Source organism: Neorhizobium phenanthreniclasticum, assembly GCF_040066075.1.
Lineage (GTDB): Bacteria > Pseudomonadota > Alphaproteobacteria > Rhizobiales > Rhizobiaceae > Neorhizobium > Neorhizobium petrolearium.
Window position 1 is genome coordinate 1 of record NZ_JBEAAL010000024.1, and the last position, 57,671, is coordinate 57,671.

At 60.9% G+C, this 57,671-nt stretch carries 51 protein-coding genes (1 of these 51 running past the window's edge); 25 read left to right on the forward strand and 26 right to left on the reverse strand.

Translation table 11 applies throughout. From position 1 onward, the window contains the following. Positions 1 to 467: 467 nt before the first annotated feature. The 4 genes from lhpI to ABK249_RS24735 all read left to right on the forward strand — a co-directional run bounded on the left by lhpI (position 468) and on the right by ABK249_RS24735 (position 5,957). The gene (gene lhpI / locus ABK249_RS24720) at positions 468 to 1,421 is read left to right on the forward strand and encodes a bifunctional Delta(1)-pyrroline-2-carboxylate/Delta(1)-piperideine-2-carboxylate reductase (protein WP_348864309.1); all 954 of its coding nucleotides are present in this window, start codon (positions 468 to 470) and stop codon (positions 1,419 to 1,421) included. Next, positions 1,421 to 3,907, forward strand: coding sequence for an ATP-dependent helicase HrpB (gene hrpB, locus ABK249_RS24725; RefSeq protein WP_348864310.1), 2,487 nt, complete (start codon positions 1,421 to 1,423; stop codon positions 3,905 to 3,907). Before lhpI ends, hrpB begins: the two co-directional genes overlap by 1 nt. Positions 3,908 to 3,993: 86 nt before the next feature. After that, a complete protein-coding gene (locus ABK249_RS24730) occupies positions 3,994 to 5,307 on the forward strand; it encodes an ActS/PrrB/RegB family redox-sensitive histidine kinase (RefSeq protein ID WP_415926480.1) in 1,314 nt (437 codons plus the stop codon). 83 nt (positions 5,308 to 5,390) lie between these two features. After that, positions 5,391 to 5,957, forward strand: coding sequence for an ActR/PrrA/RegA family redox response regulator transcription factor (locus ABK249_RS24735; protein WP_052182979.1), 567 nt, complete (start codon positions 5,391 to 5,393; stop codon positions 5,955 to 5,957). On the opposite strand, the gene ABK249_RS24740 is transcribed toward ABK249_RS24735, so the two are convergent. Continuing rightward, positions 5,958 to 6,446, reverse strand: coding sequence for an MmcB family DNA repair protein (locus ABK249_RS24740; protein ID WP_037153898.1), 489 nt, complete (start codon positions 6,444 to 6,446; stop codon positions 5,958 to 5,960). It abuts the gene before it with no gap. 178 nt (positions 6,447 to 6,624) lie between these two features. On the opposite strand from ABK249_RS24740, the gene ABK249_RS24745 reads away from it, so the two are divergent. Then, positions 6,625 to 7,290, forward strand: a complete 666-nt coding sequence (locus tag ABK249_RS24745; protein ID WP_037154347.1) for a L,D-transpeptidase — start codon at positions 6,625 to 6,627, stop codon at positions 7,288 to 7,290. Between the two features lie 74 nt (positions 7,291 to 7,364). Here the strand turns inward: ABK249_RS24745 and ABK249_RS24750 are convergent, their stop codons facing one another. The 7 genes from ABK249_RS24750 to hslV form a co-directional block, all read right to left on the reverse strand. After that, on the reverse strand, positions 7,365 to 9,536 hold the full coding sequence (locus ABK249_RS24750; protein WP_348864313.1) for a malate synthase G: 2,172 nt from the start codon (positions 9,534 to 9,536) through the stop codon (positions 7,365 to 7,367). A gap of 112 nt (positions 9,537 to 9,648) precedes the next feature. Continuing rightward, entirely contained in the window at positions 9,649 to 10,581 is a 933-nt protein-coding gene (locus tag ABK249_RS24755; protein ID WP_348864358.1) for a LysR family transcriptional regulator, read from the reverse strand. 77 nt (positions 10,582 to 10,658) lie between these two features. Continuing rightward, positions 10,659 to 12,053, reverse strand: a complete 1,395-nt coding sequence (locus ABK249_RS24760; RefSeq protein ID WP_348864314.1) for a cytochrome P450 — start codon at positions 12,051 to 12,053, stop codon at positions 10,659 to 10,661. A gap of 75 nt (positions 12,054 to 12,128) precedes the next feature. After that, positions 12,129 to 13,064 (reverse strand): DUF1402 family protein, encoded by a 936-nt coding sequence (locus tag ABK249_RS24765; protein WP_348864315.1) that lies wholly within the window; start codon positions 13,062 to 13,064, stop codon positions 12,129 to 12,131. A gap of 211 nt (positions 13,065 to 13,275) precedes the next feature. Further along, entirely contained in the window at positions 13,276 to 14,583 is a 1,308-nt protein-coding gene (gene hslU / locus ABK249_RS24770) for an ATP-dependent protease ATPase subunit HslU (protein ID WP_037153907.1), read from the reverse strand. Further along, positions 14,580 to 15,098, reverse strand: a complete 519-nt coding sequence (locus tag ABK249_RS24775; RefSeq protein WP_227704656.1) for a GNAT family N-acetyltransferase — start codon at positions 15,096 to 15,098, stop codon at positions 14,580 to 14,582. The genes hslU and ABK249_RS24775 overlap by 4 nt, the downstream gene beginning before the upstream one ends. Further along, complete coding sequence (hslV, locus tag ABK249_RS24780) at positions 15,091 to 15,618, reverse strand: ATP-dependent protease subunit HslV (protein WP_037153910.1); 528 nt, start codon at positions 15,616 to 15,618, stop codon at positions 15,091 to 15,093. Before hslV ends, ABK249_RS24775 begins: the two co-directional genes overlap by 8 nt. Before the next feature lie 205 nt (positions 15,619 to 15,823). Here hslV and hisB point away from each other — a divergent pair, with 205 nt between their 5' ends. From hisB to hisA, 4 genes are read left to right on the forward strand one after another with little or no spacing between them, the layout of a single operon-like run. After that, positions 15,824 to 16,432: an imidazoleglycerol-phosphate dehydratase HisB gene (gene hisB, locus ABK249_RS24785; RefSeq protein WP_227704655.1), complete on the forward strand. Its 609-nt coding sequence runs from the start codon at positions 15,824 to 15,826 to the stop codon at positions 16,430 to 16,432. A gap of 20 nt (positions 16,433 to 16,452) precedes the next feature. Next, a complete protein-coding gene (locus tag ABK249_RS24790) occupies positions 16,453 to 16,935 on the forward strand; it encodes a DUF2628 domain-containing protein (RefSeq protein ID WP_348864316.1) in 483 nt (160 codons plus the stop codon). Next, positions 16,935 to 17,585, forward strand: coding sequence for an imidazole glycerol phosphate synthase subunit HisH (gene hisH, locus ABK249_RS24795; protein ID WP_348864317.1), 651 nt, complete (start codon positions 16,935 to 16,937; stop codon positions 17,583 to 17,585). Before ABK249_RS24790 ends, hisH begins: the two co-directional genes overlap by 1 nt. A 32-nt stretch (positions 17,586 to 17,617) precedes the next feature. Beyond that, entirely contained in the window at positions 17,618 to 18,352 is a 735-nt protein-coding gene (gene hisA, locus ABK249_RS24800; protein ID WP_348864318.1) for a 1-(5-phosphoribosyl)-5-[(5-phosphoribosylamino)methylideneamino]imidazole-4-carboxamide isomerase, read from the forward strand. A gap of 122 nt (positions 18,353 to 18,474) precedes the next feature. Here hisA and ABK249_RS24805 read toward each other — a convergent pair whose 3' ends face one another. After that, positions 18,475 to 19,236 (reverse strand): DUF3800 domain-containing protein, encoded by a 762-nt coding sequence (locus ABK249_RS24805; protein WP_348864319.1) that lies wholly within the window; start codon positions 19,234 to 19,236, stop codon positions 18,475 to 18,477. Between the two features lie 52 nt (positions 19,237 to 19,288). On the opposite strand from ABK249_RS24805, the gene hisF reads away from it, so the two are divergent. The 3 genes from hisF to coaA are packed head-to-tail and all read left to right on the forward strand — an operon-like array spanning position 19,289 to position 21,392. Then, positions 19,289 to 20,065: an imidazole glycerol phosphate synthase subunit HisF gene (gene hisF / locus ABK249_RS24810; protein ID WP_227704651.1), complete on the forward strand. Its 777-nt coding sequence runs from the start codon at positions 19,289 to 19,291 to the stop codon at positions 20,063 to 20,065. A gap of 14 nt (positions 20,066 to 20,079) precedes the next feature. After that, positions 20,080 to 20,403 carry a phosphoribosyl-ATP diphosphatase gene (locus tag ABK249_RS24815; RefSeq protein ID WP_348864320.1) on the forward strand — a complete coding sequence of 108 codons (324 nt, stop codon included), beginning with the start codon at positions 20,080 to 20,082 and terminating at the stop codon, positions 20,401 to 20,403. Continuing rightward, positions 20,400 to 21,392 (forward strand): type I pantothenate kinase, encoded by a 993-nt coding sequence (gene coaA, locus ABK249_RS24820; RefSeq protein WP_348864321.1) that lies wholly within the window; start codon positions 20,400 to 20,402, stop codon positions 21,390 to 21,392. Before ABK249_RS24815 ends, coaA begins: the two co-directional genes overlap by 4 nt. A gap of 32 nt (positions 21,393 to 21,424) precedes the next feature. Here coaA and ABK249_RS24825 read toward each other — a convergent pair whose 3' ends face one another. From ABK249_RS24825 to ABK249_RS24835, 3 genes are all read right to left on the reverse strand, one after another. Then, the gene (locus ABK249_RS24825) at positions 21,425 to 22,036 is read right to left on the reverse strand and encodes an alpha-ketoglutarate-dependent dioxygenase AlkB (RefSeq protein WP_037153925.1); all 612 of its coding nucleotides are present in this window, start codon (positions 22,034 to 22,036) and stop codon (positions 21,425 to 21,427) included. Position 22,037: 1 nt separating this feature from the next. After that, the gene (gene arfB, locus ABK249_RS24830) at positions 22,038 to 22,472 is read right to left on the reverse strand and encodes an alternative ribosome rescue aminoacyl-tRNA hydrolase ArfB (protein WP_037153927.1); all 435 of its coding nucleotides are present in this window, start codon (positions 22,470 to 22,472) and stop codon (positions 22,038 to 22,040) included. Positions 22,473 to 22,573: 101 nt separating this feature from the next. Further along, positions 22,574 to 24,184, reverse strand: a complete 1,611-nt coding sequence (locus tag ABK249_RS24835; protein WP_348864322.1) for a phosphoenolpyruvate carboxykinase — start codon at positions 24,182 to 24,184, stop codon at positions 22,574 to 22,576. Positions 24,185 to 24,512: 328 nt separating this feature from the next. Between ABK249_RS24835 and ABK249_RS24840 the strand changes: the two genes are divergently transcribed. The 12 genes from ABK249_RS24840 to trxA all read left to right on the forward strand — a co-directional run bounded on the left by ABK249_RS24840 (position 24,513) and on the right by trxA (position 42,167). Next, positions 24,513 to 25,235, forward strand: coding sequence for a response regulator transcription factor (locus ABK249_RS24840; RefSeq protein ID WP_152601181.1), 723 nt, complete (start codon positions 24,513 to 24,515; stop codon positions 25,233 to 25,235). Between the two features lie 95 nt (positions 25,236 to 25,330). After that, positions 25,331 to 27,094 (forward strand): sensor histidine kinase, encoded by a 1,764-nt coding sequence (locus ABK249_RS24845; protein WP_348864359.1) that lies wholly within the window; start codon positions 25,331 to 25,333, stop codon positions 27,092 to 27,094. After that, positions 27,091 to 27,555: an HPr kinase/phosphorylase gene (locus tag ABK249_RS24850; protein ID WP_348864323.1), complete on the forward strand. Its 465-nt coding sequence runs from the start codon at positions 27,091 to 27,093 to the stop codon at positions 27,553 to 27,555. The genes ABK249_RS24845 and ABK249_RS24850 overlap by 4 nt, the downstream gene beginning before the upstream one ends. Before the next feature lie 124 nt (positions 27,556 to 27,679). Continuing rightward, positions 27,680 to 28,081 carry a PTS sugar transporter subunit IIA gene (locus ABK249_RS24855; protein WP_037153937.1) on the forward strand — a complete coding sequence of 134 codons (402 nt, stop codon included), beginning with the start codon at positions 27,680 to 27,682 and terminating at the stop codon, positions 28,079 to 28,081. Between the two features lie 13 nt (positions 28,082 to 28,094). Then, entirely contained in the window at positions 28,095 to 28,373 is a 279-nt protein-coding gene (locus ABK249_RS24860; RefSeq protein WP_037153939.1) for an HPr family phosphocarrier protein, read from the forward strand. Between the two features lie 178 nt (positions 28,374 to 28,551). Next, on the forward strand, positions 28,552 to 29,952 hold the full coding sequence (gene ahcY, locus ABK249_RS24865; protein WP_348864324.1) for an adenosylhomocysteinase: 1,401 nt from the start codon (positions 28,552 to 28,554) through the stop codon (positions 29,950 to 29,952). A 228-nt stretch (positions 29,953 to 30,180) separates the two neighbouring features. Beyond that, a complete protein-coding gene (locus ABK249_RS24870) occupies positions 30,181 to 32,763 on the forward strand; it encodes a PAS domain-containing sensor histidine kinase (protein ID WP_052182981.1) in 2,583 nt (860 codons plus the stop codon). After that, positions 32,760 to 34,274, forward strand: coding sequence for a tRNA (adenosine(37)-N6)-threonylcarbamoyltransferase complex ATPase subunit type 1 TsaE (tsaE, locus tag ABK249_RS24875; protein WP_348864325.1), 1,515 nt, complete (start codon positions 32,760 to 32,762; stop codon positions 34,272 to 34,274). Before ABK249_RS24870 ends, tsaE begins: the two co-directional genes overlap by 4 nt. A 12-nt stretch (positions 34,275 to 34,286) precedes the next feature. Further along, a complete protein-coding gene (locus ABK249_RS24880; protein WP_037153947.1) occupies positions 34,287 to 35,033 on the forward strand; it encodes a nucleotidyltransferase family protein in 747 nt (248 codons plus the stop codon). 2 nt (positions 35,034 to 35,035) lie between these two features. Next, positions 35,036 to 38,239, forward strand: coding sequence for a double-strand break repair protein AddB (gene addB, locus ABK249_RS24885; RefSeq protein ID WP_037153950.1), 3,204 nt, complete (start codon positions 35,036 to 35,038; stop codon positions 38,237 to 38,239). Then, complete coding sequence (gene addA / locus ABK249_RS24890; protein WP_348864326.1) at positions 38,232 to 41,774, forward strand: double-strand break repair helicase AddA; 3,543 nt, start codon at positions 38,232 to 38,234, stop codon at positions 41,772 to 41,774. Before addB ends, addA begins: the two co-directional genes overlap by 8 nt. A gap of 72 nt (positions 41,775 to 41,846) precedes the next feature. After that, positions 41,847 to 42,167, forward strand: a complete 321-nt coding sequence (gene trxA / locus ABK249_RS24895; protein WP_037153955.1) for a thioredoxin — start codon at positions 41,847 to 41,849, stop codon at positions 42,165 to 42,167. 78 nt (positions 42,168 to 42,245) lie between these two features. Here trxA and ABK249_RS24900 read toward each other — a convergent pair whose 3' ends face one another. The 9 genes from ABK249_RS24900 to ABK249_RS24940 form a co-directional block, all read right to left on the reverse strand. Next, positions 42,246 to 43,598 (reverse strand): bifunctional folylpolyglutamate synthase/dihydrofolate synthase, encoded by a 1,353-nt coding sequence (locus ABK249_RS24900; RefSeq protein ID WP_037153957.1) that lies wholly within the window; start codon positions 43,596 to 43,598, stop codon positions 42,246 to 42,248. Positions 43,599 to 43,643: 45 nt separating this feature from the next. Then, positions 43,644 to 44,534 (reverse strand): acetyl-CoA carboxylase, carboxyltransferase subunit beta, encoded by an 891-nt coding sequence (accD, locus tag ABK249_RS24905; RefSeq protein WP_348864327.1) that lies wholly within the window; start codon positions 44,532 to 44,534, stop codon positions 43,644 to 43,646. Between the two features lie 42 nt (positions 44,535 to 44,576). Then, on the reverse strand, positions 44,577 to 45,416 hold the full coding sequence (trpA, locus tag ABK249_RS24910; protein ID WP_037153963.1) for a tryptophan synthase subunit alpha: 840 nt from the start codon (positions 45,414 to 45,416) through the stop codon (positions 44,577 to 44,579). A gap of 1 nt (position 45,417) precedes the next feature. Further along, positions 45,418 to 46,638, reverse strand: coding sequence for a tryptophan synthase subunit beta (gene trpB / locus ABK249_RS24915; protein ID WP_037153966.1), 1,221 nt, complete (start codon positions 46,636 to 46,638; stop codon positions 45,418 to 45,420). Between the two features lie 3 nt (positions 46,639 to 46,641). Next, on the reverse strand, positions 46,642 to 47,307 hold the full coding sequence (locus tag ABK249_RS24920) for a phosphoribosylanthranilate isomerase (RefSeq protein ID WP_037153969.1): 666 nt from the start codon (positions 47,305 to 47,307) through the stop codon (positions 46,642 to 46,644). A 724-nt stretch (positions 47,308 to 48,031) separates the two neighbouring features. Then, positions 48,032 to 48,793, reverse strand: coding sequence for a M48 family metallopeptidase (locus ABK249_RS24925; RefSeq protein ID WP_037153972.1), 762 nt, complete (start codon positions 48,791 to 48,793; stop codon positions 48,032 to 48,034). Between the two features lie 146 nt (positions 48,794 to 48,939). Continuing rightward, entirely contained in the window at positions 48,940 to 49,368 is a 429-nt protein-coding gene (locus tag ABK249_RS24930; protein ID WP_348864328.1) for a DUF2852 domain-containing protein, read from the reverse strand. Positions 49,369 to 49,514: 146 nt separating this feature from the next. After that, a complete protein-coding gene (locus ABK249_RS24935; RefSeq protein ID WP_348864329.1) occupies positions 49,515 to 50,798 on the reverse strand; it encodes a polyhydroxyalkanoate depolymerase in 1,284 nt (427 codons plus the stop codon). Positions 50,799 to 51,066: 268 nt separating this feature from the next. After that, the gene (locus tag ABK249_RS24940) at positions 51,067 to 51,909 is read right to left on the reverse strand and encodes a fumarylacetoacetate hydrolase family protein (RefSeq protein ID WP_348864330.1); all 843 of its coding nucleotides are present in this window, start codon (positions 51,907 to 51,909) and stop codon (positions 51,067 to 51,069) included. A 155-nt stretch (positions 51,910 to 52,064) separates the two neighbouring features. On the opposite strand from ABK249_RS24940, the gene ABK249_RS24945 reads away from it, so the two are divergent. Further along, positions 52,065 to 52,664, forward strand: a complete 600-nt coding sequence (locus tag ABK249_RS24945; RefSeq protein WP_037153986.1) for a nitroreductase family protein — start codon at positions 52,065 to 52,067, stop codon at positions 52,662 to 52,664. 152 nt (positions 52,665 to 52,816) lie between these two features. On the opposite strand, the gene gyrB is transcribed toward ABK249_RS24945, so the two are convergent. From gyrB to ABK249_RS24970, 5 genes are all read right to left on the reverse strand, one after another. Continuing rightward, positions 52,817 to 55,252, reverse strand: a complete 2,436-nt coding sequence (gene gyrB, locus ABK249_RS24950) for a DNA topoisomerase (ATP-hydrolyzing) subunit B (protein ID WP_348864331.1) — start codon at positions 55,250 to 55,252, stop codon at positions 52,817 to 52,819. Positions 55,253 to 55,380: 128 nt separating this feature from the next. After that, positions 55,381 to 55,746 (reverse strand): helix-turn-helix domain-containing protein, encoded by a 366-nt coding sequence (locus tag ABK249_RS24955; RefSeq protein WP_037153992.1) that lies wholly within the window; start codon positions 55,744 to 55,746, stop codon positions 55,381 to 55,383. Next, a complete protein-coding gene (locus ABK249_RS24960) occupies positions 55,743 to 56,318 on the reverse strand; it encodes a Smr/MutS family protein (protein ID WP_227704633.1) in 576 nt (191 codons plus the stop codon). Before ABK249_RS24960 ends, ABK249_RS24955 begins: the two co-directional genes overlap by 4 nt. Continuing rightward, complete coding sequence (gene mltA / locus ABK249_RS24965) at positions 56,315 to 57,433, reverse strand: murein transglycosylase A (RefSeq protein ID WP_227704632.1); 1,119 nt, start codon at positions 57,431 to 57,433, stop codon at positions 56,315 to 56,317. Before mltA ends, ABK249_RS24960 begins: the two co-directional genes overlap by 4 nt. Further along, a protein-coding gene (locus tag ABK249_RS24970) for a Tim44/TimA family putative adaptor protein (protein WP_037154000.1) crosses the window boundary here: on the reverse strand, positions 57,430 to 57,671 show its end. 457 nt of this gene lie beyond the right edge of the window; the window shows 242 of its 699 coding nt (coding positions 458-699); its start codon lies off the right edge, out of view; the stop codon is at positions 57,430 to 57,432. Before ABK249_RS24970 ends, mltA begins: the two co-directional genes overlap by 4 nt.

Consider the following 57,671-nt stretch of genomic DNA (forward strand, 5'->3'; position numbering starts at 1 on the left):
TATCAAAACGTGACCGTCACTTTGTCTTCATCTGGACAGACCCTTCGATCCATCCGCGAGACGCCGCCGACCACGTTTCTCTTTCTTCCATTCTTCAATTGTCAAATAACCGACGCAAAAGCCTCACATAAAAGGCCAAAACGTCAAATCCCCAAGAGCCAAACCGTAACCCGGCCCACAATCAGCAGTCGCCAATGCTTAAGGATTTCTCCAGAACAAAGGACTTCGTCGCCAGCAGCGCCGCCGCCCTCGTCAGTGACACGGCTTATAGAAGCTCACCCAAGATGAAGTCAACAGGCGTTTTTAAAAAAATGTCATTTTTCTCTCGCGTCCCCGAAATCGCCGTCAGAACAGCGCAGGAAATGGGCGGAGATTAATGAAAAGGCACGCTTCCCAGCGCAAAACCGCTTTTCCCGCCTCATTCCCGATTGCTAGAGTGGGGAGCATTTTGACTGCGGAGAAAGAGCATGCTGGTATTGAGCGAGGAAGAGACACGCAAGGCGTTGCCGTTTAAGGAACTGATCGACGCGATTGAAAGGATGTTCCGCAGCAATTGCGTAATGCCGGTCCGTCATCATCACGAGATGGAAGTGCCGGGCGAAGCAAGCGCCGTGATGCTGCTCATGCCGGCCTGGGTGCCGGGCGACCATATCGGCGTAAAGATTCTCAACCTCTTTCCCGATAATCATTTGCGCGCGCTCCCGACGATCATCGGCAGTTATCTTCTCTCCTCCGGCAAGACCGGCGAGATGCTGGCGATCGTCGAGGGTGGGGAGCTTACCGCGCGGCGCACAGCTGCAACGTCAGCCCTTGCCGCAAGGTATCTGGCACGGGAGGAATCCGAGACGATGCTGATGGTCGGAACGGGCCGCCTCTCGCTCAATCTGATACAGGCGCATGCGGTCACGCGGCCGCTGAAGCGGTTCCTTGTCTGGGGACGCGGCTACGAAAAAGCAGAAGAGACGGCCAAGGAAGCAAGGGGGCTTGGCTTCGACGCGGTTGCCGTCGACGATCTTGGTGCGGCAGCCCGCGAAGCGGATATCATTTCCTGCGCTACGCTATCGAGCCAACCGCTAATTCGCGGCGAGTGGCTTAAGCCCGGCACCCATCTCGATCTTGTCGGCGCCTTCAAGCCAAGCATGCGCGAAAGCGATGATGAAGCGGTGCGGCGCTCTTTCGTCTTCGTGGACACGCGTGCGGGCGCCACACAGGAAGGAGGCGATATCGTCCAGCCGCTCGCAAGCGGCATCCTGGCAATGGAAGATATTAAAGCCGAGCTTGCCGAATTGGCACGTGGCAAGCATCCTGGTCGAACCAGAGCCGACGAGATCACGCTTTTCAAATCGGTCGGCGCGGCGCTCGAGGATCTCGCCGGTGCTATTCTCGCCTATCAGCATGCCTCGGGACAGGTATCCGGCTGATGGCTGTTTCCTATAAGGCTGGACCGATCGCCGGAGACCTGCCGAAACTGCCGATCACCGACGTTCTCGGGGAAGTCACCGAGGCCCTGGCCCGTGGCACGCGGGCGGTGCTCTCCGCTCCGCCGGGCGCCGGCAAGACAACGCTGGTGCCGCTCGCGCTACTCGATCAGGACTGGTGTTCGGGCAAGATTATCCTGCTGGAGCCGCGGCGGCTGGCAGCACGAGCGGCCGCCTCGCGGATGGCTTCCCTCATCGGCGAGACCGTCGGCGAAAGGATCGGTTACCGGATGCGGCTCGACAACCGGATTTCAGCCAGAACCCGGATCGAAGTGGTGACCGAAGGGGTCTTTGCCAGGATGATCCTCGACGATCCGGAGCTCACCGGCATTTCCGCGGTGATCTTCGATGAATTTCACGAGCGGTCGCTCGATGCGGATTTCGGCCTGGCGCTCGCACTCGACGTGCAGTCCGCGTTGCGCGACGACCTGCGTGTTCTCGTTATGTCGGCGACGCTCGATGTCGATCGGGTCGCGGGCCTGCTGGACGATCCGCCAGTGATCAAGAGCGAAGGGCGGAGCTTTCCGGTCGATATCCGGCATCGAGACCGGGCACCGAACGAACGGATCGAGGACTCCGTGACGCGCGCCATCGTCGAAGCACATGCGAACGAAACCGGTTCCATCCTCGCCTTCCTGCCGGGACAGGCGGAGATCCTCAGGACGGCGGAACGGCTGGAGGGCAAGTTCGGACCTGAAACCGTGATCGTGCCGCTTTACGGCAATCTTTCCCAGAAGGAGCAGGATCTGGCAATCAGGCCGGCGCCGACCGGGCAGCGCAAGATTGTGCTTGCCACGTCGATCGCCGAGACCTCGATCACCATTGACGGCGTGCGGATCGTCGTCGACAGCGGCTTGCAACGCCTGCCGGTCTTCGAGCCGGCGACGGGGATCACGCGGCTGGAGACGGTGCGGGTCTCGCGCGCATCGGCCGACCAGCGGGCGGGCCGCGCCGGCCGTACCGAACCGGGCATCGCCGTCCGACTCTGGCATCCGGGGCAGACGGCGGCGCTTCAACCCTTCACCCCGCCGCAGATCCTCGCCAGCGATCTTTCCGGCCTGGCGCTCGACCTTGCCCATTGGGGCGTGCAGGATCCGAAGACGCTTGCCTTTCTGGATCCGCCGCCTGGACCGGCTTTCAGCGAAGCAAGGGGTCTGCTCACGCAGCTCGGCGCGCTCGATCCCCAGGGTAGCCTTACCGAACATGGCCGGCTTATGCGGGAGCTTGCGCTTCCGCCTCGCCTTTCGGCGATGGCGATCTTCGCAAATGAAGAGGGCTTTGGCCGGGAGGCCTGCCTGCTTGCCGTTCTTCTGACCGAACAGGGCCTCGGCGGCAGCGACATCGATCTCGATGAGCGGCTGCGCCGGTTTCGCAACGAACGCGGCGACCGTGCCGAATCGGCCCGCAGGCTTGCCGAGCGAATCGCCTCCAACCTGCCGAAGACGTCACAGTCCAGCGAGCCGGTGACCGCAGGCCGGCTCCTGGTGCATGCATATCCCGACCGGATCGCGCTACAGCGCGGCGGGCGGGGACGCTTCGTCATGGCAAACGGCCGCGGAGCTGAACTGCCGGAGACCGAGCGGCTTGCCGCATCACAAATGCTGGTCATAGCAGACCTTACGGGCCGGGCGGCACAGGCAAGAATTCTTGCTGCGGCGGAAATCAGCCGCGCAGACGTAGAGGCGGAACTTGCCGGGGCGATCCAGCAGAAGGATGAATGTTTCTTCGACCGGACAAGCCGCCAGGTCCGCGCCCGCAAGGTAAGGCGCCTCGGCGCCATCATTTTCGAAGAAAAGCCGCTGCCCCGGCCTGCCGGTGAACAGGCGGCAAAAGCCCTGGCGGAGGGCGTGCGTGAACTCGGGCTCCAGGCTCTGCCATTCTCCAAGGATGGAATGCAATTGCGAGAAAGGATCGGTTTCCTGCGCCGATCGCTCGGCGAGCCCTGGCCGGATGTCAGCGACGAAGCGCTGCTCACCAGGCTCGACGATTGGTTCGTGCCGTTCCAGGGAAATACTTCGGGTCTCGATTCCGTCGAGCCCGGCAGTCTTTCGGAAGGGCTGCGGTCGCTGATCCCCCCTGCGGTGGCGCCGGATCTCAACAGGCTGGCGCCGACGCATTTCGAAGCGCCTACCGGCCAGCGGCATCCGATCCGCTACGACGCCGAAGAACCGACGCTTTCCATTCGTGTGCAGGAATTGTTCGGATTGAAGAAACATCCATCGGTGGCGGGAGGCAAGCTGCCGCTGCTTCTCGAACTGACCTCGCCGGCGCACCGGCCGATCCAGACGACCCGCGACCTGCCGGGCTTCTGGACCGGCTCCTGGAAGGACGTGCGGGCCGAGATGCGCGGGCGTTATCCCAGGCATCCGTGGCCGGAGGATCCCGCCGAAGCGCTTCCGACGACGCGTGCCAAACCGCGCGGGACGTGACAGAATGCCGCCTGCGACCGGAAGTCCAACCGGTTTATGAAGCCGGCTCAATCATGAGTGGCCGCGGCAGCAAGAGACAAATTGTGATCGCTGACAATCCATCGCTGCGTTCTGCGCAATTCAGCCCTTCGAGCCGCCGCATCCGGCTTCAGACATTGGTGCGGCTGCGCTGGCTTGCCGTCGCGGGCCAGACGATCACCGTTCTTATTGTCGGGCTGCTGCTCAGGTTTCCGCTTCCGCTGCGGGAAGCCGCCGTCCTGGTCGGCGCGCTTGCCGCCGCCAATCTCATGCTTTCGGTCTGGTTTCCGACCACTTACCGGCTCGGGCCGAAATCGGCGCTCGCCCTGCTCAGTTTCGACCTGCTGCAGATGGCGGCACTGCTGTTCATCACCGGAGGGCTTGCCAATCCCTTTGCACCGCTGATCTGCGTTCCGGTCATCATCGCCTTTGCGTCCCAACCGCTACGCCATTCACTCGTACTGATCGTCTTCGCTCTCGTGTGCACAACTGTGCTTGCTTTCTCGCCCTATGCGGTTCCCTGGTATCCGGGAGAAGAATTGCGCATCCAGCCGATCATGCAGCTCGGCGTCTGGTGCGCGATCGCCTCGATGATGATGTTCGCGGCGTTCTACGCCTATCGCGTCAGCCACGAAGCGACCCTGCTTGCGGACGCGCTTGCGGCGACGGAACTGGTTCTGGAGCGGGAAAAGCATCTTTCGCAGCTCGACGGACTTGCCGCCGCGGCCGCCCACGAACTCGGCACGCCGCTCGCCACGATCAGCGTCGTCGCCAAGGAGATGGAGCGCGAGCTTTCCGACGACGACCGCTTCCGGGAAGACGTGCAGCTCTTGCGAAGCCAGAGCGAGCGCTGCCGCGATATCCTTCGGCGGCTCACCTCGCTCTCGGCCGAGAATGAAGAGCATATGCGCCGTCTGCCGCTCTCCTCGATGATCGAGGAAGTCGTGGCGCCGCACCGGCAGTTCGGCATAGCGATCGAACTCATCGAGAAGGGTGACCGAACGACGGAGCCGGTCGGCAACCGCAACGCCGGCATCATCTACGGCCTTGGCAACCTCATCGAAAACGCCGTCGACTACGCCAAGAGCAAGGTAACGGTGATGGTCGAGCACAATGCCGAATGGGTGGCGATCACCATCGAAGACGATGGCCAGGGTTATGCGCCAGATATTCTTTCGCGGATCGGCGAACCCTATATGACGAAGAGACCCAGGGAAGACGAACGGGCGGGTGGGCTCGGGCTCGGGCTCTTCATCGCCAAGACGCTGCTCGAACGGTCCGGCGCATCGATCCACTTCGGCAACCGCGATAACGGTGAAGCGGGTGCTCGCATCCATATCGAATGGCCGCGTTCGGTGATGGAAGCACGAGACTCGAAATGACTTTGCGATGGTGGTCCGACGGGACATAATGAAAAGGAAAGGCGGGCCTTCGCAAAAACCGAAAGCCGCGGAGAAACGAACACATGGATACGCATCTGGAAAAGACCACTGACCACGAGCTCGGCCCCGATCCTTCGCTGTTGATCGTCGATGACGACGGCCCGTTCCTGCGCCGGCTGGCGCGCGCCATGGAAAGCCGCGGCTTCGTGGTGGACACAGCAGAATCGGTGGCCGAGGGGATCGCCAAGTCGAAAGCCCGCCCGCCCAAATATGCGGTCGTCGACCTTCGTCTCGGCGATGGCAACGGGCTCGACGTGATCGAGGCGATCCGCCAGAACCGCGAGGATACCAAGGCGATCGTGCTGACCGGTTACGGCAACATCGCCACCGCCGTTACGGCCGTGAAGCTCGGCGCGGTCGATTACCTCTCCAAGCCGGCGGATGCGGACGATATCTTCAATGCGCTCACCCAGCGGCCGGGCGAAAAGGCGGACGTGCCGGAAAATCCCATGTCGGCCGATCGCGTGCGCTGGGAACATATCCAGCGTGTCTACGAGATGTGCGAACGCAATGTCTCCGAGACAGCCCGCCGGCTCAACATGCACCGCCGCACGCTGCAGCGCATTCTTGCGAAGCGCGCGCCGAAATAATCACAGCTCGTCAAAGCTCTTGCCGTTCGCCCATTCTGCCAGCATCAGGCGCTGGGCGGCGGTCCGGGAAAAGTTCAGCGTCATCGCCTTGCGGGTCGCAGGCGGCAGCTTGTGCTCCGGTGCGTCGCGCAACAGATGCCCGCCATAGCCGTCGGAAAGGAAAAGGCCGCAATCTTCCGGGAAGATCTCAAGCGGCACATCCTTATGGGTGGCAAAGAACAGCCGGTCGCAATAGGCGCGGTATTCGGGCCATTTGCGGTCGACGCGAAAATCCTCGACCGAAGTCTTGATCTCGATGATCCAGATCTCGCCCTTTTCGGAGATCGTGACGAGATCGGCGCGTCTTCCGCTTGTCAGCACGAGTTCCGGAATAAGTGCATGCCGCATGTCATGCAGCAGGATCTGCACGCCCTTGCGCACCATCATGGCGCGCGCGGACTGGCGCCCATCGATGAGCGGATTGTTGCTGACAACGTTGAGTATAGTCATGGTTTCCCGTGCCGCTGCCGGTAAATGTTGCAAAAACGCAATGGCATTTTTATTTGTGCGCCGGCTCTCTTCTGGTGCGCTGCAGCGGCTTGCCAAGTGCAATGTAATCGAAAATAACCCGTCATCAAAGGTGCTCGCACACCTGTCGCAATCGATTCGTTTCTTCCAAGAGATTTCCATGCGCTTTCGCAACAGCATGCTCGCATTCGGCCTGTTGGCAACTGCCGCCTTGGCCGGATGCTCCACGACGACTTCCGGCGGTACCGAGGTCGCAACCGTCACGACCTCGCAGATCTTCACCGATTCCTACGGTTCGATAAAAGACGCCGGTTATACCTTGCCGGCGATCCCGATCAGCCGTGTGGACAAGAAATTCCATCGGCAGATCGTCAGCTATTCCACCACCGAACGGCCGGGCACGATCATCGTCAACACGCGGGAGCGCTTTCTTTACTATATCCTGCCGAACGGCCGGGCGGTGCGTTACGGTATCGGCGTCGGCAAGCAGGGCTTTGCGTGGTCGGGCACAGCCTACGTTGCCTGGAAGCAGGAATGGCCGAACTGGCACCCGCCGAAAGAAATGGCCGCCCGCCGTCCGGACGTCGCCAAGTATGTCGAAGACGGCATGGGGCCGGGCCTCGGCAACCCGCTTGGTGCCCGCGCCATGTATCTCTTCAACGAAAAAGGCCAGGACACGCTCTTCCGCCTCCACGGCACGCCGGAGTGGGCCTCTATCGGCACCGCAGCCTCGTCCGGCTGCATCCGCCTGATGAACCAGGACATCATCGACCTCTACAGCCGCGTCCGCCCGGGCCGCAACACCAAGGTCGTCGTGATTCAGTAACCTGATATCGGCAAGAACAGAAAGGCCGCCGAGATTTCTCACGGCGGCCTTTGTTTTTGTGATCTGTCTACCGGTCACCCGGCGAGTTTGGCTTTCAGTTCCAGCCGGCGGCGGTGCAGGACCGGCTCCGTGTAACCGTTCGGCTGTTCGCGGCCTTTCAAGACCAGATCGAGCGCCGCCTGAAAGGCAACCGAGCCGTCGAAATCCCTGGCCATCGGCACGTAGAGCGGATCGTCGGCGTTCTGGCCATCGACGACGGCAGCCATGCGCTTCATGGTCTCGACGATCTGCTCCTTGCTCACCAGCTTGTGGTGGAGCCAGTTGGCCATGTGCTGGGACGAGATGCGCAGCGTCGCGCGATCTTCCATCAGCGCCACATTGTTGATGTCCGGCACCTTGGAGCAACCGACACCCTGGTCGATCCAGCGCACAACATAACCCAGAATACCCTGCGCATTGTTGTCGAGCTCGCGCTGGATTTCCTCCGGCGTCCAGTTCGGCCGCGACGCGACCGGAACGGACAGAATGTCGAAGAGTTTTGCGCGCGGCCGGCTTTTGAAGCCCGCCTGAACGGCGGCGACGTCGATCTTGTGATAATGCGTGGCGTGCAGCGTGGCGGCGGTCGGCGACGGCACCCAGGCAGTATTGGCGCCGGCCTTCGGATGGGCAATCTTCTGCTCCAGCATCGCCGCCATCATGTCCGGCATAGCCCACATGCCCTTGCCGATCTGCGCGTGGCCGGAAAGGCCGCATTCGAGCCCGATATCGACATTCCAGTTCTCGTAAGCGCCGATCCAGGCCGCCTGCTTCATATCGCCCTTGCGGATCATCGGACCGGCCTCCATCGAGGTATGGATCTCGTCACCGGTGCGGTCGAGGAAGCCGGTATTGATGAAGACGACGCGCTCGCGCGCCTGGCGGATGCATTCCTTAAGATTGACGGTCGTGCGGCGTTCCTCATCCATGATGCCCATCTTCATGGTGTTCGTCGGCAGGCCGAGCGCCTGTTCGACACGCGAGAAGATTTCGCAGGCGAAGGCAACTTCCTCCGGCCCGTGCATCTTCGGCTTCACCACATACATGGAGCCGGTCCGGGAGTTCTGCCGGCGACCATTCGGGCCGATGTCGTGAATGGCGATCAGCGCGGTTACCATGGCATCCATGATGCCTTCCGGCACCTCGTTGCCGTCGCTGTCCAGCACCGCCGGGTTGGTCATCAGGTGCCCGACGTTGCGGACAAGCATCAGCGATCGGCGCTTCAGGGCAAAATTCGAGCCATCCGGCGCCTTGTAGTCCGTATCCGGATTGAGGCGGCGGATGAATGTCTTGCCACCCTTGGCAACTTCCTCGGTGAGATCCCCCTTCATCAGGCCGAGCCAATTGCCATAGGCGACGACCTTGTCCTCGGCATCGACGGCGGCAACGGAATCCTCGCAGTCCATGATCGTGGTGATCGCCGATTCCAGCCACACATCGGAGATCTTCGCCGGATCGGCCTTGCCGATCGGGGTCGTCGCGTCGATCAGGATCTCGATATGCAGGCCGTTCTTCGTGAGCAGCAGGTGCGTGGGTGAAGCCGGTTCGCCAAGATAGCCGGCAAACTGCTTCAGGTCGGCAAGACTTACGGTCTTGCCGTCTTGGGCGGCAGCCGTCAGCTTACCGCCGGTGACAGTGAAGGAGGTCACCTCAGTCCAGCTTGCGCCGGTGAAGGGCGCCGATTGATCGAGAAAATCGCGGGCCCAGGCGATGACCTTGGCGCCGCGGACGGGATTGTAGCCCTTGCCCTTTTCCGCCCCATACATCTCAGGAATGGCATCCGTGCCGTAGAGTGCGTCGTAAAGCGAACCCCAGCGGGCATTGGCGGCGTTCAGGGCGTAACGGGCATTCATGACCGGCACGACGAGCTGCGGCCCGGCGATCTCGGCGATCTCCGGGTCGACATTCTCTGTGGAAATCCTGAAGTCCGGCCCTTCCGGCAGGAGATAACCGATCTCGCGCAGGAAAACCTCGTAGGCCGAAAGATCGGTCGGCGCGCCGTTCCGGCGGTACCAGTCATCGAGCTTTCCCTGAAAGGCATCGCGCTTGGCGAGCAGTTGGCGGTTCCTGGGCGCAAGATCATGAACGATCTTCGAAAATTCGGAAAAGAACCGGTCGGCACCCACGCCGGTGCCCGGTAGCGCTTCCTTCACCAGGAAATCATAAAGCTTCTCGTCGATTGCGAGACCATTTTTCTGAACGCGAGCCATCGGCTCCTCCGAACTCCACGATATGCGGATGAGTCTCATTTGCGCCGAAGGAAATTGCAATGGCATAAATTTCAAATGACTTGTGCAATATTGGAAACAATCCCAGCGCTGATCAATAATCTTGCCAAGCTTCGCTGGAGGTTTGGCCATGCCGCTCCCAATAAGGTACCGATCCATATAGTTCCGCGAGATATTCGATAAATACCCGGATCTTTGGGGGAAGATGTTGCCGACTCGGATAAACGGCCGAAACCGACACATTCCTTGACCCTTCATATTCCGGCATCACCCTCACCAGGCGCCCCTCCTTCAGTTCGTTGCCGATATCCCAGGTCGATCTCAACGCTATACCAAGACCTGCTATCACCGCTTCACGAACCACCTCGCTCGAATTGGTCTTCAGCCTTCCCGCGGGGCGATAGACAAAGGGGCCTCTGGGTCCTTCCAGCCTCCAGGGTTCGCCGTTATGCGGAGCCAGACAATGATGGTTCGCCAGGTCTTCTATCTTCTCCGGGATGCCGAAGCGGTCGATGTAGGACGGCGATGCACAGAGGATCCGTCGAACCTGAACCAATTTTCGTGCGACGAGGCTCGAATCCTTCAGCTCGGATATACGGATCGCCACGTCATAGCCTTCGGCAATAATGTCGGCGAAGTCGTCCGACAGCATCAGTTCGATCGAGAGAAGCGGATGCGCCCGCATGAATGTCGTAAGATGCGGCGCAATGTGCAATCGCCCGAAGGATGTCGGAGCGGAGATGCGCAGAGTTCCCACGATTTCAGTCGATTTTCCCGAGACGAACTGCTCCGCCTCCTCGATGCCGGTCAGGACATTCGCAACCCGGTCGTAAAATCCCCTGCCGGCGTCCGTCAAACCGATCTGGCGCGTCGTGCGCTGCAAGAGACGCGTTCCGAGCTGCTCTTCCAGCCGTTTGATGTGCTTGGAGACCACGGCCGGGGAAATACCCAGGCTTCTTGCGGCGGCCGACATATTTCCAGTGACTGCGACCTTGATGAAGATTTCCAAGTCGCCGAGATTGGTGATCACGGAGAATTTGTTCCTTACTGGAATAACTGCCTGGCTATTATAGCCAAATCGCAAATAAACTCCAGGCTCCCGCCTTAACGCAGACTGACCCGCATCGGTATGCCGTCGCGGGGCTGCGTCGTCAGCTTCTGCACCGGCCAGACTTTCGTTTCCGGCGTGACGTCGAATCGATAGCGATGCATCAGCACTGCAAGGGCGATCACCGCCTCCTGCATGGCAAAGGTCGCACCGATGCAAATGCGTGGGCCCGCGCCAAACGGCAGATACTGAAAGCGGCCGATCGCGCCGCGGTTTTCGGGCAGGAAACGTTCCGGAATGAAAGCCCGCGGCTTATCCCAGTAGAGTTCGTGGCGATGCAGCGTCCAGGGCATGACCAGCACGGTGACGCCGGCATCGATCCTGACCGTCTCGCCGCCTGGGCTGACCCACTGGTCATCGGCGATCGCAGCGCGATTGATCGACGGCGCGGGGGGATAAAGCCTGAGCGCCTCCTCGAAGGCCGCCCGTGTCCATGGCATCAGGTCGAGCCACTCCACCGGTTCGGCGCCGGTTGCCAGAACATAGTCAATCTCCTCCTCCATGTGCTCGCGCACATGCCGCGATTGCGCCACGCAATAAAGCGTCCAGGCGAGCGCCCGTGCGGTCGTCTCGTGGCCGGCGCCGATGAAGGTGAGGATATTGTCCTCTATCTCGTCCCTGGTCAGGCCATCGGGGCCTTCGAGCTGGAGAAGCAGCGTCAGGAAATCCTGCGGCGTATCATCTGGGTTCGCGGCCATCCGTTGCCGTCGCAAGGCCATCGTATCCGCGACGACCTTGCGGAACTTGTCAAGTACCCGGCTGCCGCCGATACGCGTCAACCGCGGCACCCAGGGCGGGGCACGCAGGAGATCCATGGGGTCCACACGGCCCATGCGATGCAGCAACCGGTCGACATCGTCGGAAAAACTCTCGCTCGCCGTGACAATCTCGCCGGAGAAAAGCGTTTCCGAGAGGATGGCGAAAGTCAACTCGGTCATGTCGACCGATATGTCGAAGATCTTGCCGTCCGGTCCCGCATCCGCATATCTGGCGGCATATTCCTCCGCCTTCGCCAGCATCTGCCCGGCAAAACCTCTCGCATGCTTCGGCGTGAAAACCGGTGCCATCGCCTTGCGGGACCGCTTCCATACCGGCCCTTCCGCCGTCAGCAGGCCATCGCGCAGGATCGGCCTGAGGATGAGCTGGCGAATCTCCGACATCTCGTAATTGGCCGCATTGTCCACCAGCACATGGCGGATCAGGCCCGGATCGTTGACGATCAGCGTCCGTTCCTTGAAGAATTTCGTTTCGATCCAGGGAAGCGTGAAGGAAGGCCGGCCCCACAGTTCAAGCGGGTTGTGCATGACTGTCCATATGATCTGAAGGCGTGTCGGCGGAACGGTCCTCGGCATCGGGGCCGGCGGGACGAAGGGTTCGGGGCGCATGTCCATCGACGGCCCTCCTCGGGGGTTCCTACATAGGGAATATCAGGCTTCGCAGGCAGGATTTCAACCGGAGCCGGGACCCTAAAGAAGGGATCTCAACTCCGAAAGCTTGTCGTTGACGAGCCAGCCGTAATAATTCTCCTCCGGCAGGCCGCCCCTCGCCTTGAGTGCTGCGGCGCGCCCGGCTGAACCGCCGGTATTATAGAGCGTTGCCGTAATGCCGGGATTGCGAGCGATGTCCACGCCCGCGATCGTTTTGTAATCGTCAATCGCCCGGCGGATATTGGCGGCCATATAGGCAAGCGACCTGTCGGGGTCCATGATCGCGTCATAGACATCCGCGGCCTTGTTCTCGTCGAGCTTGGGATAGCCCGAAATCCTTGCCACCGTGTCCGAGAACATCAGCGCCGTCAGCGGATTGATCTGGCCCAGGCCGAATGTCTGGCCGGCATAAAAGGGCTGGAAGAATACGGCGCTGAAGCGATTGTCCGGATAAGACTTGCCGCCCACCATCCGGTCCCTGAAATTCTTTTCCCAGACGTTCTCGCGGCAGGTCCAGAGCTTGTAGGAGTCGGAGTAACCGTTGCACTGGCCGAATTCCGGCCGGCCGAGAAAGTCCTCGATGGACTCGTCTCCGTAACCGAACCGGAAGTTGTTTCCGGCATAGGCGGCCGCCTTGACGTAATAGGTCTGCAACCGATCATAGGCATCGACATTGTAGGTATGCTCGCCGACGATCGCGCCGATCATATGGATCGGGTCGATACCATAGGCGGCGGCTGTCGCCTTGATCTTGGCGATCAGCTTCCGGTCGGTTGCAAGCAGATCGCGAATCTTCTCGTATTTTTCGTCGAATGTCGTTTTGCCGGCACGCGTGCGGCGCATCGAAGCGCCTGGAACCTTTGGCTGTTCCACATGACGGTTACCCTCCGGCACCACGACGAGTCCCCCCGCCAACGCGGAGGAAGCCGCGAATGTGGCCGTGACGAGGAGGAATGCCAGGAGTATGCGTTTCAAGATTTGCTTGTCCCAGGACTTTGTCTGCGCCGGTCTACGGCGCCGGATGCTGAAAGCTATTCCAGCCGACTCAACTCTCAAGAGGCGGCCACCATGAAAACGCGTGTCCCTTACGTGAAGCATAAGCAACCGTCAAGACGCGGATGTTCAAAATCCCGTCAGAAGCCGACATATGGCAGCCGGACGTTGCCCGGCTGCCACGTTGTCCTGCTTAGAGAATATAGCGCGACAGGTCCGTGTCGGCAGCCAGATCGCCCACGTGCCTGCGCACATATTCTGCATCGATCATGACGGACGAACCGCCACGATCCGGCGCATTGAACGAAATCTCGTCCAGCACCCTTTCCATCACGGTCTGCAGGCGGCGCGCGCCGATGTTCTCGACCGAAGAATTGAGGTGAACCGCAACATCCGCCAGCGCGTCGATCGCATCCTCGGTGAAATCGAGCGCCAGCTCCTCGGTACCCATCAGCGCCTTGTACTGGCGGATGAGGCTTGCTTCGGTTTCCGTCAGGATACGACGGAAGTCCTCTTTCGTCAGCGGTTTCAGCTCGACGCGGATCGGCAGGCGGCCCTGAAGCTCCGGCAGGAGATCCGAAGGCTTGGCGACGTGGAAGGCGCCGGAAGCGATGAAGAGGATGTGATCCGTCTTCACCGGTCCATACTTGGTCGAAACGGTCGTGCCTTCGACGAGCGGCAGCAGATCACGCTGTACCCCTTCACGCGAGACGCCGGCGCCGAGTCCGCCGTCACGGGCGGCGATCTTGTCGATCTCGTCCAGAAAGACGATGCCGTCATTCTCGACCGCCCGAACCGCCTCGCGCTGGATGACCTCGTTGTCGATCAGCTTGTCCGATTCGTCGCGGATAAGCTCGGAATAGGACTTCGAAACCGTGGTGCGGACCTTCTTGGTGCGGCCGCCGAGCGCCTTGCCGAACATTTCCGACAGGTTCAGCACGCCAATATTGGCGCCGGGCATGCCGGGAATCTCGAAGCCGGGCATGCCCGAACCGGTATCGGCGACTTCGATCTCGATCTCCTTGTCGTCCATCTCGCCGTTCCTGAGCTTCTTGCGGAAGCTTTCGCGGGTCGCCGGCGAGGCGGTCGAACCGACCAGCGCATCGAGCACGCGTTCTTCGGCGCTCATGTGCGCCTTGGCCTGCACCTCGGCGCGCTTCTTCTCACGCACGAGGCCGATGCCGACCTCGACGAGATCACGGACGATCTGCTCGACGTCGCGGCCGACATAGCCGACCTCGGTGAACTTGGTCGCCTCGACCTTGATGAAGGGCGCCCCGGCGAGCTTTGCCAGACGACGGGAAATTTCCGTCTTGCCGACGCCGGTCGGGCCGATCATCAGGATGTTCTTCGGCATCACTTCGTCGCGCAGGCTCTCGTCGAGTTGCTGGCGGCGCCAGCGGTTACGGAGCGCAATCGCCACGGCGCGTTTCGCCTCATGCTGGCCGATGATGTAGCGGTCGAGCTCCGAGACGATTTCCCTGGGTGAAAAAGTAGTCATTTCAAATCCGTTTCTTCTGGTGCGTCCAACGCCATGAAATGGGCCGGACCGTAGATGGAAGTCCTGGTGTCGATGTAGCGGAAACCGGCCTTCTCGTAAGCGCGGATCGCCGCGACGTTTTCCGGATCGGGATCGATGACGATCCTTATCGCGCCGCCGGCGAGGAGTTCGGCCGCAAACTGGCGGATGATGGCGCTGCCATGGCCTTTGCCGACGAGTTCCGGACTGCCGATCGAGATATCAATTCCAAGCGTTCCCTTCGGCTGGTCCTGATAGGGATGGCCCTCTTCAAGATGCGGATCATAGTATTGGAGATAAGCGATCGGCTTTCCTTCCCACTCCACGATCATCGGCCGGGTTTCGACGCTCGTCATCGACTCTTCGATGCTCGCCAGCTCCTCATCAACCTCGCCCCACCATTTCGCGATATGCGGCTCGGCGAGCCATTTTGCGAGCAAGGGAAAGTCCTCACAGGCAACATCGCGAAATTGGTAGCGAGGCGGGCCGTCAGCCATCGGCGTCCAACGTTTCGATGACGATGTTGTGGTTGGTATAAACGCAGATATCGGCTGCAATATCGAGAGCCTGCCTTGCAATTTCCTCGGCCGACTTGTCCGTGTCCATCATGGCGCGGGCTGCGGCATAGGCGAAATTGCCGCCGGAGCCGATTGCCGTCACGCCATGCTCGGGTTCCAGCACATCGCCGTTGCCGGTGACGGCCAATGTCGTCGACTTGTCAGCGACGAGCATCATGGCTTCGAGGTTGCGCAGATACTTGTCCGTGCGCCAGTCCTTGGCGAGCTCCACGGCCGCGCGCATGAGCTGGCCCGGATATTGTTCGAGTTTCTTTTCAAGCCGATCGAGCAGCGTGAAGGCATCGGCCGTCGCGCCGGCAAAACCGGCGATCACCTCGCCCTTGCCAATACGGCGCACCTTGCGCGCGTTGCCCTTCATCACGGTCTGGCCAAGGCTCACCTGGCCGTCGCCAGCCATGATGACCTTGCCGCCCTTCCGCACAGTAATAATCGTTGTCATTCAGCACCTGTCTGGCCCCACCGGGGCATTGTTGGAGGCTCGAACCCGCCTCGTTGAACCCTATGTAAGTGGGGCTTAGCCGAATGCAATCTCCAGACGGCCCGCTGGGCAAAATGTCCTGCTTTTGCTGGATATTTGCCGGGCAGCCTGATAAGGAGCCCTGATCAGGGGCCGGAACCTGGCCCCCAGCATGGAGCATACCCTTATGGGCGAAACAACCGTCGCGCGCTCGGGAAGCATTTCCCGCAAAACCAACGAAACTTCCGTTTCCGTTTCCGTCAATCTCGACGGTACCGGCGCCGCGAAGATTTCCACGGGCGTCGGCTTCTTCGACCATATGCTGGACCAGCTTTCGCGGCACTCGCTCATCGACATGAATATCGATGTGAAGGGCGATCTCCACATCGACGACCACCACACGGTGGAGGATACCGGCATTGCACTCGGCCAGGCAATTTCCAAGGCGCTCGGCGACCGTCGCGGCATCGCTCGTTACGCCTCGCTCGATCTTGCCATGGACGAAACCATGACCAAGGCGGCGATCGACGTCTCCGGCCGGCCTTTCCTCGTCTGGAACGTCTCCTTCAGCGCGCCGAAGATCGGCACGTTCGACACCGAACTGGTGCGTGAATTCTTCCAGGCCTTCGCCCAGAACGCCGGCATTACCCTGCATGTGCTCAACCATTACGGCGCCAACAACCATCATATCGCAGAGACCTGCTTCAAAGCCGTGGCGCGTACGCTTCGCGCGGCAACCGAAATCGATCCGCGGCAGGCCAATCGCGTTCCTTCGACCAAGGGCATGCTGGTCTAGTCGCTTCTGGGAGAACCTCCTTGAGAAGCTACCTCGTTCTGACACCTCCCGGCGGGCCTGACAGAGATCACCGTTCCACGCTCGTTGTGCAGGACGGGTTTTCCTGGATCGCGTTCTTCTTTCCGTGGCTCTGGCTGTTCTGGAACCGGCTCTGGATCACAGGCATTGCAGCCCTGCTGATGCAAATCGGTACCGGGCTCCTGATGGATATCCCGGGATTCGGCACGGCCGGTTTCCTCGCGGGTTTTGCCTTCAGCCTGCTGATCGCGCTCGAAGGTCGACATTATCGCTCCGAAGTCCTGATCCGCAGCGGATGGACGCTGGAAACGGTCATTGCCGCACCCGATATTCAGTCGGCTGAGGAAATCTATTTTTCCGGCCTGCCGCAACCCGAAGAGAAACAACTGCCGGCCTCGGCCGAGTGGGCGAAACAAGCGAAGCCGCCCGCCGCCGGCTGGCGAGGGCCAGATTTTGGCCTTTTCGACTATCAAGGAGGACGCTGATGCGCGTCGCAATCATCGACTACGGGTCCGGCAATCTCAGGTCCGCCACCAAGGCCTTCGAGCGGGCCGCCCGCGAATCCGGCATCGAAGCCTTCATCGACCTCACCGACAAGGCGGATGCCGTCGCCACCGCCGACCGGATCGTGTTGCCGGGTGTCGGCGCCTATGCCGATTGCCGCGCCGGCCTCGACGCCGTTCCAGGCATGCGGGAAGCAATCATCGAGGTCGTCGAGCATAAGGGCCGTCCCTTCCTCGGCATCTGTGTCGGCATGCAGCTGATGTCGTCGCGCGGGCTCGAAAAGACGATCACCGAAGGTTTCGGCTGGATCGAGGGCGATGTCGTGGAAATGACGCCGAGCGATCCGAACCTGAAAATCCCCCAGATCGGCTGGAACACGCTCGATCTCGTCCACCCCCACCCGCTCTTCGAGGGCATCTCGACGGGTCCCGATGGTCTGCATGCTTATTTCGTACATTCCTATCACCTGGCTGCAAAACACCGACACGACGTGATCGCCACCACCGACTACGGCGGGCCGGTGACCGCCTTTGTCGGGCGCGACAACATGGCGGGCTCCCAGTTCCACCCGGAAAAGAGCCAGACGCTGGGCCTGGCTCTGATCGCCAATTTCCTGCGCTGGAAGCCTTGAGCTCCCGCGGATCATCAAGGATTTGAAGTAAAGTGATCCTATTTCCCGCAATCGACCTCAAGGACGGCCAGTGCGTGCGCCTCAAGCTCGGCGACATGGCGCAGGCGACCGTCTACAATCCTGATCCCGCCTCGCAGGCAAAAGCCTTCGAGGACCAGGGCTTCGAATGGCTGCATGTGGTGGACCTCAACGGCGCCTTCGCCGGCGAGAGCGTCAATGGCGCGGCCGTCGACGCCATCCTGAAAGCCACGAAAAACCCCGTCCAGCTCGGCGGCGGCATCCGCACGCTCGACCATATCGAATCCTGGCTTTCGCGCGGGCTCGCCCGCGTCATCCTCGGCACCGTGGCTGTCCGCGATCCGGCCCTTGTCGTCGAAGCCTGTAAAAAATTCCCCGGCAGGGTCGCCGTCGGCATCGATGCCAAGGGCGGCAAGGTCGCGGTCGAGGGCTGGGCGGAAGCCTCCGAGCTTGGCGTCATCGAGCTTGCCAAGAAGTTCGAAGGAGCCGGCGTCTCGGCGATCATCTATACCGACATCGACCGCGACGGCATTCTGACCGGCATCAACTGGGCCTCGACGCTGGAGCTTGCGAATGCGGTCTCGATTCCGGTCATCGCGTCCGGCGGGCTCGCCTCGCTCGACGACATCCGCCGCATGCTGCAGCCGGATGCGGCACGGCTCGAAGGCGCAATCTCCGGCCGCGCGCTCTATGACGGCCGGATCGACCCGAAGGAAGCATTGGCGCTGATAAAAAAGCAAGTAGTTTGAATCAGTTAAGAGCAGGAAAACTAATTTATTGATTCATATGGATTATTCTTGAAAATTTCATACTTTGTCGCTATATTTAGCGTAAATGGATTGGGGGTTCCCGGTCGGCGCTTGGCTTCGGTTTAACCGGGGCCTTTCGCTTTTTTACGACCAGGTATATGGATGCCTCGCTGAGCGTTCACCGCTACCTTGATCTTGCAAAGTTTCGATTGGATCACCTCTGCCGCTCTGTTTGGTTGCTCTGGGCGCAGATAGGCAACACCCAACGGACGGGCTGTTAAATCAGCTAACTGCATTCCTGTGGAATTTGACTTTTTGTCCGCGAACCGGAGCTTGAAGCCATCGAATGGTACGCGCAGCGGGTTTTGGCCATCGACTATGCGTCGAAATTCAAGTTCGAGATCTCGATCTTCTTTTTCTCCCCGCTTTTCAAAAACAAAGTGATAACTGGGACCAAGCTTTCGGGCCTTCTGGAGGTATTTAAAGATCATCTGTAGACATATAGATAATGCTACCTGATAAGGATTGTCCGGAAAGAAATCTGACCGGAACACCCGTTTGTCGATAATGCATGAGAAAATATCAAATCTGGCTGCTCCGACTATCTCGGTAAGGTCCTTCTGAAATCTATCGCGTAAAACGATATCGGTCAGACAGGCAAATTCACCCGCTTGCTTCCGGATTTCATGCTCATGCAAGACAGTCATATCGTGCCCAAAGTAACGGAATTTGAACTTTTGAAAATTCGGGACAGTTCCTTGTGTGTACTCAGATATTCTGAAACCGCATATCGTCAGCACGAATAGCGGATAGGCAGCATCAACTGAAACCAGAGAATGGTCCCCGCTCTCATCAGCATAAAAAATATACTCGCCATTCTGCATGTTGATGACTAAGAAACGAAAACCAATATTCAGACAAGATCGATTGCAGAATATGACCCTCAAAGCCCGCGTTATCCCCTGCCTGGATGTCAAGGACGGTCGCGTCGTCAAGGGTGTCAACTTCGTTGACCTGATCGATGCCGGTGACCCCGTCGAAGCGGCAAAGGCCTATGACGCAGCCGGTGCCGACGAACTCTGCTTCCTCGACATCACCGCCTCATCCGACAATCGCGAAACGATCTTCGACGTCGTCGCCCGTACCGCCGAACACTGCTTCATGCCGCTCACCGTCGGCGGCGGCGTGCGAGGCATTGCCGATATCCGCAAGCTGCTGCTTGCCGGAGCCGACAAGGTTTCCATCAATACGGCCGCGGTGAAGAACCCGGAATTCGTCGCGGAAGCGGCCGACAAGTTCGGCAACCAGTGCATCGTCGTCGCCATCGACGCCAAGAAGGTTTCAGGCGAAGGCGAGATCGATCGCTGGGAAGTCTTTACCCATGGCGGTCGGCAGCCGACCGGTATCGACGTCGTGGAATTCGCGAGGAAAGTCGTCGATCTCGGTGCCGGCGAAATCCTGCTCACATCCATGGACCGCGACGGCACCAAGGCCGGATACGACGTGGCGTTGACCCGAGCCGTGGCGGACAGCATCCGCGCCCCGGTGATCGCATCGGGCGGTGTCGGCACGCTGGACGACATGGTCGCGGGTATCAGGGAGGGTCACGCAACGGCCGTTCTCGCCGCATCGATTTTCCACTTCGGCACCTATACGGTCGGCCAGGCGAAACACTATATGTCGGAACATGGCATCGCCATGCGGCTCGACTGACCGGGAGGAACAGTGTGAGTGAGTTTTTCCTGAGTGACCTGGAGCGGATCGTCGCTGCCAGAGCCAAGGCCTCGCCGGACGAGTCCTGGACGGCCAAGCTCGTCGCGGCCGGGCAGACGAAGGCGGCGAAGAAGCTCGGCGAAGAGGCGGTCGAGACGGTCATTGCCGCATTGGCGCAAGACCGAACGGATCTGGTGTCCGAAAGCGCCGATCTGCTCTATCATCTTATGGTCGTATTGAATATTGCCGGCATCCCGCTACAGGATGTCATGGATGAACTTCAGCGGAGGACCGGCCAATCCGGCCTTCAGGAAAAGGCGGGCCGGCAGACACCATGAATCTCGTACCACAACCTGCCGAACTGCCCGACGCCGGTTCGGCCTATGCGGAATATTATTCGCCCTACCACCACTTCACGGCAGAAGAATGGGCGAAGTTCCGTGCCGACACCCCCTTGACGCTCACCGCCGACGAAGTGACCCGGCTGCGGTCGCTCGACGATCCGATCGATCTCGACGAGGTGTGGCGGATCTATCTTTCGCTTTCGCGCCTGCTTTCCTCACATGTGGAGGCCTCCCAGCTCCTTTTCCAGCAGCGGAACCGGTTCCTGAGCCTTTCCGATGTCACCAAGACACCTTTCATTATCGGGATCGCCGGGTCGGTAGCCGTCGGCAAGTCGACGACCGCGCGTATTCTGAAGGAGTTGCTTGCCCGCTGGCCCTCGAGCCCGAAGGTCGATCTCATCACCACCGACGGCTTTCTCTATCCGAATGCCGTGCTCGAACGCGAGCACATGATGGACCGCAAGGGGTTTCCGGAAAGCTATGATGTCGGCGCCATCCTGCGCTTCCTATCGGCCATCAAGGCAGGCGAGCCGAACGTCAAGGCGCCCCGCTATTCGCATCTGACCTACGACGTGCTGCCAAACGAATACACACTGGTCGACCGGCCGGACATCCTGATCTTCGAAGGCATCAACGTCCTGCAATCCCGGGCCCTGCCGGCGGACGGCAAGATCGTGCCGATCGTGTCGGATTTCTTCGATTTCTCGATCTATATCGATGCCGACGAGGAGCAGATTCACAACTGGTACGTCCAGCGGTTCATGAAGCTGCGCCAGACCGCGTTCCGCGACCCAACCTCCTACTTCAAGAAATATGCGGCGATCGACGCGGATGCGGCACGCGCCGTGGCGGAAAGCCTGTGGGAGAACATCAACCTGAAGAACCTGCGGCAGAACATTGTCCCCACCAGGCCGCGCGCCGACCTCGTCCTGCGCAAGGGCCGCAATCATCTCGTGGAGACGGTTTCGCTCAGAAAATTATAGGCGGTCGATCGCCGGCTATCGGCATTCAAACCTCAACTGTTGACCCGGCGAAGCGTCAGGTTGATGCGGCCACCGTTATTCAGAAGCATCGATGTGCCCGGATAGATGCGATCGACGCCGTGAAAGGCAAGACGCCCTTCGCCACCCAATATGACGACGTCGCCGCTTGAAAGCCGGAAGGAGCCCGTCTTGTCCTTACGATTCAGGCCGCCGACGCGGAAAAGGCAGCTATTGCCGAGCGAGACGGAAAGAACGGGTGCTTCGAGATCGGTCTCGTCCCTGTCCTGATGCAGCCCCATTTTCGCATCGTCGGAGTAGAAGTTGATGAGGCAGGCCTCCGGCAGCTTCGGATAACCGGCAAGCTTCTCCCACAGGCCCAGCAATTCCTGTGGCATGGCGGGCCAGGGTTTGCCCGTCGCCGGATGAAAGGGCTGATAGCGATAGCCTCTTTCCCTATCCGTCACCCAACCGAGCGGGCCGCAATTGGTCATCCGCACCGACATCGGCTTGCCGGTGCCCGGCATTTCCGGCACATAGAGCGGGGCTTCCGCCACTACGCCGCGGATGAGCTCGACCAGGTGCTCCTGATCTGCACGGTCGAGATAGCCCGGCAGATGCCGGATGCCATTGAGCAGCGTCGACACGTCAATCTCCCGTCGGGCGGCCGCGCATCTTCTTCACCTCGGAGCGGCCGGATTTCTCCTTCAGCCTGCGCTCTATCGAACCCTTTGTCGGCTTTGTCGCCTTGCGCGGCGGCGGTGGCGGTTTCGCTGCTTCGAGGATCAGCTCCTTCAGCCTCTCGCGCGCCTCCTCGCGGTTGCGCTCCTGGCTGCGGAAGCGGTTCGCCTCTATCATCAGGACGCCCTCCTTCGACACCCGTTTTCCCGCGAGCCTGACGGCATTCGTCTTTACCCGCTCGGGCAGGGAGGGCGAATTGGCGATATCGAAGAAGAGCTGGACCGCGGTCGAGACCTTGTTGACGTTCTGGCCGCCCGGCCCGCCCGCCAGCACGAACTGCTCGGTCAGTTCCCATCCGGCGATGGTGATACGAGTGTTGATGACAAGGGGATTGCTGGCCATGGTCGTCCGTCTACCGTGTTGGCCGCATGTTTCCCATAAAGCCGGCAAAAAGAAAACCGCCGGCTTTCAGCCGGCGGTTCCACGTGAATCAATCCGCGAATTTATTCGGCTGCGGCAAGCATGCCCGGAGCGGCGTTGCGCACCTTGCTGTCGACATGATCCTCGAACTTCTCAAAGTTCGAGACGAACATTGAAACCAGCTTGCCTGCCTGCGCATCATAGGCGACGCCGTCGGCCCAGGTCGAGCGCGGGTCGAGGATCCCCTGCTCCACCCCTTCGACCGCGACCGGCACGGCGAAGCCGAAATTCGGGTCGATGCGGAACTCGGCATTCTTGAGGCTGCCGTTCAGCGCGGCCGTCAGCAGCGCGCGCGTCGCCTTGATCGGCATGCGCCGTCCGACGCCATAGGCGCCGCCGGTCCAGCCGGTATTGACCAGCCAGCAATCGACGCCGTGGCGATCGATGAGATCACGCAGCAGGTTGCCGTATTCGGCCGGATGACGCGGCATGAACGGAGCGCCGAAGCAGGTCGAGAAAGTGGCTTCCGGCTCGGTCACGCCCTTTTCCGTGCCGGCGACCTTGGCGGTGTAGCCGGAGAGGAAGTGGTACATGGCCTGTTCCGGCGTCAGCCTGGCGATCGGCGGCATGACGCCGAACGCATCGGCGGTCAACATGATGATCGTCTTCGGGTGCGGCGCGATACCGGTCGCCGACGCATTCGGAATGAAATGCAGCGGATAGGCGCTGCGCGTATTCTCCGTCAGAGAGGCATCGTCGAAATCCGGAATACGGTTTTCGTCAAGCACGACGTTTTCCAGAACGGTACCGAAACGACGGGTCGCGGCATAGATTTCCGGTTCTGCTTCGGCCGACAGCTTGATGGCCTTGGCGTAGCAGCCGCCTTCGAAATTGAAGATGCCGGTTTCGCCCCAGCCATGTTCGTCGTCGCCGATCAGGGTACGGCTCGGATCGGCCGAAAGGGTCGTCTTGCCGGTCCCCGAAAGCCCGAAGAAAACGGCGGAATCGCCTGCCGGACCGACATTTGCCGAGCAGTGCATCGGCATGACATGCTTGGCCGGCAGAAGGTAATTCAAGACCGTGAAGACGGACTTCTTGTTCTCGCCTGCATAGGACGTGCCGCCGATCAGGACGATGCCTTTCGTCAGATCGCAGGCGATGACGGTCTCCGTGCGACAACCGTGACGGGCCGGATCAGCCCTGAAGCTCGGCATGTTGATGATGGTCAGCTTTTGGGCGAAGGTCTCGAGAGACGCGCGGCTCGGGCGGATGAGAAGGTTGCGGATGAACAGGGCGTGCCAGGCCAGCTCGGTCACGACGCGGGTGGGAAGCGCGTTGTCCGGGTCGGCGCCGCCGATGAGATCCTGAACGAACAGGGACCTTCCCGCCGCATGGGCCAACATATCCCTGTAGAGGACTTCGAAGCGCTCGGGGGACATCGGCTTGTTGTTGTCCCACCAGATGACGTCCTCGGTATTGCCGTCGCGAACGATGAACTTGTCCTTGGGGGAACGGCCGGTGTGCTGGCCGGTGACCGCCCTCAAGGCCCCATCGGCAGTGAGATCGGCTTCTTCGCGGCGGATGGCTTCTTCGTAAAGCTCTGTCTCGGAGAAGTTGTAGTTGACGCGCGACACATCATGAAAACCAAGAGTCGCTATCCCATTGGCGGGATTATAGAGTCCGAACTCCTCCATACGCGCTTTCCTTCTGTTGCTGTTGAATGTGGCGCGAAATTAGGGAGGGATTTCCAAAAGGGCAAGAGGGATCTTTTAAATTGTTTAGCAATATCAATTAATTAATCGATTTAAAAAATTTTATTCCTCTTTAAATCGTTTTACGGCTCGTTTTAATTCTCGTTCTTCACGACTCCAAATGACGAGGCGAAATACCGCGACTGTAAGCCACCTCTTTTACTTTGCCACAATTTGTTCCACCTTTATACTCAAGAAGCGCGTCGGCGGATGCCGCCTGGGCTGGGCTGATTCCAGGAGATGCGCATAAATGGTCACGGAGACGGAGAGCATGCAAACAATCGCGCTCGTAGATGACGACCGCAATATCCTGACTTCGGTGTCGATCGCACTGGAAGCGGAAGGATATAAGGTCGAAACCTATACGGACGGCGCCTCCGCGCTTGACGGGCTGATCGCCCGTCCGCCGCAATTGGCAATTTTCGATATCAAGATGCCGCGTATGGACGGAATGGAGCTGTTGCGCCGGCTGCGGCAGAAGTCCGACGTGCCGGTGATCTTCCTCACCTCCAAGGATGAGGAGATCGATGAGCTGTTCGGACTCAAGATGGGCGCGGATGATTTCATCACCAAGCCTTTCTCGCAGCGGCTGCTTGTGGAGCGGGTGAAAGCCATTCTGCGCCGGGCGGGCAATCGGGACGTCCAGGCGGTCGGCGGCGTAAGAACCGCGTCAGACCAGCAGGCGGCACGTACACTGGAACGCGGTCAGCTTCTGATGGATCAGGAACGCCATACCTGCACCTGGAAGGGCGAACCGGTTACCCTGACAGTGACCGAATTCCTGATCCTGCACTCGCTGGCCCAGCGGCCGGGCGTGGTCAAAAGCCGCGACGCCCTGATGGATGCCGCCTATGACGAGCAGGTCTATGTGGACGACCGCACCATCGACAGTCACATCAAGCGGCTGCGCAAGAAGTTCAAGATGGTCGATACCGATTTCGACATGATCGAAACGCTCTACGGCGTTGGTTATCGCTTCCGCGAGGCGGCATAATGCTTGCTAAAGCTTAACTTGAGGCCACGGCCGGATCAGGGATAAACTGATCCGGTGGAAGGACTGCAGTGGCAGATCAGACATTCGACAGCGAGATGGCCGGAATAGAGAAGGTCGAGACACGTCGTGCGCCGCGGCGGTTCTGGTCGCGACCGTTCACGCTCATTCGCCGGGTCTTCGGTCACGCGGTCTTTTCGAGCCTCACGCGCCGCATCCTGTTCTTCAACATTGCGGCGACGGTGGTTCTCGTCGCCGGGATCCTTTACCTCAACCAGTTCCGCGAGGGATTGATCGACGCTCGCGTCGAAAGCCTTCTCACTCAGGGCGAGATCATCGCGGGCGCTATTTCCGCATCCGCCTCGGTCGACACCAATTCGATTACCATCGATCCGCAGAAGCTCCTGGAACTGCAGGCCGGGCAGAGCATCACGCCGGTGCCGAACGACGAGGACCTCGATTTCCCGATCGATCCAGAACGCGTGGCCCCGGTCCTGCGCCGTCTGATCTCGCCCACTCGAACCCGCGCCCGCATCTTCGATGCCGATGCCAATCTGCTTCTCGATTCCCGCCACCTTTATTCGCGCGGCCAGGTCCTGCGTTTCGACCTACCGCCGGTGGAGGATGAATCGCAAACCTGGAGCGACTGGTTCGCAGGGCTCTTCAATCGCCTTCTGCAGCCTGGTAATCTGCCGGTCTACAAGGAAGCGCCGGGTGGCGACGGGTCGATCTATCCGGAGGTCATGAACGCATTGACCGGGGTGCGCGGCGCCCTGGTGCGCGTTACCGAGCGCGGCGAGTTGATCGTTTCTGTCGCGGTGCCGATTCAGCGCTTCCGCGCCGTGCTCGGCGTGCTGCTCTTGTCGACCCAGGCCGGCGACATCGACAAGATCGTGCATGCGGAACGGCTGGCGATCATGCGTGTCTTCGGCGTGGCGACGCTGGTCAACATCCTGCTTTCGCTATTGCTTTCCTCAACGATCGCCAACCCGCTGCGCCGCCTTTCGGCGGCGGCAATCCGCGTGCGGCGCGGCGCCAAGCAGCGTGAGGAAATCCCCGACTTCGCCTACCGCCAGGACGAGATCGGCAATCTTTCCATTGCATTGCGCGACATGACCAACGCCCTCTACGACCGGATCGATGCGATCGAGAGTTTCGCGGCAGATGTCAGCCATGAACTCAAGAATCCGCTGACCTCGCTCAGGAGCGCCGTCGAAACCCTGCCGCTCGCCAAATCGGACGAATCAAAACAGCGGCTAACCGAGATCATCTTTCACGACGTGCGTCGCCTCGACCGACTGATCAGCGATATTTCCGATGCCTCCCGGCTCGATGCAGAGCTTGCCCGCTCCGTTTCCTCACCGGTTGATATGGAGATCCTGCTCGGCAATCTTGTCAATATCTCCCGCCAGATCCGCACCGGCCGCAAACCGGTGGAGATTGATCTCGCTGTCGACAACAGGGGAGGCAACAAGTCGGCCTTCGTCGTCAATGGCCATGACCTTCGCCTTGGCCAGATCATTACCAATCTCATCGAGAATGCCCGTTCCTTTGTTCCGGAGAAGAGCGGCCGCATTTCAATTCGCCTTTCGCGCGGCAGGGACCATGTGACGGTGACTGTGGAAGACAACGGCCCCGGCATCCAGGCGGAAGATATCGACCGCATCTTCGAGCGCTTCTATACCGACCGACCCGATGGTGAGAGTTTTGGCCAGAATTCCGGCCTCGGCCTGTCGATCAGCCGGCAGATCGCCGAGGCTCACGGCGGAACGCTGAAGGCGGAAAATCTGCAAAACCCCAAGACCGGCGCCCTGACGGGAGCCCGGTTCATCCTGTCGCTGCCGGCCGGCGAAACCCAATGAGGCCCCGGCCGGTCAACATACACGCCACTGCCATCGTCATCGGCACCAGGGGCATTCTGCTTACCGGAGCTTCCGGCAGCGGCAAATCCATGCTTGCCTTTGCCTGTATCGCTGCCGCCAAAAGACAGGGCGCTTTTGCGGCCCTGGTGGCCGACGATCAGGTGCTTGTGTCGCGCCATGGGGATTACCTTCTCGCCAGAAGGCCGGAGACGATCGCCGGTTTGATCGAGTTGCGCGGCAGCGGTATCGCTCGTGTCGAAAGCCTTCCAGCAGCAGCGCTGGATGTCGCCGTCAAGGTGGTCGCGCTATCGGAAAGCGACCGGCTTCCACCCGAAAACGAGCGTTTTGCCATCGCCGGCCTGGGCGAACTTCCGCTGGTGCGAATATGGCAGGGAGCGCCTGATCCTCTGGCGATTCTTGCAGCATTCTCGCCCGGACTTCACGGCGAAATGCCATTTTGATCATCCGGAAGCCTGTTTTTGACTTGAACTTCAATTCTACATGGAGAAGATGGCTTCCCACCGCTAGACGGCTTTGTTGCAATGCGATAATGGCCGCGAGTTTCGATAGCAGGGGGCAGTTTTCATGATCGGACTTGTGCTTGTCACCCATGGCAAGCTGGCTGAAGAGTTTCGTCATGCGGTCGAACACGTTGTTGGACCTCAGAAATTCATCGAAACCGTATCGATCGGCCCCGAAGACGACATGGATCAACGCCGGCAAGACATTGTCGATGCGGTTGCCCGAGCCGACGACGGGCACGGCGTCATCATTCTGACCGACATGTTCGGCGGTACACCCTCCAATCTCTCCATTTCGGTCATGGACAGCGGCAAGACCGAGGTCATCGCCGGCATGAACCTGCCAATGCTGATCAAGCTTGCCGGCGTGCGCAGCGACAACAATATGGACAAGGCGCTCGCGGAAGCCTCTGAAGCCGGGCGCAAATACATCAATGTCGCAAGCCGCGTCCTGAGCGGCAAATGAGAACCAACACCGGATGCCATCCACACTCTCCCGCGAATTCCTGATCGTCAACAAGCGCGGTCTTCACGCACGCGCATCGGCCAAATTCGTCCAGATGGTCGAGGGCTTCGACGCCATAATCACCGTCTCCAGGGACGGCACGACGGTCGGCGGCACTTCCATCATGGGTCTGATGATGCTCGCCGCCAGCCCGGGATGCACGATCGAGGTTTCCGCGAGCGGGAAACAGGCGGCGCAAGCGCTGGAGGCGCTGGAACAATTGATCGCCAATAAATTCGGCGAAGAAGCCTGAGCCGGCGATCCTTCGAGGTCGCCGAGACATAAACATATAAAGACTTCTTTATGTCCCCGTTGCCAGCTTGCAGGAAGCCTGCTAAACCGCTGGCCAGCTTCCGCTTGGCCACAGGCGGGTCCTGCCATGTCCGTCGGTCCGCCGCCGGCACAGGCGCTACCGAACACTGGAGAGCTTTATGAGCACTGAGAAGGATTACGTCGTCGCGGATATCAATCTTGCCGCCTACGGCCGCAAGGAACTCGACATTGCGGAAACCGAAATGCCAGGCCTGATGTCCTGCCGCGCCGAATTCGGCGAAACGAAGCCGCTGAAGGGCGCCCGCATCTCGGGTTCGCTCCACATGACCATCCAGACGGCCGTGCTGATCGAAACGCTGAAAGAACTTGGCGCCGAAGTCCGCTGGGCCTCCTGCAATATCTTCTCGACCCAGGATCACGCCGCTGCCGCGATCGCCGCTGCCGGCGTCCCGGTCTTTGCGGTCAAGGGCGAGTCGCTCACCGAATACTGGGAATACACCGACAAGATCTTCCAGTGGGCCGACGGTGGCCTTTCCAACATGATCCTCGATGACGGCGGCGACGCCACCATGTATATCCTGCTCGGCGCCCGTGCCGAAGCCGGCGAGAATGTGCTTTCCAATCCGGGTTCGGAGGAAGAGGAAATCCTCTTCGCGCAGATCAAGAAGCGTCTTCAGGCTTCGCCCGGCTGGTTCACCAAGCAGCGCGATGCCATCAAAGGCGTTACTGAGGAAACAACCACCGGCGTTCACCGTCTCTACGAGCTTTCCAAGAAGGGCCTCCTGCCTTTCCCCGCGATCAACGTCAACGATTCGGTCACCAAGTCGAAGTTCGACAACAAGTACGGCTGCAAGGAATCGCTGGTCGACGGCATCCGCCGCGGCACCGATGTGATGATGGCCGGCAAGGTCGCCGTCGTCTGCGGTTACGGCGATGTCGGCAAGGGTTCGGCCGCTTCGCTCGCCGGAGCCGGCGCCCGCGTCAAGATCACGGAAGTCGATCCGATCTGCGCGCTGCAGGCCGCCATGGATGGCTTTGAAGTCGTCGTGCTCGAAGACGTCATTTCGACCGCCGACATCTTCATCACCACCACCGGCAACAAGGACGTCATCCGCATCGAACACATGCGCGCGATGAAGGATATGGCGATCGTCGGCAATATCGGCCACTTCGACAACGAGATCCAGGTTGCGGCGCTCCGGAACCTGAAGTGGACCAATGTCAAGCCGCAGGTCGACATGGTCGAGTTCCCGAAGGGCAACCGCATCATCCTGCTCTCCGAAGGCCGCCTCCTCAACCTCGGCAACGCAACCGGCCACCCGTCCTTCGTCATGTCCGCTTCCTTCACCAACCAGACGCTGGCGCAGATCGAGCTCTTCACCAAGCAGGGTCAGTACAAGAACGAGGTCTATATCCTGCCGAAGCACCTCGATGAGAAGGTCGCCCGCCTGCATCTCGCCAAGCTCGGCGTGAAGCTGACGGAGCTTTCTGAAGAGCAGGCTGCCTATATCGGTGTCTCGCAGCAGGGTCCGTTCAAGGCAGAACACTACCGGTACTAATCACTAGCCGGTCAATCCACAAGATATAGTGGCCGCAGCCTTGACAAAGGCTGCGGTTTCTTTTTTGGGCGCATCCCTTCCCGCCGATTCCCTAAGCAAGTATTGTTTTAGGACTTGATTCGCGCAGGCCCAGGAGCTTGCCGAGACCTAAAATCGGTCCGGCTCCGGGCAAGGCACGAAGTGGTATGTCTTGTCGATGAGCGGCAATTGGACGGAGACAGACCGGGTATGTCGGTAAAAATAATGAGCCTGTTCAAGCAGGCCGATCCTTCTTGCGACGGAGTGGACGCTCCGGCTTCGCTATCCGCTTCCGGCTCCCGGGATGGCGGCGCGACGGCCGGTGGGCTTCGTCGTCTCGCCCGCTTCGGCAGCGCCTTCCTTTCGGGCACCGCCCTTTCCGGGCTTGCGACCGCGGCGCTTGCGCAGCAATCGGGCAATGAAGCCGTCCGGCTCTTTTCCTCCACCGAAGTCATCGTTTCCTCGGTGGTCGTGGGTGCGCTCGGCGCCGCCCTGCTCTCCGCCGTCTGGCTGGTGCGCCAGCGCGGCAACATGGAAGTAGAGACCCAGGAAATGCGCAGCGCTTTGTCCGATGCGCAGCAGCGCATTTCGAAATACGAAGCCCTCATTGCCGACAAAAATCGGCGCATCGTCATCTGGGAAGGCGGGGCGTCGCGACCGGAACTCCTGGGCCAGCTCCCGCCGGAGACCGGAGCTCCGCAGCAAGACGTTGATTTCCTGGCCTTCGGGCGGTGGCTGCGCGGCCTATCCGCCGGCGAACTGGAAAGATCGATCGAGCTCCTGCGCAACGAGGCCCGCTCCTTCGACATAGTGGTCGAGACGAACCGTGATGAAATCCTCGAAGTGCAGGGCCGCGTCTCGGGCGGCAAGGCCTTCGTCCGCTTCATCGCGCTCAACAATCTGAGGGCGGAACTAGCGGAACTGAAGATCGAGCGCGAGCGGCTGGCAAGTTCGATCGCCCTCTTCCATTCGCTGCTCGATGCAATCGAACAGCCGGTCTGGCACCGGGACGCGCAAGGCAGGCTCACGTGGGTGAACCAGGCCTATGGCGATGCGGTCGAAACGACGGCACCCGCCCAGGCCGTTGATGAAGGACGCGAATTCCTCGGCACGATCGCCCGCGAAAAGATCAGGGCCACGACAACCTCCGCCTCGCCGTTCCACGACCGGATTTCCACGGTCGTGCATGGCAATCGCACGATATTCGATGTCATTGATGTCGTGGCGCCCGGCGGCTCGGCCGGCATGGCGATCGACGTGTCCGAAGCAGAAGCGGTGCGCGAGGAGCTGAAGCGGACTTTGAAAAGCCATGCCGAGACCCTCGATCACCTGGCGACCCCCGTTGCCATCTTCGACGGCGAACGGCGGCTGCAATTCTACAATCAGGCCTTTGTGCAGCTGTGGGGGTTCTCCCTTCCCTTCCTGGATTCGCGGCCGGACAATAGCGAACTGCTCGACAGGCTGCGCAGCGAAGGCAAGCTGCCGGAACAGCTCAACTGGCGGAGCTGGAAAGAGACGGCGCTTTCCGTCTATCGCTCGCCCGATACCCAGACCGATCTCTGGCATTTGCCGAACGGCCAGACGCTCCGCGTTATCGCAACCGCGCATCCGCAAGGAGGCGCCACCTGGGTTTTCGAGAATCTCACTGAACAGGTAGCCCTCGAAACCCGCTACAACACGCTGGTGAAGGTGCAAGGCGAAACGATCGACCACCTTTCCGAGGGGGTCGCAGTCTTTGGACCGGACGGGCGTATGCGACTATCCAACCCGGCTTTCCGGGCGCTTTGGGGCATTACGGCAGACGAAGCAAAGCCCGGCACCCACATCAAGGCGATCGGGGCGGCCTGCGGACCATCCTACGACAAGCCGGATGGCTGGCGGCGCTTCGGCCAGATGCTCACCAATTTCGATGACGAACGGCCATCATTGCAGGGCACGTTCGAGCTTTATTCCGGTCTCATCCTCGATTATGCGGTGACCCCGCTGCCCAATGCGCAGACCATGTTCACCTTCGTCGACATGACGGCCAGCGCGAGGGCGGAACGGGCGCTCAAGGAGAAGAACGAGGCGCTGCAGAAGGCCGACGAGATCAAGAACGATTTCGTTCAACACGTTTCCTACGAGCTTCGCTCGCCGCTCACCAATATCATCGGCTTCACCGATCTTCTGAAAACGCCGGGTGTCGGCTCTCTCAACGAGCGGCAAGCCGAATATATCGACCATATTTCCACCTCCTCCTCCGTGCTCCTGACGATCGTCAACGACATCCTCGATCTTACAACCGTCGATGCCGGCATCATGCAGCTGCACTATTCGGAAATGGCAATCGACGACCTGCTCGATGACGTCGCCATGCAGATCGCCGACCGGCTGCATGAGAACGGCGTGACGCTCGCGATTACCGCACCGGCTGGATTGGGCACGATCATCGCCGACCAGCAGCGGCTGAAGCAGATCCTCATCAAGCTGCTCACCAACGCCACAAATTTCGCGCCGGAAGGGTCCACCATCAAGCTCAACTGCTGGCGGATGCAGAACGACATCTTCTTTTCGGTGACCGACCGGGGCCCGGGCATCCAGAAAGACATGCTGAAAAGCGTATTCGACCGCTTTTCCTCCAATTCCAAAGGCGGCAAGCGCAGCGGCGCGGGCCTCGGTCTCTCGATCGTCGAAAGCTTTGTCCAGCTGCATAACGGTGACGTGACGATCGACAGCAAGCCGGGCCAGGGCACAACTGTCACCTGCCGCATCCCAAGCGGTGCCTTGAAGACGCATTCCGTCGCTGCCGAATGAATGATGGTGCCACGCTCACTTTGACACTTGCAGACGAAGCCGAAACGATCCGTTTCGGCGAGGATCTGGCGCTTGCCTTGAAGAGGGGCGATTGCCTGGCCCTTTCCGGTGATCTCGGCGCTGGCAAATCGACGCTCGCCCGGGCCTTTCTACGGGCGCTCGCCGATGACGATACGCTCGAAGTGCCGAGCCCAACCTTCACGCTGGTGCAGAGTTACGAGCTTCGGATTCCGGTTTCGCATTTCGATCTCTATCGCCTCGGCGACGCCTCTGAACTCGATGAACTTGGTTTCGATGAAGCGCTCTCGGACGGCATCTGTCTGGTGGAATGGCCGGAAATGGCCGATGACCTGCTGCCGGAAACCCGCGTCATGCTGAGGCTGGAACATCAAGGCGACGGCCGGAGGGCGACGATCACCGGTCCGGAACCCCAGGTGAATCGCATCCGCCGGGTGCTGGCCATCCGGGAATTCCTCGATAAGCACGGTTATGCCCGCGCCCGCCGCCGATTCTTGACTGGCGACGCCTCGGTCATGCGCGCTTACGAGACAATCGGAACGGCAACTGGCGAAAAGCTTGTCCTGATGGACTGGCCGAAGCCGCCGGAAGGTCCGCCCGTGCTCGACGGCAAGCCCTATCCCAAGGTGGCCCACCTTGCCACCGACGTCTATCCCTTCGTGGCGATCGCCGGCTATCTTCGCAAGATCGGGCTCGCGGCACCGGAAGTGCTGTATGCGGATTGCGACCAGGGCATCCTGCTGCTTGAAAACCTCGGCGACGAAGGCGTTCTCGACGCCGAAGGCCGGCCGATACCCGAACGATACCGGGAAAGCGTTACCTGTCTCGCCTTCCTGCACGGCCACCGGATGCCGCAGGACCTGCGGATCGACAAGACCCACGTCCACCACATCCCGGATTTCGATCCGACCGCCATGAAGATGGAGGCGAGGCTCCTCCTCGACTGGCATCTCCCCTGGAAGCGCGGCACGCCGGCGACCGATACGGAACGCGAGGACTATCTCGCCATCTGGGACGAATTGATCCGTGAACTCGCCAGTGCGGAGAAGAACCTGCTGCTGCGCGATTTCCACTCGCCGAACATCATCTGGCGCCCCCAGGAATCCGGCGTGCGGCGGGTCGGCATCATCGACTTCCAGGATGCGATGATCGGCCCGACGGCCTACGACCTCGCCTCGATCGTGCAGGACGCGCGCTCGGACGTTCCAAAGCCGCTCGCCGACCGGTTGATGCTCGACTATATGACGCTGCGCCGGTCGCAGGGCTCGTTCGACGAGCCGACCTTCCTGAAAGCCTGGGCGATCATGGCGGCGCAACGCAACTGCAAACTCGCCGGCCTTTGGGTGCGGCTCTTGCAGCGGGATGGCAAGCCGGGCTATCTGAAGCATATGCCGCGGACGCTTCGTTATCTCTCGGCAGCGTTGCAGCATGAAGTGCTCGCTCCTTTGCGCGATTGGTGCCGGCGGGCTGGAATAGAGCTCATCGAATCATAAACACGGTTTGAGATGACCATCAGACAAGCCCCCATCAAGCAGGCGATGGTTCTGGCCGCAGGTCTCGGCACCCGCATGCGCCCGGTCACCGATACGATGCCGAAACCGCTGGTAAGGATCGACGGCAAGCCGATGATCGATTACGCGCTGGACGCCCTCAGAGACGCCGGCGTCGAACGCGCGGTCGTCAACGTTCATCATTTCGCCGACCAGATGGAAGACCATCTGAAATCCTATGACGGTCTCGAAATTCTCATCTCCGACGAGCGCGGCGGGCTCATGAACAATGGCGGAGGCATCGTCAAAGGTCTGAAGCTGCTTGATCGGGAACCCATCTTCGTCATGAATGCCGATCTCTTCTGGATCGGCGAGAAGCCGGGCATGCCGACCAATCTCGAACGCCTGGCCGGATTCTTCGATCCTGACCGTATGGATATGGCTATGCTCTGCGTCCGCATCGAGGACACGACCGGGCACAACGGCGTCAGGGATTTCAGCATGGCCCCTGACGGCAGGCTGACGCGCTATCGCGACGATCCTTCCAATCCGGTCGTCTATGCCGGTGCTTTCGCCATGAAGCCGTCCTTTCTTGACGATGCGCCCACCGAGGCGTTCAACATCAACATCTATTTCGACAAGGCGATCGCGCACGGCAGGCTCTACGGCATGATGCTCGAAGGTCATTGGCTGACGGTCGGGACGCCGGAGGCGATCGGCGAAGCGGAGGATACGATCCGGCGATTCCGGGCGTCGGTGTAACCATGACGGGGCGGCATCAGCCACGCATCTTCACGATCCCCCCCGCGGCGCCGTTTCTGAAGACCGTCGCCGCCTCGCTTTGCGACGGTCGGCTGACGGACGGCTTTCGATATAATCCCTCCGACCCGCTCTCACTCGCCGACGTGACGATCTTCGTGCCGACGCGCCGTTCGGCCCGCGTGCTACGCTCGGAATTCGTCGATCTGCTCGGTGGCCACTCGGCCATCCTGCCGGTCATCCGGCCACTCGGCGAAACGGATGACGACAGCGGCTATTTCGATCTCGTGGCTCCGGAAGAAATGGACCTTGCCCTACCGATCGGCGGCACCGCACGGCTCCTGGAACTCGGCCGGCTGATCCTTGCCTGGCGCAACCAGTTGCCGAAGATCGTTCTCGACGTGCATTCGCAATCGCCGCTCATCGCGCCTGCCAGCCCGGCGGATGCCATCTGGCTCGCCCGGGCGCTTGCCGAACTCATCGATTCCATCGAGACAGAGGAGCGCGACTGGGCCGATCTCAAGACGCTCGACACCGGCCAACATGCGCTCTGGTGGCAGCTCACCGCCGAGTTTCTTTCGATCGCGAGCGCCTTCTGGCCATCGCGGCTGGAAGAGCTCAAACGTTCCTCGCCGGCAAGACACCAGGCGGCAATCCTGCGCGGCGAGGCCCGCCGCATCCTGGAAAAGGACCACATGGGGCCGGTGATCGTTGCCGGCTCGACCGGTTCGGTACCGGCCGCGGCCGACCTGATCGCCGCCATTTCCCGCCTGCCGAACGGTACCGTCGTGCTGCCCGGGCTCGATCTTTCCATGCCGGCGAACCAATGGGCGATGATCGGCGAGGAAGCTCCTGATGGAAAGATTGAACCAGCAAGCCGAAGCCATCCACAGTTCGGCCTGTCACGGCTCCTGAAGAAGCTCGGCATGGTACGGGAGGACGTGGGCATCCTCGGCAACATTCCGGACGATCTCGATTTCCGGACCACGACCATTTCCCAGGCACTCGCGCCCGCCAAGGCCACCGATCACTGGAACATCTGGCGGGAATCCACCGACCAGATTCTCTTGCGGGAAGCCTTTGCGGACGTTTCGCTGATCGAGGCGGCCAACGAACGCGAGGAAGCGGTCGCGATCGCGATCGCTTTGCGCCTCGCGCTGGAACAGCCGGGCCGGGAGGGCGGTGAAAGCCAGGCAGCGTTGATCACGCCCGACCGGGCGCTGGCCCGCCGCGTCACCGCCGAGCTTTCCCGGTTCGGCATCATAGCCGATGATTCTGCGGGCTCTCCGCTTTCCGGCACACAGCAGGGCACATTAATCCAGCTTCTCCTCGAAGCGGCGCTGAGGCCGGGCGACCCAGTTGCGATCGTCGGGCTCATCAAGCATCCGCTCGTCCGGCTCGGCTTTCCGGCCGAGGAATTGCGCTCGGCGATCGAGGCCCTGGAAATGCTGGCGCTACGCGGCGGCACCGGCGACATGGATATCTCGGCACTGGAACCTCTCCTGGAAGAGCAGCTTGCGGAACAACGGAACGACAGGCACCCGCCGCATTGGCGGCTGTCGCTACCGGAAGGCGCGGCGGACAAGGCGCGCGATCTCGCCCGGCGGCTGGCAAAGGCCGTCGAACCGCTCGCCTCGGCCTTCGTGCGCCGCCCGCCCGATGGCCGCGGCCTAACCACCAAGCTTGCACTGGCCGAATGGGCAACGAGAACCGGCCGTGCGCTTGAGGCGATCGCAATCGACGAACGCGAAAATCTGGCCGGCCTCTGGTCCGGTGAAGCCGGCGAAAGACTGGCCGGGCTACTTTCGGAAGTCATCGAGACTGACGGGCAGATGGAGGCCGACGGTCCGCAGTGGATCGACATCGTCATGGCACTGACGACGGGCGAGGCGGTGAAACCCCGTTCTCTCAGTCATCCGCGCGTCTTCATCTTCGGCACGCTGGAAGCACGGCTGCAGAGCGTCGACACGATGATCCTCGGGGGACTGAACGAAGGCTCCTGGCCTGGCCAGACAGTCAACAATCCCTTCCTCTCGCGCACGATGAAAATCGACATCGGCCTCGAACCGCCCGAGCGGCGGATCGGCCAGCTCGCCCATGATTTCCAGATGGCCTGCGGAACCCGGAACCTCATCCTGTCGCGCTCATCGCGGCAGGGCGCGACACCGACCGTCGCCTCGCGCTGGCTGCAAAGGCTGCTGGCGCTCGGCGGCAAGCCGTTCGCCGACGAATTGAAGGCGCGCGGCGACGATTACCGCCACTGGGCCTCCGCGATCGACGCGGGCGAGAACCAGCCCGGCGCCAAGCGCCCCGCCCCGAGGCCGCCAGCCGAACTGCAGCCGAAACGCTACTCCTTCAGCGAAGTTGGGCGGTTGCGCCGCGATCCCTATTCCGTCTATGCCAGACGTATCCTGAAACTCGACCCGCTGGGCCCGTTCAACCGGGACCCCGGCGCTTCGGAACGTGGCACGCTCTATCACGCGATCATCGACCGCTACACGCGCGAAGGCCACAGGCCCGGTTCGCCGGCTGCAAGGGAGGCGATGCTGCGGATCGCCCACGAACTTTTCGATGCCGAACAGTTGCCGCCGCATATCGACCGCGTCTGGCGGCCGCGCTTCCTCGAAGTCTCGCGAGCCTTCCTCGATTGGGAAGCAGAACGCGCGCCGGATATCCGCAGGACGCTGACCGAGGCCGGCGCCGGCTGGGAGCTGGAGCCCGCCGGCATCCGCATCACCGGCATAGCCGACCGGATCGACATCAAGGGCTCGGGCCTCGCCGATCTCGTCGATTACAAGACCGGCCTCAGCCCCTCCGTCTCACAGGCCCGAGCGCTTCTCGATCCGCAACTTGCGCTGGAAGCGGCGGCCCTGAAGGCCGGTGCGTTCAAGGATGTCGGGCCGCTCACGCCCGACCGGCTGCTCTACGTCCGGCTTCGGCCCGGCGATCGGTTCCGCGAGGACAAGGTCAACAATGAGGACTCCTCCGCGAACGCCAGGCGCCAGCCAAAATCGGCGCTCGATCTTGCCCAGGAATCGCTCGAACAGCTCACCCGTTTCGTCATCACGCTGCGGAACGGCGAAGCCGGCTTCGCATCGCGCCTGATCCCCTTCATGCAGGGCGATTTCGGCGGGGAATATGATCATCTTGCGCGCGTGGCGGAATGGTCGACGGCGGACGATGACGGGGAGGCAGAAACGGATGAGTGACCTTCTCCCCGAAGACGACGATCCGATCAAATGGATCGACTGGACGACGGTGCAGCAATCGCTCGCATCCGATCCGGTGAGCTCCGCCTGGGTCTCCGCCAATGCCGGCTCCGGCAAGACGCATGTGCTGACCCAGCGTGTCATCCGGCTGCTGCTCTCCGGCTGCCGCCCTTCCTCAATCCTCTGCCTCACCTATACCAAGGCCGCGGCGTCAGAAATGTCGAACCGTGTCTTCCAGCGGCTTTCCGAATGGACGGTGCTCTCCGACGACGAGCTCGGAAAAAGGATCGCCGGTATTGAGGGCATTGAGCCGGATTCGCTCAAGCTTGCCGAGGCGCGACGGCTGTTCGCCAAGGCGCTGGAGACGCCGGGCGGCCTGAAGATTCAGACAATCCACGCCTTCTGCGAGGCGCTGCTGCATCAGTTTCCGCTGGAAGCCAATGTCGCCGGGCATTTTTCCGTTCTCGACGATCGTGCTGCCTCCGCCCTGCTCGCCGAAGCCCGGCGTTCGCTTCTGACCGCCACATCCGCGGAAGACGATCCGGAACTGGCGGAGGCCTTCGCCCATGTACTCGATCTCGGCGATGAGTTCGGCCTCGAAACCCTGCTGTCCGACATCATCGCCAACCGCACGGCGATCCGCCGCTTCATAGCGCAAGCCGAACGGCAGGGCGGCATCGGCCTCGAACTGAAGCGCGCCTTCGGGCTCGATCCGGCCGATACGGAGGAGAGCATCGCAGCCGGCTACTGGCCGCTGCCCGGCCTTTCCGGCCTGACACTCGACCTCTATCTGGCGCTCGCGGATCAGAAGGGCGGTCAGAAAGTGACCGAGGTCGCCTATGGCCTTCGGATGGCCACCAGGGAGCCGGACGTCTTCAAACGCGTCCAATATCTCGACCAGATCTTTCTGACGCGCGAGGGCAAGCCGAAAGCGGACAGTTCGCTTGTTGCAAAGGCGATGGTGACGACCGCGCCGGAACTTGCAAACGCGATCGACTGCGCCCGCACCCATGTCGTGGCCTGCCGCGACCGGCTGCGAATCGCGCGCATGCTTTCCGCCACCAAGGGGGCGCTGACGCTGGCCGAGCGGCTGAACGGCGATTACGAGGATCTGAAAAAGCAACGCAGCCTGCTCGACTTCGAGGACCTGATCGCTCGCACTGCCGACCTGCTCACCCGTGACGGCGTCGGCGCCTGGGTGCATTACAAGCTCGATCAGGGCATCGACCACATCCTCGTCGACGAGGCACAGGACACAAGTCCTATCCAGTGGACGGTGATCAAGTCGCTCGCGGAAGACTTCTATTCGGGCGCAAGCGCCCGGGAAACACGCCGCACCATTTTTGCCGTCGGCGACGAAAAACAGTCGATCTACTCGTTCCAGGGTGCGCGGCCGGAGCGATTTGCGGAAGAACGCGGCGAAACGGAAAAACGGGTGACGGCGAGCGGACAACCGTTCCATTCGGTTCGACTGCCGCTCTCCTTTCGCTCCACGGCCGATGTGCTTGCCGCCGTCGATCAGGTGTTCTCGCTGGAAGAAAACGCCAAGGGTCTCAGCGCGCTTGGCGAGCCAGTGCAGCACCGGTCCAATCGCATCGGCCATCCCGGCGCGGTGGATCTTTGGGACGTAGTGGTGCCGGAAGTTTCCGAACAGGAGGAAGACTGGACGGCTCCCTTTGATTCGACACCGGACAAGGCGCCATCCGCGATTCTCGCAAGCCGGATCGCCAATCGGATCGGTGAGATGATCGGCAGGGAGACGATCATCGAAAAGGGCGTCGAACGGCCGATCGAGCCCGGCGACATCCTCGTTCTGGTCCGCAAACGCGATGCTTTCGTCAATGCGCTGACCCGGGCGCTGAAGCGCCGTGACAACATTCCGGTCGCCGGTGCCGACCGGTTGCGGCTGACCAGCCATATCGCCGTGCAGGATCTTCTGGCGCTCGGACGCTTCCTGCTTCTGCCGCAGGACGACCTTTCGCTCGCGGCGCTCCTGAAAAGCCCGCTCTTCAATCTCTCGGAAGAAGACGTCTTTGAAGTCGCAGCGCTTCGGTCGGACGGGACTGGCGCGTGGGACCAGATCAACCGGCTCGCCGATGAACAACCGTTGCGTTTTCGCGAAGCGTCAGACGGGCTGCGTCATCTGCTTGCTCTTTCGCAGCAACTCAGCCCGCACGATCTCTTTGCCCGGATTCTCGGCCAATATGGCGGACGTCGGAAATTCCTTGGCCGGCTCGGCACCGAGGCTGGCGATATCCTCGACGAGTTCCTGACCTTCGCGCTTGACCACGAGACCAGTGGCCTGCCCGGCCTGCAAGCCTTCATCTCGACGCTGGAACTCGAATCTCCGGAGGTAAAACGCGAGCAGGACGGCGGCCGCAACGAAGTACGAATCATGACCGTGCATGCTTCCAAGGGGCTGGAAGCACCTGTCGTCTTCCTGGTGGACAGCGGCTCGAAAGCCTTTATCTCCTCGCACGTGCCGAAATTTCGCCTGCTACGGACCGGCAATGGGGAGGTGCCGGCCTGGGTGCCGGGGAAAACAATCAGCAACTCCCTTACGACAGCCGATGACGAGCGGATCAGGACAGCGACGGAGGAGGAATATCGCCGGCTGCTTTATGTGGGTATGACGCGGGCTGCCGACCGGCTGATCGTCTGCGGCTACAGGGGCAGCCGGGAAAATCCGGGCACCTGGCAGTCGATGATCTCCACGGCACTTTCGGCTGACGAGCAGCATTGCAGCCCCGCGCAATTTACCGGCCCGGATGGGGAATGGAGCGGCTTCAAGTGGCGGCTCCCCGCATCCTCCAGCCGCGTCGCCAAGGCGGAGGAAAAGGAAACCACTTCAGGCAAGAAGCAACCTTTGCCGCCAATCCTCTTCCGCCCCGTGCCGGCTCAAAAAATGCTGCCGAGGCCCTTGAGCCCGTCCGGGGCCGGTACAATGATCGATGACGAGGCGGACGACCTTATCGTCACGTCGCCGCTGTTCAGCGAGAGGGAAAAGGCCGGGCTTGCACTGCAGAAAGGAAAACTCGTCCATCGCATGCTGCAGATGCTGACGGATTTCCCTCGGCATGAGCGGGAGTCGGCCGCACGGCGCTATGCGGAGCGAGCCGCCCGCTTCTGGCCGGCGACGGAGCGGGAGAGTCTCGTCGCCTCCGTCATGCCCGTGCTTGCGCATGAAGAACTCGGACCGATCTTTTCCGAACGAAGTCAGTCGGAAGTCTCGATCATGGGAACGCTGACGCTCGAGGGGAAGGATTACGCGATTTCCGGCCGGATCGACCGGCTGGTGGTAACTGAAACCGAAGTCATCATCCTCGACTACAAGACCAACCGTGTGCCGCCGAAAGGGCTGGACGAGGTGCCGCTTGCGCACCGCGCCCAGCTTGCCATCTACCGCGAGATCCTGAAACCGCTTTATCCCGACAAGACCTTTGAATGCATGCTGGTCTATACCGAATCGGCTATGATGATCTCGCTGCCGCCGGACCTTCTGTCGCGCTCGCTTGCGGAACTCAAAACAAAGTGAGATGACGGCCATTGAAAATTTTGAGCGCGCGTCTCACATTTGGTTCAACAGAGAATCGTGAAGGAGAGCCCTATGGCTACCGTGAAAGTCGATAACAGCAATTTCCAGGCCGAAGTCCTTGACTCTGCCGAGCCGGTCATCGTGGATTTCTGGGCCGAATGGTGCGGTCCGTGCAAGATGATCGCCCCGAGCCTTGAGGAAATCGCCACCGAGCTTGCCGGCAAGGTCAAGGTTGCCAAGCTGAATATCGATGAAAATCCTGAGCTGGCTGCCCAGTTTGGCGTGCGGTCGATCCCGACGCTCGCCATGTTCAAGGGTGGCGAAGTCGCCGACATCAAGGTTGGCGCCGCTCCGAAAACCGCCCTTTCGGCCTGGATTTCCAGCGCCGCTTAAGCTGTAAAGTGCAGTGACCTCATGAAAAACCGGCTGTCTCCCTGCAGCCGGTTTTTTTTATTGCCTATCCCTGAGGGATCAGGTCGGCGGCGTGCCGTTATCAGCCAATGCATTGCCGGCGAAATAAAGCGAACCTCCGATCAGAATGCGCGGCGGCGGACTGCCCGGCACCTGGCGGCGGGTGATCTCCTGCAGCGCTTCCACGATCGAGCCGGCCGGCTCGGCGACCAGGCCCGCATCATAGGCCGAATGCGCCAGAACAACCGGATCCAAAGCCGCATCGCTGCCGCGAATCCGTGCCGTGAAGACATGTTCGGCGATGTCGGTAAAGGCGCGGAAGTAACCCACCGGGTCCTTGGTGTTGATCATGCCGGCGATGATATAGAGCGGCCGTGGCTGGCGCTCTTCGAAGGCCACCATGGCCTCGGCGATCACCTCGCCGCCAGAGGGATTGTGGCCGCCGTCGATCCAGATTTCCGATCCTTCAGGCGCATGCCGCAGCAGGTCGCCTTCGGTCAGCTTCTGCAGACGAGCCGGCCATTCGACGGTGGTCATGGCCTTTTCCATGATTGCATCGGTAACGGTGAAGCCCGCCGCCTTGACCGCACGGATCGCCGCCGCCGCATTGGCATATTGATGCCGGCCGGGCAGTTTCGGGAGAGGCAGGTCGGCAAGTCCGAACTCGTCCTGATAGACCAGCCGGCCGAACTCCTCGTGGGCGGTAAAATCCTGACCGTAGACGGAAGCCGGACAGCCGAGCCGTTCAGCGGTCGACACAAGAACGTCGCGCGCCGCCTCGAATTCCTGGTAGCCGACGACGACCGGCCGGCCACGCTTCATGATGCCGGCCTTTTCCGCCGCGATCAATTCAACTCTGTCCCCAAGATAAGCCTGGTGGTCGAGTGCAATCGGCATGATGACCGAGACGGCAGGGTTCGGGACGACATTGGTGGAGTCGAAACGCCCGCCCATGCCGACTTCGAGGATAACGGCATCAGCCGGCTTTTCGGAGAAGAGGAGAAAGCTCACCGCCGTCAGAATCTCGAAGACGGTGATCTGCTGGCCGGCATTCGCCTTTCCGACACGGCGCAGCGCATCGGCGAGATCAGCATCCGACACGAGCTGACCCCGGCCGCCCTTCACGCCGATCCGATAACGCTCGTGCCAGTTGACCAGATGCGGCGACGTATCGACGTGCACCGAATAGCCACCGGCTTCGAGCAGCGCCCGGCAGAAGGCCGTCGCGGACCCCTTGCCGTTCGTGCCGGCGATATGGATGACCGGCGGCAGCTTGAGATGCGGATTACCGAGAACCTCCAAGAGTCGGGTGATCCGGTCCAGCGACATGTCGAAACCCTTCGGATGAAGGGTCATCAAGTGCTCGATTTCCTTTTCGGCTTCGCTCACCGCGGCCTCGTTCATGATAGTCATACCGCCGCTCCGGCCCTTCGATAGTCCCGATCAATTCCCCGGCGATCAGGCGCTGACCGCAACGGGCACCGGAAGCGCATCCTGGACCGGCTGTTTTGTCAGCATCTTCAGAAGCTTGGCAAGCGTTGCCGGGATATCGTGGCGTTTCACCACCATATCGACCATGCCGTGTTCGAGCAGGTATTCCGACGTCTGGAAACCCTCGGGAAGCTTTTCACGAAGTGTCTGCTCGATGACGCGTTTTCCGGCAAAGCCGATCTCTGCGCCAGGTTCAGCGATATGGACATCGCCCAGCATGGCATAGGAGGCGGTGACACCCCCCGTGGTCGGGTTGGTCAGCACGACGATATAAGGCAGACCCGCTTCCTTCAGCATGTCGACGGCAACCGTGGTGCGAGGAAGCTGCATCAGCGACAGGATGCCTTCCTGCATGCGCGCGCCGCCCGAGGCAGGGAAGATGACCAGCGGGCACTTTTCCGCCAAAGCCCGCTCGCAGGCCTTGACGATCGCCTCGCCGGCCGCCATGCCCAGCGAGCCGCCGATGAAATTGAACTCGTGCACGACGGCAACCAGCTTCAGGCCCTGGACCTGGCCGATACCGGCAAGGATCGTGTCTTCCTGCTCGGTCTTCAGACGGCTGTCCTTCAGGCGATCGACATATTTCTTCGAATCGCGGAACTTCAGCGGATCCTGGGCAACCTTCGGCTGCGGCAGCGATTCATAGACGCCGCCGTCGAAAAGATCGGCGAGCCGCGCCTTGGCCGGCATCTTCATGTGGAAGCCGGAGGCTGGAATAACCCATTTGTTTTCTTCCAGGTCCTTGTGAAAGACCATCTCGCCGGTTTCCGGGCACTTGATCCAGAGATTTTCCGGAACCTCGCGACGGCCCAGCATGGAGTTTATGCGCGGCCGGACGTAATTGGTGAGCCAGTTCACTTGGGCGTACTCCTGTTGGAATTCGAACCTAATGTGGGCGGATTATTCGGCAGCAACAAGGCGTGCTGCACGTACGCCGGTCGCAAGACCCCGCACCAGCGTCGCGACGGAGGCGACGGTATCCGGGCCGGCCTTGCCGTCCTTGGTAAGGCTACCGGCGATCTGCGCCACGATCGCCGTACCCACGACAACGCCATCGGCTGCCGCACCGATCGCCTTGGCATGATCGGCCGTCTTGACGCCGAAGCCGACGCAGACCGGCAGATTCGTGTGAGCCTTAATGCGGTTCACGGCACCGGAGATCAGCGACGGATCCGGCAGGGACGAGCCCGTGATGCCGGTCATCGACACGTAATAGACGAAACCGGACGTGTTCTTCAGGACCGTCGGCAAACGCTTGTCGTCGGTGGTCGGCGTCGCAAGGCGGATGAAATTGACACCCTTTTTCAGCGCCGGGATGCAGAGTTCATCATCCATCTCCGGCGGCAGATCGACGACGATCAGGCCATCGATGCCGGCGGCGAGCGCGTCATCGAGGAACCGGTCAACGCCGTAGACGTAGATCGGGTTATAATAGCCCATCATGACGATCGGCGTTTCATTATCGGCCTCGCGAAACTTTCGCGCAAGATCGAGCGTCTTGGCAAGCGTCTGTCCGCCCTTCAGCGCGCGCTGACCGGCCATCTGGATCGCCGGACCATCGGCCATCGGGTCGGAAAAAGGCATGCCGAGCTCAATGATATCGGCGCCGGCGGCAGGCAGCGCCTTCATAATGGCGAGCGAGGTTTCGAAATCCGGGTCGCCGCCCATGAAATAGGTGATCAGGGCGGGGCGGCCTTCAGCCTTGAGGGCCGCGAAACGGTTGTCCATACGAGCGGTCATATCAAAGCTCCATGCCAAGGATCTTGCCGACGGTGAAGATGTCCTTGTCGCCGCGACCGGAGAGATTCATGACGATGATCTGGTCCTTGCGCATCTTCGGCGCACGCTTGATCACTTCGGCGATCGCATGGCTCGGTTCGAGTGCCGGGATGATGCCTTCGAGGCGAGTCAGCACCTGGAAGGCATCGAGCGCTTCCTGGTCCATGATCGGCACATATTCGACGCGGCCGATATCGTGCAACCAGCTATGCTCGGGACCGATGCCCGGATAGTCGAGCCCGGCCGAGATGGAATGACCCTCGAGAATCTGTCCGTCGCCATTCTGCAGGAGATAGGTCCGGTTGCCATGCAGAACGCCCGGGCTGCCGGCCGTGATGGAAGCGCAATGTTCGACGCCTTCAAGACCTCGGCCACCGGCTTCCACACCGACGATCTGGACACCTTCATCATCCAGGAACGGATGGAAGATGCCGATCGCATTCGAACCACCGCCAACGGCAGCGACAACAAGATCGGGCAGCCTGCCCTCGGCTTCGAGAATCTGCTCCCGGGCTTCCCTGCCGATGACCGCCTGAAAATCGCGAACCATTTCCGGATAGGGATGCGGGCCGGCTGCGGTACCGATCAGATAATAGGTGTCCTCCACATTGGTGACCCAGTCGCGCAGCGCCTCGTTCATGGCGTCCTTCAGCGTGCCGTGTCCGGCAGTCACCGGCTTCACCTCGGCGCCGAGAAGCTTCATGCGGAAGACGTTCGGCGCCTGGCGTTCGACGTCGGTGGCGCCCATATAGACGACGCAGGGAAAGCCGAAACGCGCACAGACCGTTGCAGAAGCCACGCCGTGCTGGCCGGCGCCAGTCTCAGCAATGATGCGCGTCTTGCCCATGCGCTTGGCAAGCAGGATCTGTCCGATGCAGTTGTTGATCTTGTGCGAACCGGTGTGGTTCAGCTCCTCGCGCTTGAAATAGATCTTCGCGCCGCCGAGATGCTCGGTCAGGCGCTCGGCGAAATAGAGCGGACTCGGACGGCCGATATAATGGGCGCCAAGTTCGGCCAGTTCCTGCTGGAAGGCCGGATCGTTCTTCGCCTTTTCCCATTCGCCCTGCAGGTCCAGGATCAGTGGCATCAGGGTTTCGGCAACGAATCGTCCGCCGAAAATGCCGAAACGGCCATCCTCATCGGGGCCGGATCGGAACGAATTGGGTAATGGCGTCTGGTTCACTTTCTACTCCCTGCGCGCCTTTTGAAGCCGGGCTTCCGCGACGGCGTCGAAAAACGCATCAATCATTCCAGGATCCTTGACGCCCGGTGCGCATTCCACCCCGGACGAAGCATCGATACCGCTTGCCCGCGTCGAGGCGAGCGCGAGAGCGACATTATCCTTGTTCAAACCTCCCGAAAGCATGTAATCCACGCTCTCGTCAAGGGAAGCCATCAGGCTCCAGTCGAAGGAGACGCCATTGCCGCCCGGCAGTTCGGAGCCCGCAGGCGCCTTGGCATCGAAAAGAAAACGGTCGGCAACGCCGATGAACGGTCCGACCCTGTCGAGATCGGCGGCTTCCCTCACCGAAAAGACCTTCATGACCGGCAGGCCGTAGAGGGCCTTCGCATGCAGGATACGTTCGGGGCTTTCATGGCCGTGGAACTGAAGGATATCAGGCCTCAGCAGCGAAACGATGTCGTCCAGTTCCTCGTCATCGGCATCGACCGTAACCGCGACGATCTTCACCCGGCCGCGGACACGGTCGGCTAGCTCACCGGCGATGTCCGGCTCGATATTGCGCGGGCTCTTGCGAAAGAAGATGAAGCCGATATGGGTCGCCCCCCGCGCCACGGCACGATCGACAGCCTCCGGGGTCTTCAGACCGCAAATCTTGATATCAGGTTTCATGATGCGCGGAGTGACACGAAATGCGTCAAGAGTCGAGCCAAATCGAGCGTTTCGGGTTCTCGAGTCTCTCATCGGGTCTAGCCCGGTACAAGAATGACAAGAGACGGATTCCCCCCTTGGCGATCTGGGAATTTCAAGTTCTGCCGGGACACGTCGGGTGCCTCGATTTAAGTTTTTATAGGTGACACGCGACGTGTCCCGTTCAGTGTTCTTGTGCTGCGCAACTCCGGTTCCTCTGCGGCGATATGGTCTTACGTCCTTGCAGATGCCATACTGGGTTGTGTGCGACACACGCACGCCCCGCCTTGAGGCGAGAGGGGAACCATTTTCTGCGCAGCCCCTGACAACCCGACTGCATCAACGGCAGGCCGAAAGGGCACCGGTCCCATCTCGCCGGCGATGCTTGAACCGGTGTAGCCGAAACGGAACGCGAAGATTGTAGGCACAAGGCGCGAGGGCGGGGATGAACGGGAGTGATTTTTCTTGTCGATTTTTGCCAAGGCTTTGATTTGCCTCGCCATACCCCCCTCTGCCCTGCCGGGCATCTCCCCCTCAAGGGGGGAGCGCACCGGCTTCCCCAAACAAGAAACCGTTCTACCCGGCAGGCGCTGGATGAGGCCGGAAGGCGAGGCAACCGCTTCGGCCCTTCGCTAAGGCTCAGTGCGTTCGGCGCTACAATCGATTCACCGGATCGATTGCTCGGGCTACGCCCGACCGCTTCTCACTACTCGAAATCGATTGCATGAAGCTGCGAGCCGTGCTGCTTCAGCCATTTGCGGGCCTCTTCCATGCGCGGGCAGAGCTCCTTGCACAGCGCCCAGAATTTCGGCCCGTGATTCATCTCCTTCAGATGCGCCACTTCATGGGCTGCTAGGTAATCGATGACCAGCGGCGGCGCCATGACGATGCGCCAGGAAAAGCTCAGGTTTCCATCCCAGGAGCAGGATCCCCAACGGCTGCGGGTATCCTTCATGCTGACCGATTTGACCGGTTTGCGGATCGCTGCCGCATGGCGGGCGACCAGAACTTCCATGTCCTTGCGCGCCTCCTTCTTGAAGAAAGCCGAAAGCCGCCGGCCCATGTGATCTTCCAGACCACTCACCTTCAGTATCGGCTCACCATCGACCGTCACGGCTTCAGTGAGGCCGCGCAAGGTTCCGGTATGCTCGATACGATGGGACACGCCACGGAAGGAAATACGGCCGCCATGGCGGACCGGGTTCTCGGTCGAAAATTTGGCGAGCCTAGTAAGCAGCCAGCCCTGATGCCGGTCGAGGAAATCGTCAATCTCGTGCTTGCGCAAACCGGCCGGCACGGTGAGATTGAGCGCCCTTCCACCGGGCTCGATCCTTAGCGTGATCCGGGTGGCGCGCCGGTTCTCCCGGATCGTCAGCGGCATCGCCCGGTCGCCGACATGCAGGGTGCGCTTCACCGTTTCGAGCGGTCTCGACTTCAAACGGACAGGTTTTTTCAGAAGCGCGAACATTCTTACGTTTTAGCCGATTCCCTTGCATAAAAAAGCCGGCGTGCGAGACGCCGGCTGTTCCTGGTTTCATCGCATGTCGTTGCCGCAAACCGCTACCCCCTTTTGGGTGGCAGCTTCGACTGTTTCACGTGAATCCAACCGCGCGATCAGAGGTCCACGACCGGATTCTGGCCGGGGCCGGAAGAATTGTTCCTGCGTTCGCGCATGAAGCGGTCGAATTCCTCCTGGTCCTTGGCGCGGCGAAGCTCGCGGACATAATTGTCGAATTCCTCGCGCATCTCGTCCAGCTTGCGGCGTTCTTCCTCGATCCGCTCAAGCTCGGCCTTGCGCCAGTCGTCGAACGCGACATTGCCGGTGGTAAAATGCGTATTGTAGCGACGGCCAGCCCGACGGCAGCCGGCGAACATGCGGTCAGCGCGGTCATTCGCATCGCGCTTGAAACCGCCCAGCCTTTCCCCGAAGAGGATGTAGGCAAGCATGGCCAGGCCCAGAGGCCAGAAGACCACGAAACCGAGCACCATGAGAGCGATGGTGGCCGGCGTCCAATCCGGACGAATCAATGCTGACTGGTTCATAGGTCACACCTGATGGTTTCAGCGGGTGGCCACATGCCAGCCCGACTGAATCCGATTTGGTGAGCCCATGTTCCGCCTTCAAGAAGACGGAACATTAAATCCAAGAAGTTGCTGAAATATAAGAGGGAAATCGGAAGGGAGCGAATTCAGACCGCCTTGCCGCCCCGGATGACCCGCTTTACCGGCGTCCTTTTTCCCGGCGCCCTTGCATGTTTCTGCGCGAAAGCCACGATGCGCGGCGCGATCTCGCGGCGGAAACGCGAGCCGTTGAAGACGCCGTAGTGGCCGACATCCGGCTGCATGTAGTGCATGCGCATGTCTTCGGGAATGTTCGGGCAGATCGCATGCGCCGCCTTCGTCTGGCCGAGGCCGGAAATGTCGTCGTTCTCACCCTCGATGGTCAGCAACGCGACATTACGGATCGCTTTCGTATCGACCGGAGTGATCCGATGCATCATCTCGCCTTTCGGCAGCGAGTGCTTGATGAAGACGGTGTCGACGGTCTGGAGATAGAATTCCTCCGTCAGATCCATGACCGCCAGGTATTCGTCGTAGAAATCGCGGTGCCTTTCCGCCGATTCGCCGTCGTTCTTGACGAGATGCTGGAAAAATTCCTTGTGGGCGATCAGGTGGCGGTCGAGGTTCATAGACATGAAGCCCGACAATTGCAGGAAGCCGGGGTAGACGCGGCGCATGAAGCCCGACTGCGGCCAGGGCACATTCATGATGACGTTGTCGCGGAACCATTCGATCGGGTGCTCTTCCGCCAGCTTGTTGACGGCAGTCGGGTTGATGCGGGTGTCGATCGGACCACCCATCAGGGTCATGGACGCCGGCAGCATCGAATCCCGCTGCGATTCCATCACGGCGACGGCGGCCAGGACCGGGACCGAGGGCTGGCAGACGCCGATGACATGCGCGCCAGGCCCGATAGCATGCAGCATCTCGATGACATAATCGATATAGTCGTCCAGATCGAAATGGCCTTCCGTCAGCGGCACCGTGCGGGCGTCGATCCAGTCGGTGATATAGATATCCGCATGCGGCAGAAGCGCTTCAACCGTGCCGCGCAACAGCGTCGCATAGTGGCCGGACATGGGTGCGACAACGAGGATCTTCTGGTCCTCCGACCGATCTGCCGGCAGATCGCGGCGGAAATGCAAGAGATTGCAGAAGGGTTTTTCCCAGACGATCTCCTCGGTCACCCCAACCTTTCGGCCGTCCACCACCGTTTGCGGAAGCCCGAATGCCGGTTTGCCATATCGACGGGTCACACGTTCGAAGACTTCGAGGCTGGCGGAAAGCGTCCGTCCGACCGTCGTCTGGGAAAGCGGGTTGAGCGGGTTGGAATAGAAGAAACGCATGGCATCCGCCGCGGCCCGGAACGGTACCATGGCGGCATGGTTCATCTCATAAAACTGATAGAACATGGATGTGCCACCTCTCGTGATTTTCGACGGCGTTCAGCAAAAACATCGAACCGATCGGTTCAGCAGCAGGGCCGAGACAAATTAACGGTTTTTTATCGCGGTGCAACATGAAGAAGGGATACCGGCGGGTTTTGCCATTGGAAAGCGGGACCGCGGATCATCCGCGGACTGCTCGTTGATGACCTATAATGGCAGGTAAGCCTTAAGGTTCCGCCTCCCAAGACTGGTAAAGGACTCGTGTCCGCCATGACACGAGTCCGGCGATCACTTAATCGTCAGCGACGAAGGTCTGGCGCTGAGTGCCGAGGCCATCGATCCCGAGCTCGACGACATCGCCGGCCTTGAGGAAAAGCGGCGGCTTCATGCCGAGGCCAACGCCCGGCGGGGTGCCGGTGGAGATGATGTCGCCGGGATGCAGCGACATGAACTGGCTCAGATAGGAGACGAGATAACGGACGCCGTAGACCATCGTCCTCGATGAACCGTTCTGCATGGTTTCGCCGTTGACCTTCAGCCACATGCCGAGCTTCTGCGGATCGGCGACTTCGTCCTTCGTGACAAGCCAGGGGCCGATCGGGCCAAAAGTGTCGCAGGACTTGCCCTTCGTCCACTGGCCGGCGCGCTCGGCCTGGAAGGCCCGCTCGGACACGTCGTTCGTCAGGCAGTAGCCGGCTACGTAATCAAGCGCGTCTGCCTCGGAGACATATTTCGCGGTCTTGCCGATGACAACGCCAAGCTCGACTTCCCAATCGGTCTTTACCGAGCCACGCGGGATGAGCACATCGTCGTTCGGTCCGCAGATCGCCGACGTCGCCTTCATGAAGATGATCGGCTCCGGCGGGACTGTGGCGCCGGTCTCGGACGCATGGTCGGAATAGTTGAGGCCGATGCAGATGAACTTGCCGGTGCCGGCGACGCAGGGGCCGATGCGGGCCGGCTGCAATTCCGGCAGGCTTTCGGGATCGAGCGCGGCAATTTTCTTCAGCCCTTCCGGGGAAATCGCCGCACCGGCAATATCGGCAACATGGCCGGAAAGATCGCGGATTTTGCCCTTGCTGTCGAGAATTGCCGGCTTTTCATGGCCCGGCTCGCCAATGCGCATCAGTTTCAAGGAATCTCCTCCGGTTGTCAGACAAGCCGCTTTATGGATTAAGTCGCGCGGCTTGTCACCCTGTTTTGCGGCGCGACAGCTGGTTGCCAGCGAGGCCAATCGGTCTATTCTTTCTGCCTTACCGCAAACTCAACTGTGAAAATTCAGAGGATACCATGACCAGCAGCAATACCCGCGAATCGGAATTTCCGATCGATGCCTTCTTCTTGGACCGCTGGTCGCCGCGCGCTTTCACCGACGAGACGATCACACAGGAAACGATGCTGACGATCCTCGATGCTGCACATTGGGCGCCGTCTTCCGGCAACAACCAGCCCTGGCGTTTCGTCTACGCTCTGCGCGGCACGCCTTCCTTCCCGGTCCTCGTCGATATCCTGAGCCCCGGCAACCAGCGCTGGGCGAAGAATGCCGCAGCGCTGATGATCGTGATCTCGAAGACCTACCGGATCTCGAAGGATGGGGAGCGGCGGCTCGCCTATACCCATTCCTACGACACGGGCGCCGCTTGGTTCTCGGTCATCTGCCAGGCCATGAAGCTCGGCTATCACGCCCACGGCATGGAGGGTTTCGACAAAGAGAAGGCGGGCGAGGTGCTTGGAATTCCGGAAGGGTACCGCGTGGAAGCAGCCGCGGCGATCGGCCGGATGGCAGACAGAAGCACCCTGCCCGACGATCTCGCCGAACGGGAGTTCCCGAGCAAGCGCAAGCCGGTTTCCGAAATCGCCTTCGAGGGGAAATTTACCGGAGAACCATGACGGCGGAGACGCGGCGACCAGGGAGAGCGTCGCCTTGTTTCACGTGAATCCCCTATCCACAGGAAAGATTCACGTGAAACATTTTCGAGCTGGACAATAAAAAACGGCAGACCGCAGGGGCCGCCGCTTTTTTGATTGCGACACCGGATGGGTCAGATATCGAGGTTGGCGACGTTCAGCGCGTTGTCCTGGATGAACTCGCGGCGCGGCTCCACTTCGTCGCCCATCAGGCGCGAGAAGAGGCCATCGGCATCGGTCGCATCGTTCACCTTCACCTGCAGCAGCGAGCGGACGTTCGGATCGAGCGTGGTTTCCCAGAGCTGTTCGGCGTTCATTTCGCCCAGCCCCTTATAGCGCTGCATCGACAGGCCCTTGCGGCCCGCCGCGAAGATTGCGTCGAGAAGCGCCCGCGGGCCGGAGATTTCCTGCTCACCGTCCTTGCGGCCGAGAACCGGCGGCGTGCGATAGATGTCCTGCAGACGCGTCGTCATCTGGTCGATATGGCGGGCATCGGCCGAACCGATCAGGGCCACGTCCAGGACCGCTATCTCCCTTACACCGCGCACCATGCGCTCGAAGCGCAGGCCGCCCTCATCCGTCACATGGCCGGACCAGCCGCGTTCGGTTTCCTCGGCGATCATGTCGAGCCTGCGGGCGACCTCGTCGGCAGTCTGCCGGGCGCGCTCGCGGTTGTCGGTGAGTTCCGGGTTCAATGCACCGGCAATCGCCGCCTGTTCGATGATCGACCGATTGTAGCGTGAATGCAGGCCGTCGGTCAGCGAACGCAGCCTGAGCGCATCCTGGATGACTTCCCGCAGATCCTGGCCGGCGCGCACCTCGCCCGAGCCGAGCTTCAGCGTCGCTTCCTCCAGGCCCATGCCGATCAGATATTCCTCGAAAGCCTTTTCGTCCTTCAGGTACTGGATCGACTTGCCGCGGGTCACCTTATAGAGCGGCGGCTGGGCGATATAGATATGGCCGCGCTCGATCAACTCCGGCATCTGGCGGAAGAAAAAGGTCAGAAGCAGCGTGCGGATATGGGCGCCGTCGACATCCGCGTCCGTCATGATGATGATCTTGTGGTAGCGCAGCTTGTCGGCGTTGAACTCATCCTTGCCGATCGAGGTGCCGAGCGCGGTGATCAGCGTGCCGATCTCCTGGCTCGACAGCATCTTGTCGAAGCGGGCGCGCTCGACATTGAGAATCTTGCCGCGCAGCGGCAGGATCGCCTGATTTTCCCGCGAACGCCCCTGCTTGGCGGAACCACCAGCGGAATCGCCCTCGACGAGAAAAACCTCGGACTTGGCCGGATCGCGCTCCGAGCAGTCGGCAAGCTTGCCGGGCAGAGAGGCAATGTCGAGAACGCCCTTGCGGCGGGTGAGTTCGCGCGCCTTGCGGGCCGCCTCGCGGGCGACGGCCGCCTCGACCACCTTGCCGACGAGGATCTTGGCTTCGGTGGGATGTTCCTCGAACCAGGTGCTCAGCGCCTCGTTGACGAGGCTTTCGACCACCGGCCGGACTTCCGACGAAACGAGCTTGTCCTTGGTCTGCGACGAGAATTTCGGGTCCGGCACCTTGACCGAAAGAACCGCCGTCAGGCCCTCGCGGCAATCTTCGCCCTGCAGCGTCACCTTTTCCTTCTTGGTGATGCCGGAGCTATCCGCGTAGGACGTCACCTGACGCGTCAAGGCTCCGCGGAACCCGGCCATATGGGTGCCGCCATCCCGCTGCGGGATGTTGTTGGTGAAGCAGAGCACGTTCTCGTGGTAGCTGTCGTTCCACCACATCGCGACCTCGACGGTAATGCCGTCCTTCTCGCCCTTGATGGCGACGGGTTTGTCGACGAGTGGCTTCTTGGCGCGGTCGAGATATCGGACGAAAGCCTCGAGGCCGCCGTCATAGATCATCTCCTCTTCCCTGATATCCGGCTTGCGCTTGTCCGTGAGCCGGATTCGGACGCCCGAATTCAGGAAGGCCAGTTCGCGCAGACGATGTTCGAGCGTGTTGTAATCATACTCGGTCATCGTGAAGGTCTGGGGGCTTGCCAGGAAGGTGACCTCAGTGCCGGGCCGGCCCTCATATTCCCCCACGACCTTGAGCGGCGCATCGGCGACGCCATGGGTGAAGGAAATCTCGTGGACCTTGCCGTCGCGGCGGATGCGCAGCTTCAGCCAGGTGGAAAGCGCGTTCACGACCGAGACGCCGACGCCATGCAGGCCGCCGGAGACCTTGTAGGAATTCTGGTCGAACTTGCCACCCGCATGGAGCTGGGTCATGATGACCTCGGCCGCGGAAACGCCCTCCCCCGAATGGATGGCGGTGGGGATGCCTCGTCCGTTGTCGGTCACGCTGACGGAACCATCCGGATTGAGGGTAACGGTCACCAGATCCGCATGGCCGGCCAGCGCTTCGTCGATCGCGTTGTCGACGACCTCATAGACCATGTGATGCAGGCCGGAGCCATCGTCGGTGTCGCCGATATACATGCCGGGACGCTTGCGGACGGCATCGAGGCCTTTGAGAACCTTGATCGAATCGGCACCATATTCGGCACTCGCGCCATTCTCGCTGACGGGTGTATCGGTCATCAAATATCTTCCAGTTCGTTTGAGATGCCGGTTGAGCGAATCACCGGCCTTTCCACCCTGAAATATAGGGAAATCGGGGCGGTTTCTAAAGGTTGGCAGGGACGAAAGCCGTGGATGCGTGCCAGAAGTCAATCCGGGCGGGGGGTTTTCCTCAGCAGCGTGTCCATATTCTCTATCACGTCCGGCGGCAAAGTGCGAATCTGTTGCGCAAGGCGATTCGCAAAGGCCGTATAGGGCGCCGGAAGGCCCGACGTATCCAGCACGACCTTCGGATGAGAGGCCTCTGCCAGCAAAAAAAGCTCCTCCGCTTCATCCCAGATAACGTTGAAGTAGCCGGCAATCCGCTGCAGGAGCTCGAAGGTCGGTCTGCCGCGCCGACCGTGCTCCAGGGCCGAGAGGTAGGCTGGCGTCACGCCGATCGCCTCAGCAAGGTCACGCTGGGTGACACCCTTGCGCCGGCGCAGTTCGCGCAATGCCTGGCCGAAGGGCGTCATTCGCGCTCCCCTCCATAGGCCCCCCGGCCCCGCGAGAGCCGGACATACATGGCGCCTTCGCCGCCGTGATGGCGCGCCGCCCATTCATAGGACGAAATCAGGAACCGGAATTCCGCTTTCGAAAACCACAGCGGCACGGCACGGCGGAGTACCCCTTCGCTTCCCATCGAGCGGCCCTTGCCGGTGATGACGAGGACGTGGCGGAGGCCCCGCTCATGCGCCCGCAGGAGGAAATCGAGCAGCAGGTCATGCGCCTCGTCCTGAAAAAGACCGTGGAGGTCAAGACGTGCCTCGATCGGCAGGCGGCCCTTGGCAAGCTTTTTCTTCACCGGCTTTTCGAGAGGATGATGGATGTTGGATCTTCTCGATCGCGCGGCGGCGCTCTCAACAGCCTGGTTTTCCGGCACCGGCGTAGGCTTCGGCCTGACAGTCTCCTCCTCGGCGAGCCTTGCCGCTTCCTTCTCTTCGAATTCGAGAATCTCCTTCATCCGGCCGGGCAGCGCGTTGGCGGTTTTCGCCACCCTGCCCCAGAGAATCCGTTCTTCCGGATCGAGTTTCCGACCGCCCTTCATCCAACAAACCTGACAGAAGCCGCCTTCGGGACGAGAATATAGAAATCCGCATCATTGCGCACCGCTCCCGCCAATTCACCAGCTTCAAACCCCGAGCCGGTGAAGATATCGCCGCGGGCCGGGCCGACGATTGCCGAGCCGGTATCGAGCGCCAACATCAACCGCGCGAACGGCTTTCCGCCGTCCATGTGCGTCAGCGTTTCGGAGCGGATGAAGAAGGGAAAGCCGAAGGTATGGATCTGCCTGTCGACCGCGAGCGATCGTCCCGCGATCAGCGGCACCTTGGCGGCGGCTACAGGACCCAGCGACGGTTCGGACACTTCCGCCTTCCGGAAGAAGATATAGGAGCGGTTATGCCAGAGAACCTCGTCAACCTTAGCCGGATTCCGAGCCAGCCAGGCGCGAATGCTCTGCATGGAAATTTCCGCGGGATCGATTTCGCCACGATCGATCAGCAGCTTGCCGATCGGCGAGAAGGGATGGCCCGCCTTGGCGGCATAAGTGATGCGTTCGACCCTTCCGCCGGGGTATTTCAACCGCGCCGCGCCCTGCACATGAGCGAAGAAGACGTCGACCTTCGACTTCGCATAGGCGATTTCGAGACCGCGGCCTTCGAGAAAACCACCATCGATCTCCGCGCGATCCGGATAGGGTACGACGCCTTCCGCTGTTCGCTGCCCGAACATGTAGCCGGAGTCCATACTCGCCGGACGACTCGCATCATCGAGATCGATCAGGTCGTCGGGACGGTAATAGAAGGGATAGGCCCAGGTTTCATCACGGGCGCCCGAGACCTCGATCTCCGGCTCGTAGAAAGCCGTGACGAAGCCGCGCCCGCCATCCAGGCGAGAAATCAGGAACGGAGTGCAATGGGTCTCGAAAAAAGCACGTGCGGAGTCGGCATCCGACGGACTTTCGCCGGCCTTTTCCAGAAACCTCGCCAGATCATCGGCTGTCAGGCCCAGTGCGCCGGTGCGATAGGGTTTGACCTTGCGGATATGATCGAGGCAGGCCCGCATGCCGGCAAAGAGCGAGGTCGGATCGTCCTCTTCCCATCCGGGCAGATCTGAAAAGGATAGCGGCCGGAGCGTATAATCCGCAAAAACGCCTGTCATTGTTCGGATTCGGTGGCAACCAGCTTCCAGTTCGGATCGCGGGAGCGGATATCACGTGCGAAAGTCCAGATGTCGGTGACCTCGGCGACCGTTTCCTGATCGCCCTCGATCAGCGTGCCGGCCTTGTCGTAGGTGGCGGAGATCAACTGGCTGACGATACGGACCGTGACCTGCGCTTCGGAATCCTTGACCGCCGTATGCGTGATATCCGCCTTGTCGATTCCGACAAAAGTGGATT

Excerpts from the sequence above, each read along its gene's own strand:
- ABK249_RS24775 (WP_227704656.1), bottom strand. The coding sequence starts at position 15,098 with ATGGCTGACGGCCCGCCTCGCTACCAATTTCGCGATGTTGCCTGTGAG.
- ABK249_RS24845 (WP_348864359.1), top strand. The coding sequence starts at position 25,331 with ATGGCCGGAATAGAGAAGGTCGAGACACGTCGTGCGCCGCGGCGGTTC.
- ABK249_RS24860 (WP_037153939.1), top strand. The coding sequence starts at position 28,095 with ATGCCATCCACACTCTCCCGCGAATTCCTGATCGTCAACAAGCGCGGT.
- ABK249_RS24900 (WP_037153957.1), bottom strand. The coding sequence starts at position 43,598 with ATGACTATCATGAACGAGGCCGCGGTGAGCGAAGCCGAAAAGGAAATC.
- coaA (WP_348864321.1), top strand. The coding sequence starts at position 20,400 with ATGAATCTCGTACCACAACCTGCCGAACTGCCCGACGCCGGTTCGGCC.
- hslU (WP_037153907.1), bottom strand. The coding sequence starts at position 14,583 with ATGACTACTTTTTCACCCAGGGAAATCGTCTCGGAGCTCGACCGCTAC.
- ABK249_RS24750 (WP_348864313.1), bottom strand. The coding sequence starts at position 9,536 with ATGGCTCGCGTTCAGAAAAATGGTCTCGCAATCGACGAGAAGCTTTAT.
- ABK249_RS24870 (WP_052182981.1), top strand. The coding sequence starts at position 30,181 with ATGTCGGTAAAAATAATGAGCCTGTTCAAGCAGGCCGATCCTTCTTGC.
- trxA (WP_037153955.1), top strand. The coding sequence starts at position 41,847 with ATGGCTACCGTGAAAGTCGATAACAGCAATTTCCAGGCCGAAGTCCTT.
- ABK249_RS24945 (WP_037153986.1), top strand. The coding sequence starts at position 52,065 with ATGACCAGCAGCAATACCCGCGAATCGGAATTTCCGATCGATGCCTTC.
- ahcY (WP_348864324.1), top strand. The coding sequence starts at position 28,552 with ATGAGCACTGAGAAGGATTACGTCGTCGCGGATATCAATCTTGCCGCC.
- arfB (WP_037153927.1), bottom strand. The coding sequence starts at position 22,472 with ATGGCCAGCAATCCCCTTGTCATCAACACTCGTATCACCATCGCCGGA.
- hisF (WP_227704651.1), top strand. The coding sequence starts at position 19,289 with ATGACCCTCAAAGCCCGCGTTATCCCCTGCCTGGATGTCAAGGACGGT.
- ABK249_RS24920 (WP_037153969.1), bottom strand. The coding sequence starts at position 47,307 with ATGAAACCTGATATCAAGATTTGCGGTCTGAAGACCCCGGAGGCTGTC.
- ABK249_RS24955 (WP_037153992.1), bottom strand. The coding sequence starts at position 55,746 with ATGACGCCCTTCGGCCAGGCATTGCGCGAACTGCGCCGGCGCAAGGGT.
- hisH (WP_348864317.1), top strand. The coding sequence starts at position 16,935 with ATGCGCGTCGCAATCATCGACTACGGGTCCGGCAATCTCAGGTCCGCC.
- ABK249_RS24835 (WP_348864322.1), bottom strand. The coding sequence starts at position 24,184 with ATGGAGGAGTTCGGACTCTATAATCCCGCCAATGGGATAGCGACTCTT.
- ABK249_RS24855 (WP_037153937.1), top strand. The coding sequence starts at position 27,680 with ATGATCGGACTTGTGCTTGTCACCCATGGCAAGCTGGCTGAAGAGTTT.
- gyrB (WP_348864331.1), bottom strand. The coding sequence starts at position 55,252 with ATGACCGATACACCCGTCAGCGAGAATGGCGCGAGTGCCGAATATGGT.
- ABK249_RS24840 (WP_152601181.1), top strand. The coding sequence starts at position 24,513 with ATGCAAACAATCGCGCTCGTAGATGACGACCGCAATATCCTGACTTCG.
- trpA (WP_037153963.1), bottom strand. The coding sequence starts at position 45,416 with ATGACCGCTCGTATGGACAACCGTTTCGCGGCCCTCAAGGCTGAAGGC.
- ABK249_RS24930 (WP_348864328.1), bottom strand. The coding sequence starts at position 49,368 with ATGAACCAGTCAGCATTGATTCGTCCGGATTGGACGCCGGCCACCATC.
- addA (WP_348864326.1), top strand. The coding sequence starts at position 38,232 with ATGAGTGACCTTCTCCCCGAAGACGACGATCCGATCAAATGGATCGAC.
- ABK249_RS24850 (WP_348864323.1), top strand. The coding sequence starts at position 27,091 with ATGAGGCCCCGGCCGGTCAACATACACGCCACTGCCATCGTCATCGGC.
- ABK249_RS24960 (WP_227704633.1), bottom strand. The coding sequence starts at position 56,318 with ATGAAGGGCGGTCGGAAACTCGATCCGGAAGAACGGATTCTCTGGGGC.
- tsaE (WP_348864325.1), top strand. The coding sequence starts at position 32,760 with ATGAATGATGGTGCCACGCTCACTTTGACACTTGCAGACGAAGCCGAA.
- ABK249_RS24760 (WP_348864314.1), bottom strand. The coding sequence starts at position 12,053 with ATGGACATGCGCCCCGAACCCTTCGTCCCGCCGGCCCCGATGCCGAGG.
- lhpI (WP_348864309.1), top strand. The coding sequence starts at position 468 with ATGCTGGTATTGAGCGAGGAAGAGACACGCAAGGCGTTGCCGTTTAAG.
- hrpB (WP_348864310.1), top strand. The coding sequence starts at position 1,421 with ATGGCTGTTTCCTATAAGGCTGGACCGATCGCCGGAGACCTGCCGAAA.
- ABK249_RS24880 (WP_037153947.1), top strand. The coding sequence starts at position 34,287 with ATGACCATCAGACAAGCCCCCATCAAGCAGGCGATGGTTCTGGCCGCA.
- mltA (WP_227704632.1), bottom strand. The coding sequence starts at position 57,433 with ATGACAGGCGTTTTTGCGGATTATACGCTCCGGCCGCTATCCTTTTCA.
- ABK249_RS24740 (WP_037153898.1), bottom strand. The coding sequence starts at position 6,446 with ATGACTATACTCAACGTTGTCAGCAACAATCCGCTCATCGATGGGCGC.
- hslV (WP_037153910.1), bottom strand. The coding sequence starts at position 15,618 with ATGACAACGATTATTACTGTGCGGAAGGGCGGCAAGGTCATCATGGCT.
- ABK249_RS24805 (WP_348864319.1), bottom strand. The coding sequence starts at position 19,236 with ATGCAGAATGGCGAGTATATTTTTTATGCTGATGAGAGCGGGGACCAT.
- ABK249_RS24925 (WP_037153972.1), bottom strand. The coding sequence starts at position 48,793 with ATGTTCGCGCTTCTGAAAAAACCTGTCCGTTTGAAGTCGAGACCGCTC.
- ABK249_RS24935 (WP_348864329.1), bottom strand. The coding sequence starts at position 50,798 with ATGTTCTATCAGTTTTATGAGATGAACCATGCCGCCATGGTACCGTTC.
- ABK249_RS24735 (WP_052182979.1), top strand. The coding sequence starts at position 5,391 with ATGGATACGCATCTGGAAAAGACCACTGACCACGAGCTCGGCCCCGAT.
- hisB (WP_227704655.1), top strand. The coding sequence starts at position 15,824 with ATGGGCGAAACAACCGTCGCGCGCTCGGGAAGCATTTCCCGCAAAACC.
- ABK249_RS24745 (WP_037154347.1), top strand. The coding sequence starts at position 6,625 with ATGCGCTTTCGCAACAGCATGCTCGCATTCGGCCTGTTGGCAACTGCC.
- addB (WP_037153950.1), top strand. The coding sequence starts at position 35,036 with ATGACGGGGCGGCATCAGCCACGCATCTTCACGATCCCCCCCGCGGCG.